This window comes from Thalassiella azotivora, from assembly GCF_054781695.1.
In genome coordinates this window covers 1-54,489 of sequence record NZ_BAAGTX010000026.1, presented here as the reverse complement: position 1 = coordinate 54,489, position 54,489 = coordinate 1, and the positions used below count along the sequence as shown (strand labels likewise).

The window sequence follows — 54,489 nt, the reverse complement described above, 5'->3', positions numbered from 1 at the left end:
GTGGGCGGCGGCGCGCTCCAGCGACTCGGCCCGTCCGGTCAGCGCGCGCAGCCGCTCCTCGCCCGTGCGCAGGGCCAGCCGCGCCTCCATCTCGGTGGAGCGGGCGGCTGCGGCGGCCGCGGCCAGGCGGTCGCGCTCGGCGGTGTCGGGCTCGTCGTCCTGCGGGCCCTCCTCGGCGGCGTGCAACCTCTCCTCGAGCTCGGCGAGCGCACCGGTGTCGGCGGCGAGCGCCTCCGTGGCCTTGGCGAGCTGGGACCCCAGCCGCTCGGCCTCCGCCCGCGCGGAGCGGGCCGCCGAGCCCAGCTGGCCGAGCTGCTCGGCGACGGCGGCGAGGCGGGCGTCCGACTCGTGCAGCCGCTCGACGGCGGCGTCGACGCGCTGCTGCGCCTCCTCGCGGGCGGCCCGGGCGCGCTGCAGGGCGAACCGTGCCTCCTCCGCGCGGTGGGCTGCCTGCTCGGCACCGGCGACGGCCTCCTCGTACGCGGCCTGCACGTGCAGCAGCGACGGCTGGGACGACGACCCGCCGCGGACGAGGGCGGCGCCCAGGACGTCCCCGTCGGTGGTCACGGCGACGAGGTCGGGACGAGCGGAGACGACGGCCCGGGCCTCGGCCAGTCCGGGGACGACGACGGTGGTGGCGAGCAGCGCCCGCACCGCGGGCCCGACCGGCCCGGAGTCCGTGACGAGGTCCGCCGCGGCGACGGCCTGGTCGCCGGCCGCGGTGGGGAGCGTGGTGACGTCCACGGCGGACGGCGCCGCGCCGCCCGCGGACCCGGCGACGACGATGCCGGCGCGGCCCGCGTCGTCCTCCTTGAGCAGCCGGACGGCGTCCACGGCGACGTCGACGGACTCGACGGCCACGGCGTCGGCGGCGGTCCCGAGGGCAGCCGCGACGGCGTCCTCGTAGCCGGGGCGGACCGTCAGCAGCGCCGCCACCGACCCCAGCACCCCCGACAGCCGCTCGCCGGCGGCCAGCAGCGCGCCCGCGGCGTCCTTGCGGGTGAGCCCCAGCTCCAGCGCCTCGGTGCGGGCGGTGGCGCCGGCCCGGTCGCGCTCGGCGGCGCGCTCGGCCTCCTGCCAGCGCTCGACGTCGGCGGTCGCGGCGTCGAGCGCCTCGGTGGCCGCCTCGTACTCGGCGTCCAGCCCCTCCTCGCCCTCCTCGACCCCCGCGACCTGCGACTCGAGCGCGGCGAACTCCTCCTGGGCGGCGGCGCCGCGGCGCTCCGCCTCGGCGACGGCCTCGTGCAGCCGGCCGATCTCCGCCTCGGTGGCCTCGACGCGGCTGCGGCGGGCCCCGACCTGGCCGGCGAGCCGCGCCAGCCCCTCCCGGCGGTCGGCGGCCGCGCGCAGCAGGGTCGCGACGCGCCGCTCCTCCTCCGCGAGCGCCGACTCGGTCCCGCCGCGGGCGCCCACGGCGTCCTCGAGGGCCTGACGGGCCTGGTCGACCTCGCCGGCCAGGGCCCGCTCCTCGTCGCGCACGCGTGCGGCCTGCGCGGCCAGGGCGTCGGGGTCGCGTCCGCCGTCGGGCTCGTCGGCCGGGGCACCGAGCAGGCGGGTGCGCTCGGCGGCCAGCGACGCGGTACCGCGCAGCCGCTCGCGCAGCTGCGACAGCCGGTACCAGGTGTCCGCGGCCTCGGACAGCCGCGGGGCCGCCTCCGCGGCGGCGCGCTCCAGGCCGGCGATCTCCGCGCGGGCGGCGGCGAGCCGCTCCTCGACCTCCGTGCGCCGGGTGCGCAGCGCCGTCTCGTCGGCCACCTCCTGCTCGAGGGTCGCGCTGAGCTGGACCAGCTCGTCGGCGAGGAGGCGCGCGCGGGCGTCGCGGACGTCGGTCTGGACGACCTGGGCGCGGCGGGCCACCTCCGCCTGCCGACCGAGGGGGCCGAGCTGGCGGCGGATCTCGCTGGTCAGGTCGGTCAGGCGGGTGAGGTTCGCCTGCATGGCGTCGATCTTCCGCAGCGCCTTCTCCTTGCGCTTGCGGTGCTTGAGGACGCCGGCGGCCTCCTCGATGAAGCCGCGGCGGTCCTCGGGGGTCGCGCGCAGCACGGTGTCGAGCTGGTTCTGGCCGACGATGACGTGCATCTCGCGGCCGATGCCGGAGTCCGACAGCAGCTCCTGGACGTCGAGCAGCCGCGCGGCCGACCCGTTGATCGAGTACTCCGACCCCCCGCTGCGGAACATCGTCCGGGTGATCGTCACCTCGGTGTAGTCGATCGGCAGGGCGCCGTCTGTGTTGTCGATCGTCAGGGAGACCTCGGCGCGGCCCAGCGGCGGGCGGCCGGAGGTGCCGGCGAAGATGACGTCCTCCATCTTGCCGCCGCGCAGGCTCTTGGCGCCCTGCTCGCCCATCACCCACGCCAGGGCGTCGACGACGTTGGACTTGCCGGAGCCGTTGGGGCCGACGACGCAGGTGATCCCCGGCTCGAGCCGCAGGGTGGTCGCCGAGGCGAAGGACTTGAAGCCCTTCAGCGTGAGGGTCTTGAGGTGCACCTGCGCTCGCTCCTGGTGGCCGGTCGAGGACGGGCCAGCCTAACGCCGCGTGGTCGCCCGGCTGCGCAGGCGAGCCGGTCGGCGCCGGGGCGCCACGACGCGACGGAGGTCACGGGCCACCCGGGCCCTTGGTCCCGGGTGCGGCGGCCGGACCGTTCCTAGCCTTCGTCCTGGCCCCGTGGCGGGGCCGTCGTCGTGCGGGGGTGCCGCACGCGTGGGACGCGGAGGTCGCCGGATGGACGCGCTGGAGCTGGCTCGCCTGCAGTTCGGGGTGACGACCGTCTACCACTTCATGTTCGTCCCGCTGACGATCGGCCTGGCGCCGCTCGTGGCGATCATGCAGACCCTGTGGCTGCGCACCGGTGACCTGCGCTGGTTCCGGCTGACGAGGTTCTTCGGCAAGCTGCTGCTCATCAACTTCGCCATCGGCGTGGTCACCGGCATCGTCCAGGAGTTCCAGTTCGGGATGAACTGGAGCGAGTACTCGCGGTTCGTCGGCGACGTGTTCGGCGCCCCCCTGGCGATCGAGGGCCTGGCGGCGTTCTTCGTCGAGTCGACCTTCCTCGGGCTGTGGATCTTCGGCTGGGACCGGCTGCCGCGCGCGGTGCACCTGGCGTGCATCTGGGCGGTCGCGGTCGCGACGTGGGCCAGCGCCTACTTCATCCTCGCGGCGAACTCGTTCATGCAGCACCCGGTCGGGGTGCGGTTCAACCCGGAGACCGGGCGCGCCGAGCTGGAGAGCATCTGGGCGCTGCTGACGAACAGCACCACCCTGGCGGCCTTCCCCCACACGGTGATGGGCTCGCTGCTGGTCGGCGGCACGTTCGTGGCCGGCGTGGCCACGTGGTGGATGGTCCGCAGCGCGCGACGCGGCGACGAGGAGACCGCCCGCACGTTCCGGTCCGCCACCCTGCTCGGGCTGGTGGCCGTCCTGGTCGCCGGTGCCGGGGTCGCGGTGTCCGGCGACGTCCAGGCCAAGCTGATGTTCGCGCAGCAGCCGATGAAGATGGCGGCGGCCGAGGCGCTGTGCGACACCGAGACCGGGGCCGGCTTCTCGGTCTTCGCGGTCGGCGACGTCGAGAACCGCTGCGACGTGCGCCAGGTGACGATCCCGGGCCTGACGTCGTGGATGGCCACCGGCGACTCCGGCGCCACCCTGGAGGGCGTCCGGGACCTGCAGGAGCGCTACACCGAGCAGTTCGGCGAGGGCGACTACGTGCCGGTCCTGCCGGTGACGTACTGGTCGTTCCGGCTGATGATCGGGTTCGGCGTGCTGTCCGCGCTGCTCGCCGTGGCCGGGCTGTGGCTGACCCGCGGCGGCCGGCTGCCGCAGCACCGCTGGCTGGCCCGGCTCGGGCTGTGGGCGATCCCCGCCCCGTTCCTGGCCAACGCGTTCGGCTGGGTCTTCACGGAGATGGGCCGGCAGCCGTGGGTGGTCGCACCGAACCCCACCGGCGTGGACGGCGTGTGGCTGCTCACCGCAGACGGCGTCTCGGGGCACCCGGCGTGGTTGGTCGCGGTCTCGCTCGTCGCCTTCACGCTCGTGTACGGCGCCCTGGCCGTCGTCTGGTTCGGGCTGATGCGGCGCTACGCCGCCCAGGGCCTGCCGGACGTCGAACCCGAGGAGCCCCTCGGCGACGACGAGGACGCACCGCTCGCCTTCGCGTACTGACCCGCCCGCCCCGGACCGCTGGTCCGCCCGCAAGCGCAGGAGACCCGTCGTGGACCTTCCCGTCATCTGGTTCGTGCTCATCGCCGTGCTGTGGACCGGCTACCTCGTGCTGGAGGGCTTCGACTTCGGCGTCGGGATGCTGCTGCCGGTGCTGGACCGGGACCGGTCCGGACGCCGCGACGACCGCCGCCGCCGTGTGCTGATCAACACCATCGGCCCGGTCTGGGACGGCAACGAGGTGTGGCTGCTCGTCGCGGGCGGCGCCACCTTCGCCGCCTTCCCGGAGTGGTACGCCACGCTGTTCAGCGGCTTCTACCTGCCGCTGCTGCTGATCCTGCTGGCGCTGATCGTGCGCGGGGTCGCGTTCGAGTGGCGGGGGAAGGTCGACGACCCGCGGTGGCGGGCCCGCGCGGACGTCGCGATCGTGGTCGGCTCGTACGTGCCCGCGCTGCTGTGGGGCGTGGCCTTCGCGAACATCGTGGCCGGCGTCCCGATCGATGCGGACAAGCAGTTCACCGGTTCGCTGCTGACGCTGCTGACCCCGTACGCGCTGCTCGGCGGCCTCACCACGCTCGGCCTGTTCGCGCTGCACGGTGCCGTCTTCATCGCCCTGAAGACCGGCGGCGAGGTCCGTGAGGACGCCGGCCGGCTCGCCGAGCGGCTCGCGGTGCCGGTGCTGCTGGTCGCCGGCGCGTTCGCGGTCTGGACCCAGCTCGCGCACGGCAAGCCCTGGACCTGGGCGGCGGTCGCGGTCGCCGCCGGCAGCCTGGTCGCCGTCGTCGGCCTGACCCGCGCCCGGCTGGAGGGCGCGGCGTTTGCGGCGACCTGCCTCACGATCGTCGCGGCGGTGGTGCTGCTGTTCGGCAGCCTCTTCCCCGACGTCATGCCGTCGACCACCGACGCGGCCTACTCGCTGACGATCGACAACGCGTCGTCGACGCCGTACACGCTGACGGTGATGACGTGGGTCGCCGTCGGGCTCACCCCGTTCGTGCTGCTGTACCAGGGCTGGACGTACTGGGTGTTCCGCAAGCGCCTGACCGTCGAGGCGATCGGCCCGTCCACCGGCCTGCCCGCCCGGTCGCGCCGGGCGGGCGGCTCGTCCGCCGACGTGCCCCGCCCGCGGGCGGGGTCCCGGGTCACGGCGACCGGCACGAGCACCGGCGCGGGCACGGGCACGGGCACGGGCACGGACAGCGACGCGGCCGCAGACGCGGACGCCGCCGGACCGTGAGGCCCCTCGACCCCCGGCTGCTGCGCGTCGCCTCGGCGGCGCGCCGCTGGGTCGTGCTCGCCGCGGCGTGCCAGGTCGCCGTGGCGGTCCTCGTCGTCGTCCAGGCCCTGCTGCTGGCCGACGCCCTCGCCGGTGTCGTCGCGGACGGCGAGCCCGCGTCGTCCGTGCGTGGCCCCGCCCTCGGCCTGCTCGTGGTGCTGCTGGCCCGCGCCGTCGTGGCGTGGGTGCAGGACCGGTACGCCCACCGCGCCGCGACCCGCGTCGTCGCCGAGCTGCGGTCCGCCGTGCTCACGCACGTGGCCCGTCGGGGGCCGGCCGCCCTGGACGGCGACCGGGCCGCCGCGGTGACGACGCTGCTGACCCGCGGGCTGGACGCGCTGGACGGGTACCTGGTCCGCTACCTGCCGCAGCTCCTCGCGACCGCGGTGGTGACGCCGGCGCTGCTCGCCGTGGTCCTCTCCCAGGACCCGCTGTCGGCGCTGCTGATGGCGGTCACCCTCCCGCTCGTGCCGCTGCTGATGGCCCTCGTCGGGTGGAGCACGCAGCGGCTGGCGGTCACCCGGCTGGCCCGGATGCAGCAGCTCGGCAGCCAGCTGCTCGACCTCGTCGCGGGGCTGCCGACGCTGCGTGCCCTGGGACGCGCCGGCCGCCAGGCGGAGCGGGTACGGGCCGTGGGTGACGCCTACCGCCGGTCGACGAACGTCGTGCTGCGGCAGGCGTTCCTGTCCGGGCTGGTGCTTGAGGTGTTCACGACCCTGGCGGTGGCGCTCGTGGCGGTGGGCGTCGGGCTGCGCCTGATCGGCGGCGAGCTGGACCTGCGGACCGCACTGACGGTGCTCGTGCTCGCCCCCGAGGTCTACCTGCCGCTGCGGATGGTGGGGCAGCACTTCCACGCGAGCACCGACGGCATCGCCGCCGCGGCCGCGGCGCTCGACGTGCTCGAGCAGCCGGCGTCCCGCCCGCACGGCGCGGCCCGGCCCGCCGGCAGCGTCACCGCCGTCCGGTGGGACGGTGTCGACGTCGTGCACCCGGACCGGGCCGTCGTCGCACCTGCCGGCCTCGCCGCGACCGCGCGCACCGGGCGGGTGACCGCGCTCGTCGGCCCCAACGGCGGCGGGAAGTCCACCGCGGTGGCAGCGCTGCTGGGGCTGCGGCCCTGCGACGCCGGGCGCGTGCTGCTCGGGGACGCCGGCGGTTCCTGGACGGACCTCGCGACGGTGGACCGCGCCTGGTGGCGCCGCCAGGTCGCCTGGGTCCCGCAGCGGCCGGTGCTCGTCCCGGGCACCGTCGCCGACAACGTCCGGCTGGTCGCCCCGGACGCCTCGGACGCCCTGCTCGACGAGGTGGCCGTCCGCGTCGGGCTGGGGGAGGTCCTCGCCGACCTGCCCGCGGGCTGGGCGACGCCGCTCGGGACCGGCGGGACGGGCCTGTCCGCGGGCCAGCGGCAGCGGCTCGCCCTGGCCCGCGCCCTCGTGCGGGTCGCCGACGGTGCGAGGGTCGTGGTGCTGGACGAGCCCACCGCGCACCTGGACGCCGACACCGAGCGGGTCGTCACCGGCACCGTGAGGGCCCTGGCCGAGGAGGGCCTTCTGGTGCTCGTCGTCGCCCACCGGCCGGCGCTGCTCGCCGTCGCGGACGACGTCGTCGAGGTGCACCCGGCGCCGCTCCCCCGTGTCGGGCCGGTGCAGGACGCGGTGCCGGACGCGGTGCCGGACGCGGTGCCGGACCAGGGGCTGCGGCCGGCCGCGGGAGCGGCGCGGTGAGCGCGCCGGCGAGCCGTCGGGGCTCCCGCGGACTCCGGGCCCGGTGGGCGCGGCACCCGCTGGTGCGGGCGCTGCCGCTGCTGGACCTGCGCGCACGGCCGGTGGTCCTCGCCGTCGGCGCCGGGTCGCTGGCGCTGGGCAGCGCAGTCGCGCTGGTCGCGACGTCCGCGTGGCTGATCGCCACGGCGTCGCGCCAGCCGGCGATCGTGGAGGTGACCCTCGCCGTCGTCGCCGTCCGCGCCCTGGGCATCAGCCGCGGCGTGTTCCGCTACCTCGAGCGGCTGATGTCGCACGACGTCGCGCTGCGGGGACTGGTGCGGCTGAGGGAGCAGGTGTACCGGTCGCTGGCCGCAGCGGACCCGCGGGCGGTGGCGCGGTTGCGTCGCGGCGACCTGCTGGCCCGGCTCGGCACGGACGTCGACGCCCTCGGCGACGCGGTGGTCCGGGGTCTGGCGCCGTTCGCGGTGGCGGCCGTCGTCGGCACCGCCTCGGTCGCGGGCGTGGCAGCGATCCTGCCGGTGGCGGCGCTGCCGATGGCCGCAGGACTGCTGGTGGCGGGAGCCGTCGCCCCCTCGCTGGCGGCGAGGGCCGCACGCCGGGCCGTCGTCGGCGCGGCCGACGCCCGCGCCGCCGTGGCGGTGCGCACGCAGGCGCTGCTCGACGGGCTCGCCGAGCTGGAGGTCGCGGGGGCGGTCGACCGGCACCGGGCCGGGTTGGACCGGGCCGAGGACGACCTCACCCGTCACCTCGACACCGCCTCGCGACCGCACGCGGTCGCGGCGGCGGTGCAGGCGCTGGCCGTCGGCGCGACGGTCGTGGCGGCGCTGCTGCTCGGCGCCGGCCCGGTAACCGCCGGCGCGCTCGACGGAGTCTGGCTCACGGTCGTCGTTCTCGTCCCGCTCGCCGCGTTCGAGGCGACCGCGGCCCTGCCAGCCGCCGCCGTCGAGCTGGTCCGCGGGTCCCTGGCCGCCGAGCGTGTGCTCGAGCTCGCCGACCTTCCTCCCGCGAGCCCGTCGGAGCACGACACCACCGGCGCCACGGCTCAGGACGGTCCCGCGGCGGATCCCTGGGGCGTGGTGCGGGGCCACCGCCTCGCGGCGACGGGGCTCTCCTGCGGGTGGGCCCCCGACCGGCCGCTCGTCCGAGGTGCGGACCTGTCGCTCGCACCGGGCGAGTGCGTCGTCGTCACCGGTCCGAGCGGCTCGGGCAAGTCCACGCTGCTGACGACGCTGGCCGGTCTCCTGCCACCGACGGAGGGCACCGTGCGTCTCGACGGCCGGGACCTCGCCGACCTGCCCGCCGAGACCGTCCGCCGGCGGGTGCACCTGACCACCGAGGACGAGCACGTGTTCGCCACGTCGCTGCGGGAGAACCTGCGGGTGGCCGCCGGGCCGGTCGAGGACGAGGTGCTGCTACGGGCCCTGGACGCGGTGGGACTCGGCCCGTGGGTGACGGGGCTCCCCCGGGGCCTGGGCACCGCGGTCGGTTCCGGTGGTCACGACCTGTCCGGTGGCCAGCGGCGCCGGCTGCTGTTGGCCCGCGCGCTGCTGACGGCGGCACCCGTGCTGCTCGTGGACGAGGGCGCCGAGCACCTCGACGCGGCGTCCGGCGCGCGGCTCGTCGCCGACCTGGCCGGGCTCGCCCGCCGGACCGGCCGCATCGTCGTCCTGGTCACCCACGGCAGCGACGGCCTCGACGCCGCCCACACCGTCCTGGAGGTGGTCGACGGGCGGCTCCGCTCCGCGAGTGCCCGGCCCGCGTCCCCCGCGGCGGAACCAGCGCTGTGCCCCGGAGCACCGGCACCGCGGCCCGGCCACCCCGCAGCCCCCGCCCTACCCTGACCGGGTGGACGACGGCCGCGCGCGGGAGGTGCTGCGCGTCGTCGCGGAGGTGACCGCCGCACTGCTCGACGACGACGGACGGGGCGCGGGCGGGACGGCGGCGGGCGGGGGTAGCGACGCAGGGGTCGACGCCGTCGGCGCGGACGGTGACGCCGGCGAGCGCGCGCTGGGCCTGCTGGCCGAACGCGCCCGGGAGGTCCTCTCCGCCGACGGGGCTGCGCTCGTGCTCCCGGCACCCGACGGGCAGTGGCTCGTGGAGGTGACGGCCGGCGCGACGGCCGGACTGGTCGGGACGCGGATGCCCCGCGGCGGCCGGTCGCGGACGGCGGCGGAGCGGCACCGCGGTCTGCTGGTCTGCGACCTGTCCACGGAGCCGCGGCTGCGGGTCCCCGAGCTGCGCCGGTTCGGCCCGGGGATGTGGGTCCCCCTGGACGCCGCCGGGCAGGTCCTCGGGACGCTGCTCGCCGTGCGCCAGGTCGGAGCCGACCCCTTCACGGGGGACGACCTGGCGCTGGCGGCTGCCGTGGCCGGCCAGGCGTCGCTCGCGCTGACGCTCGCCGAGTCCCGGCGGCGCTCGGCGGACGCCGCGCTGCTGGAGCAGCGGGCCGCGATCGCCCGTGACCTGCACGACTTCGTGGTGCAGGAGCTGTTCGCCACCGGGCTGCGCCTGGAGCAGCTCGCGCAGGCCGCCCAGCGCGGGACCCGCCTCACCCCGGCGGCTCTCCGCGCGGTGCAGCACGGGGTCGACGAGGCGGTCGCCGCGGTCCGGACGACGATCAGCAGCCTGCGCGCCCCGGCCGCGGTGTCGCTGCCGGGTCGGCTGCACCGGGAGGTCGCCCGGGCCCGCGGGGTGCTCGGGTTCGGGCCCGACCTGCTGGTGTCGCCCGCGGTGGGCGGGCTGGTGCTGGACGAGGACCTGGTGCTCGACGTCGCCGCCGTCGTCCGGGAGGCGCTGTCGAACGTCGCCCGCCACGCGGCTGCGCGGCACGTGGCGGTCGAGGTCGACGTCGAGGTCGACGACGTCGACGCGAGCACGCCGTACGCGGGGGGCGAGGCGGCGGGGGGCGAGGCGGGCGGGGTCGAGGCGGGCGGGGTCGAGGCGGGCGGGGTCGAGGCGGGCGGGGACGCCGGGGCGGCGAGCACGCGGGTGGCCGGCCACGAGGCGCTCCGCGTGGAGGTCGTCGACGACGGGGTCGGCGTCCCCGCGGAGCCGGCGCACCGGTCGGGTCTGCTCACGATGGCCGAGCGGGCACGGCGGCACGGCGGCTCGCTGGTCGTCGGGCCGGTGGTCCCCTCGCTCGCGTCCGACCGGGCCGGCCCCCGCTGCGCGGGACGTCCCGGCGGGGTGACCGACCGCCCGGGAACGAGGGTGGTCCTGACCGTGCCGCTCCGCTGAGGGGCGCCGGGGCGCGGGTCAGCCGTCGGTCGGGGCGCGCCAGCTCGTGGCCTGCCGGGACGCCACCCAGGCCACGGCCTGGGTGCGCCGGCGGAAGCCGCCCTTGCCGAGCACGGAGGTGACGTGGTTCTTCACCGTCTTCTCGGCGAGGCCGAGACGCTCGCCGATCTCGCGGTTGCTCAGTCCCTCACCGAGCAGGTCCAGCACCCGCAGCTCGGTGGGCGTGAGCCGGTCGACGAGGTCGTCGCCGTGCCGCTGCCGACGCAGGGCGCGCTCGGTGAGCAGGCGGCGCCCCCCGGCGACCTGCGCGAGCACCTCGACGATCTCGTGCGCCCGCACGGACTTGAGCACGAAGGCGCTGGCACCGGCGGCGAGGGCCTCCTGCCGGGCCGCGTCGTCGTCGAAGCTGGTGAGGACGACGCAGCGCAGGTCGGGCTGGTCGTGGAGCAGCCGTCGCACGAGGCCGATGCCGTCGCCGTCCGGGAGCCTCAGGTCGACGAGGGCGAGGTCGGGCCGGACGGCGGCGGCGCGCACGACCGCCTCGGCCGAGTCGGCGGCCTCGGCGACGACGGACAGCCTGGGGTCGGCGTCCACCAGGTCGGCCACCCCGCGGCGGACGACCTCGTGGTCGTCGACGACCAGGACGGTGGCGGGCACGCTCGCGAGGCTACGGGGCGCGCCCGCCGGTCGCCGTCAGGACCCGTGCCGGCAGGCCGTGCGGCCGCTGCGCTCAGGCGTCGACCAGCTCCCCGCGGGAGGGGGCGACGACCACGGGCGCCGCCTGCTCGGTGTGCTTGCGCCCGGTGCGCCACGCGCCGAGCTGCCCGCAGGGGCACTCGAAGACCACGACGATGCCGAGCTCGTCGTTGACCAGTCCCCGCACGCTGGAGACGGACAGCATCCGGCGGGTGGTGCAGTGCTCGCAGTAGACGTCGAACACGGTCGTCCTCCTTCGTTCGCAGGGCCCGGTCGGGCGGTGCCCCCAGTCTACGAGACGTCCCATGTATCGAGGTATCCTGTCCTTCCTCTCGATCCCATAGGTTGGGCCTCATGCTCTCCCTCCACCAGCTCCGGTGCTTCCTGGCGGCCGGCGAACACGGCTCGTTCACCGCGGCGGCCGCCGACCTCGGGGTCGCGCAGCCGTCGCTGTCCGAGCAGATCCGGCTGCTCGAGCGGACCCTCGGCGCGACCCTGTTCGCCCGCGCGGGACGAGGTGTCGTCCCGACCGAGGCGGCGCTCGCCCTGCGACCGCACGCCGAGCGGGCGCTCGCGGAGGCGGACGCCGCGCGGCGCGCGGTCGCGGCCGTCACCGCCCTGGAGACGGGCACCGTGCGCTTCGGCATGTTCGGCACGGCGCGCCTGTACCTGGGCGCCGAGCTCGTCGCGGACGTGCTCGAGCGCCACCCCGGGGTCCGGGTGGAGCTCGTGGGCCAGAACTCCGCGGAGGTCCGCGAGGAGCTGCGCCGCGGCCGGCTGGAGGCGGCGATGATCGCGCTGCCGGTGCCGGAGCCGGGCCTCGCCGTCCGCCCGGTGGCACGCGAGCCGGTCGTCTACGTCAGCGCCGACCGGGAGCGGGTCCAGGCACCGGTGCCGCTGCGCCGGCTCACCGAGAACCCGCTGGTGCTGACCGAGACGACGTGGCGCACGCAGGACTCCCTGCGCGTCTCCCTGTCCGCCGCCCTGCAGGAGGCGGGCCTGACCGTGACCCCGAAGGTCGAGGTGGAGGACGCCGAGACGGCCGTCGAGCTGGTCGGCCGGGGGCTGGTCGACACCGTGCTGCCGCTCGGGACGGTCCGCGCGCTCGCTCCCCGTCTCGCACCCGAGGCCGGGTGGGCGCCGTTGCGTCCGCGGCTCGAGGAGACGATCGCCGTCGTCCACCGCGAGGGTGCGGTGCTCTCACCTCCCGCGCGGCTCATCACCGAGCTGGCGGTCGCGCGGATCCGCAGCGTCGTCGACCCGCTGGGCGAGGGCCGCTGAGGTCGCCGCGGCCGGCGGCGCGCTCGGCAGACACCGGTCCCGGCGGTCAGCGCTCCTCGAAGCCGTCCGGCAGGGCCACCGGCTCGAGCAGGTGGTGGCTGACACCCGCGACCCGCCCCGGGCGGCGCGGGCCACCCTCGTCGCCCGAGGCGGCACCCGCTCCGCCCTGCAGCAGGTCGAGCAGGGCGCGCACGTCCTGCGGCCGCCCCTGGGCCACCACCTCGACCCGTCCGTCGGGCAGGTTCCGCGCCCACCCGCGCAGCCCGAGCGCCAGGGCCCGGCTGCGGACCCACCAGCGGAAGCCCACGCCCTGCACCTGCCCGCGCACGAACGCGCACAGGCGCTCGCTGCCGTCGTCGCGCTCCTGCCCGTCCGGCTCCTCGACGTCCGTCACGTGCTCATCGGGCGCGTCCACGCCACCACCGTGACGCACCCACGCGGCAGCGGTCCACCCGGCCCCCTCGGGAGCGCTCACCACCGGGCGTTGCGCGGTCGCGGCTGGCACCGCGGGCAGGTGAACGAGGACCTGTTCATGAACGGGTCGCGCCGCACGAGGGCACCGCACCGCGGGCACGGGCGGCCGACCTGGCCGTACACCGCGAGCGAGCGGTCGAAGTAGCCGCTGCTGCCGTTCACGTCGACGTACAGGTCGTCGAAGCTCGTGCCGCCCGCCGCGAGCGCGTCGGTCATCACGTCCTGCACGTGCGCGAGCAGGGCCCGGACCGTGGGCCGGGTGAGCGTGTCGGTGGGTCGGGCCCAGTGCAGCCGCGTGCGCCACAGCGCCTCGTCGGCGTAGATGTTGCCGACGCCCGACAGCAGCGTCTGGTCGAGCAGGGCGCGCTTGACGCCGGTCCGGCGACGGCGGGTGCGCTCCACGAGCAGGTCGACGTCCAGGTGCGGGTCGAGCGGGTCGCGGGCGATGTGCGCCACCTCGTGCGGCAGGCGGGGCCTGGAGGGGACGCCGTCCCCACCCGTCCCGCCGGGCAGGCCGTCGGCGGTGGGCTCGAGCGGGACGACGGCCAGCCCACCGAACATGCGCTGGTCGACGAACCGCAGGTCGGGCCCGCCGTCGTCGAACGTCAGCCCCACCCGCAGGTGCCGCTGGCCGTCGGCACCCGGCGGGCCGACGAGGAGCTGGCCGCTCATCCCCAGGTGCGCGAGGAGGGCCTCGCCGGTGTCGAGCTCGAGCCAGAGGTACTTGCCGCGCCGGACGACGTCCTCGACGCGGGCGCCACCGAGGCGGGCGGCGAAGTCGGCGGGACCGGCCAGGTGGCGGCGGACCGGCCGGGGGTGGTGCACGACGACGCCGTCCAGCCGCCGCCCGGCGACCCAGCGCTGCAGGCCTCGGCGGACGACCTCGACCTCGGGGAGCTCGGGCACCGACCGGTCAGGCCCCGGACGACCCGTCGAGCGGGTCGGCGTCGAGCGGGTCGGTGCCGGGCGGGTCGGCCTCGAGCGCGACGCCGTCCACCGGGACGCCGTCGGGAGCCGGGCCCACCTCGGCGGCGTGCAGGGACCGCAGGGTCTTCCAGGCCAGGGCGGCCGCCTGCTGCTCGGCCTCCTTCTTGCTGCGCCCGGTGCCCCGACCGCGGACGTCGGCGGCCACGACCGCGCTGGCGTGGAAGACCTTCGCGTGGTCGGGACCCTCCTCCTCCACGACGTACTCGGGGACGCCGAGGCCGACCTGCGCGGTCAGCTCCTGCAGGCTGGTCTTCCAGTCCAGGCCGGCGCCGAGGGCGGCGGAGGACTCCAGCAGGGGGTCGACGAGCTGGTGGACGAGGTCACGGGCCGCGTCCAGCCCCCGGGAGAGGTAGGCGGCGCCGATGACCGCCTCCAGCGTGTCGGCGAGGATCGAGGACTTGTCCCGCCCCCCGGTGGTCTCCTCACCGCGTCCGAGCAGGACGTGCGCCCCGAGGTCGAGGCCGCGGGCGACCTGCGCGAGCGCCTTCATGTTGACCACGGCGGCCCGCAGCTTGGCGAGCCGCCCCTCGGGCAGGTCCGGGTGGCGCCGGTAGAGCGCGTCCGTGACGACGAGCCCCAGCACCGCGTCGCCGAGGAACTCGAGCCGCTCGTTCGTCGGCAGCCCCCCGTTCTCGTACGCGTACGAGCGGTGGGTCAGGGCGCGCCGGAGCAGCGCCTCGTCCACGTCGACGACGAGGCGCTGCAGCAACGGCTCGAGGCCGGACCCGGTGCCGTCCGGGGCTGCGGCGGGCGCGGGTCGCGTCACGGGTCGTCCGTCACCCGCGAGCGGACTCAGAGGTCCTTGACCTTGCGGCCCTTGTACTCCAGGTACAGGGGGGTGCCCTGCGAGTCGGTCACCACGCGGGCGTGGTGGGGCCGCGCGTGGACGACCTGGCCGCCCTCGACCGCGCTGGTCAGGGTGGTGGGGGTGGTCTTCCACTGCGAGCGGCGGTGGCGGGTGTTGCTACGGGACATCTTCCGCTTCGGGACGGCCACGGGTCAGCTCTCCTCCTGGTCGCGCTCCTGCGCGGCCAACGTCTGCAGCGCCGCCCACCTCGGGTCGACGCTCTCGTGCTGGTGCCCCGGGTCGTCCGCCAGCCTGGCCCCGCACTCGGGGCACAGGCCGGGGCACTCCTCGGAGCACACCGGCTTGAACGGCAGCGCGAGCACCACCGCGTCACGCAGCACGGGCTCGAGGTCGAGCAGGTCGCCCTCCAGCTCGTGCACGTCCTCGTCGTCCTCGGACACCTGCGCCTGGGACCGCGAGCCCGGGTAGGCGAACAGCTCCTGGAACGTCACGTCGACCGGTTGCTCGACGTCCTCCAGGCACCGCACGCACTCCCCGACGGCCCGGGCCCGTGCCGTTCCCGACACGAGCACACCCTCCATCACCGCCTCGAGCCGGAGGTCCAGCTCGAGATCGGATCCGGACGGGACGCCGATCACCTCGGTGCCGAGGTCCTCCGGCGCGGCGACGGTGCGCTGCAGCGTCCGCATCGAGCCCGGACGGCGCCCGAGCTCGTGCGTGTCGAGCACGAGCGGCGAGCGCGGGTCGAGCGCGGTCACGGCTCCTCCACTGCTGCGTTCCTCCGGCGCGCCGGGCGTGCCCGGTGAGGGCACGCACGACCTCGGCCCCGACGCGACGCGACGAGGCCGACAGGACAGGGTAGCCCAGCGCCTCTCGGCGGCCCAAACGGCGCGGCCCGCCCCGGCCGCTCAGGCGGGCGGCTCCGCGCGGGCCAGCAGGGCGCGGCGGACCGGTTCCGGCACCAGGCCGGTGACGTCCGCCCCGTGCCCGGCGACCTCCTTCACCAGCGAGGACGACACGTGGCCCAGCGCGGGGTCGCCGGGCACGAAGACCGTCTCCAGCCCCGTCAGGTGCTTGTTCATCAGCGCCATCGGCAGCTCGTAGGCGAAGTCCGTGCCCCCGCGCAGGCCCTTGACGACGGCCCCCGCACCGATCCGGCGGCAGTAGTCCACGAGCAGCCCGCCGTCCACCGTGTCGACGCGCACCCGGGGCAGGCCGCCGAGCGACTCCTCGATGAGGCGCCGACGGGCGGGCGGGTCGAACGCACCCCGCTTGGCGGGGTTGACCATCACCGCGACGACGACCTCGTCGAACAGGGCGGCCGCGCGCCGGATGACGTCGAGGTGCCCCTCGGTGACCGGGTCGTAGGAGCCGGGGCACACGACCGTGCGCACGGGGACCGACGGTGCCGGGGGGTGGCTGACAGGGGTCGCGGGCGTGCTGTCCACGCGGGTCAACGTACCGGCGCGGGCTCCGGCGCCGCCGCGGCGCCCGGACGGCGGCCCGACGGCTGGGTCGGCCGAGGCCGGACGGCGGCCCTGACGGCAGGCGGACCTGGTGGCGGGGCGGTCAGGCGACCCCGGGGTCGGACAGCGGCTCGGCGAACCAGAGGACCGTCTCGCCGTAGCGCCGCTCGTCGAAGCGCACGAGCCCCGCCGGCCAGCCGGGCTCGGGGCCGCGGGCGCTGCGCTCCACCACCACGACGGCGCCCTCGGCGAGCCACTCGTGCTCGACGAGCGCGCCCAGCACCGTGGCGAGGGCGTCCTCGGCGAGCGGGTAGGGAGGGTCGGCCAGGACCAGGTCGTAGGGCTCCAGGGGGGTCGCCGCCAGGTGCCGCTCGACCGGCGACCCGACGACCTGCACGCCGTCCAGGCCCAGGGCGTCGACGTTGCGCCGCAGGGCCGTCAGCGCGGGTCTCGCCTGCTCCACGAGCAGCACGTGGGCGGCTCCGCGGCTGGCGGCCTCCAGGCCCAGCGCGCCCGACCCCGCGAACAGGTCGAGCACCCGGGCGCCGGCGACGACGCCCTCGTGCTCGAGCCGGGAGAACAGCGCCTCGCGCACGCGGTCGGACGTCGGGCGGGTGGCGTCCCCGCGCGGGACGACGAGGGTCCTGCCCCGGGCGGCCCCGGCCACGATGCGCGTCACGTGACGATCATCGCCGATGCCGGTGTCCGCAGGTGGCGGGTCACCGCCGGTCAGCCGCGCTCGAGGTACTCCTCGCGCTCGGGGTCCAGGAGCAGCTCCATCGCCGCGGCGAGCGCCGGGTGGCCGGCCAGGTCGGGGTCCCCGGCGACGACGGCGGAGGCCGCGGCCCGGGCGTCCGCGATGACGTCGGCGTCGCGCAGCACCCGCAGCAGCCGCAGCGAGGAGCGCGCGCCGCTCTGCCGCGCACCGAGGACGTCGCCCTCCCGGCGGGCCTCGAGGTCGACCTGCGACAGCTCGAACCCGTCGAGCGTGGCCGCGACGGCCGCCAGGCGCCGACCCGCCGGGCCGTCGGGCTCGGCGTGGGTGACGAGCAGGCACACCCCGGCGTGCTGCCCGCGCCCGACCCGGCCGCGCAGCTGGTGCAGCTGGGAGACCCCGAACCGGTCGGCGTCCAGCACGACCATCCCGGTGGCGTTCGGGACGTCGACCCCGACCTCGACGACGGTGGTGGCCACGAGGACGTCGACCTCGCCCGCGGCGAAGGCGCGCATGACCGCGTCCTTCTCGTCGGCGGGCAGCCGCCCGTGCAGCAGCCCGACGCGCACGCCGCGCAGGGCGTGCTCCTCCTGCAGCGCGGCCCACGTCCCGACCGCCGACGCCGGTGGCGGGCGGTCGCCGTCCGCCGGCCCGGCACCGGCACCGGCGTCCTCGGCCGCGTCGGCGTCCTCGTCGTCGTCACCGATCCGGGGGCAGACGACGAACGCCTGCCGACCGGCGTCCACCTCCTCGCGCAGCCGCTCCCACGTCCGCGTCACCCACCGCGGGTTGCCGGCCGGGACGACGTGGGTGGTGATCGGCTGGCGGCCCCGGGGCAGCTCGTCCAGCACCGACGTCTCGAGGTCACCGAACACCGTCATGGCCACGGTGCGGGGGATCGGGGTCGCGGTCATCACCAGCAGGTGCGGTGTCCGCGACGCCTTGGCGCGCAGGGCGTCCCGCTGCTCGACCCCGAACCGGTGCTGCTCGTCGACGACGACGAGGCCGAGGTCGGCGAACTCCACCCTCTCCTGCAGCAGCGCGTGCGTGCCGACCACGATGCCCGCCTGGCCGCTGGCGACGTCCAGCAGGGCGGCCCTGCGGGCGGCCGCGGGCTGGGACCCCGTCAGCAGCGCGACCCGGGTCGCCTCCGGCGCCCCGCCCAGCATGCCTCCGGCGGCGAGGTCGCCGAGCATCCCGGTGATCGAGCGGTGGTGCTGGACGGCGAGCACCTCCGTCGGCGCCAGCAGCGCGGCCTGCCCGCCGGCGTCCACGACGGTCAGCATCGCCCGCAGCGCGACGAGGGTCTTGCCCGAGCCGACCTCCCCCTGCAGCAGGCGGTGCATCGGGTGCTCGGCCGCCAGCTCGTCGGCGATCTGCTCGCCCACCGCGCGCTGCCCGGCGGTGAGCTCGAACGGCAGCCGCGCGTCGAACGCGGCCAGCAGTCCTCCCTCGCGCGCCGACCGCGCCGTCGCCGGCAGCGCCGCGGCGGCGGCCCGACGACGTGCCAGGGCCGCCTGCAGGACGAACGCCTCCTCGAAGGTGAACCGCCGGCGCGCGCGCCGCCACTCCTCCTCGTCCTGCGGCTCGTGCGCGAGCCGCAGGGCCTCGGCCGCCGGCGGCAGCCCGCGCTCGGCCAGGACCGGCCCGGGGACGGGGTCGGGGACCTCCTCCTCGCGCAGCGTCGCCATCACCGTGGCGACGCACTGGCGGACCTTCCAGGTGGGCACGGCGGCCGACGCCGGGTAGATCGGGACGATCGCCGTCGCCCGCTCCCGGGCCTCGTCCTCCCCCACCTCGTCCGGCAGCGGGTCGAACTCCGGGTTCACCAGCTGCAACCGCCCGCGGTACGCGTCGACCTTCCCGGCGAACAGCGCACGCTGGCCCCCGGGGAGCTGGCGGCGCCAGTAGTCGTCCAGCCCGCGGCGGCGGGCGAAGAACGCCAGCCTCAGCTCGTCCCGGCCGTCGGTGACGACGACGTCGCACAGCACACCCGGCCGGTTGCGCATCGGCCGGGAGTCGAACGAGACGACCTCCGCCAGCACGGTCGCGTACTCGCCGACCGTCAGCGAGCGCAGGTCGGTGAGCTCCGCGCCGGTGGCGTAGCGCCGCGGCAGGTGCCGCAGCAGGTCGCCGACGGTGTGCAGGTCGAGGTGCTTGGCCAGGGCCTTGGCGGTCCGGTCGCCGAGCTCCGCGCGCAACGGCCGGGCCAGGCGTCCACCGGCCTGCTCCACCGCGGCGCTCACTCCACGCCCACCAGCAGCGGGTACCGGGGCTGCCCGCCGTCGACGACGACCACCTCCACCGCCGGGTTGTCGCGGCGGACCGCGGCCCGCACGGCCGCCACCGCCGGGTCCGCGCCGCCTGCCCCGGTCACGAGGGTGACGATCTCACCGCCACCGGACAGCAGGCGCCGGGTGACCTCGACGGCGACCGACGGCAGGTCACCGCCGACGATGGCGAAGTCGCCGTCCACGACGCCGAGGACGTCGCCGACGCGGCAGGGGCCGGCCATGGTGATCGCGTCCCGGACGGCGACGGTGACGGCGCCGTGGCGCGTCGCCCCCGCGGCCGCCGACATCGCCGCGACGTCCTGCTCGTGGTCGGCCCCGGCGTCGTGCACGGCGGCCGCGGCCAGGCCCTGGACCTGGGCGCGGGTCGGGACGACGGTGACGCGCAGCCCCTCCTGGCGGGCGGTGGCCGCCGCGGCCCGCGCGACCGCCAGCGTGTCGGGGTCGTTCGGCAGGACCACCACCGACCGGCAGCCGGTGGCGCGCACCGCCTCCAGCACCTCCCCGGTCGACGCGCGCCGCCCGGCCGGTGCCTGCACGGGGACGACCCCCGCGGCGTGGAAGACGGCCGCCAGGCCCGGACCGGCCGCCCACGCCACGACACCCAGCCGCTCGTGCGCGTCGTCGACCCGCGACGGCCCGCCGGCGGGCTCGGCCGCCGGCCCGGGTCGGGCGGGTCCGCCGGCGGTCCGGGGGGCGGCTCGGCCGTCGTCGTCCACCGGCTCGGCGGGGCGGCCGGCGCGCGCCAGGGCCTGGCTCTCGAAGTGGGTGATCCGGATCGTCGACGGCCGGCCGGCCCGCACCCCGGCCTCGACGGCCGCACCCGGGTCGTCGCAGTGCACGTGGACGTGCCACAGGTCGCCGCCGCCGACGACGACGAGGCTGTCGCCGAGCGCCGCCAGCCGGCCGCGCAGCCGGGCCACCGCCGACTCGTCGGCGTGCAGCAGGTACATGACCTCGTAGCCCGGCCCCCCGTGACCGGGTCGGTGGGGCGCGTGCTGCGGCACCGCCCGGCCGCCGGCCGCCCCGCCGGCGGGCGCACCGGTCGCCGGGCACGCCGGCAGCGCCTCCTCCCCCGCCGTCGGCGCGGCGGTCTCCCGAGGGCCGGGGGCGGCGGGATGCGGCCCACCGCCGCCGTCGGCCCCGTCGCCCTCGGCGGTGCCGTCGTCACCGCCGTCGTCACCGCCGTCCTCACCGCCGGCGCCACCGATCTGCGGCACGGACGCGGGGACGTCCACGAGGTCCGACACCCGCGGCACGGGCTCGTCGTCGACCGAGGACAGCAGGGCCGAGAGCACCAGCAGGACCCCGGCGCCGCCGGCATCGACCACACCCGCCCGGGCCAGCACCGGCAGCTGCTCGGGGGTCCGCAGCAGGGCGTCGTGGGCCGCGGCGACCACCTCCTGCAGGATCCGCGCCACGGCGCCGTCACCGCCAGGATCCGCGTCCCCGGCGCGCGCCGCCGCCTCGGCCGCGGCGCGGGTGACGGAGAGCATCGTCCCCTCGACCGGGACCTCCACGGCGGACCACGCCATCCGGTCCGCCCGCCGCAGGGCGGCGACCACGTCGTCGGCGGTGGCGACCGACTTGCCGGCCATCTCGTCGGCCCAGCCGCGCAGGAGCTGGCTGGTGATGATCCCCGAGTTGCCGCGCGCCCCGAGCAGGGCCGAGCGCGCCAGCACGTCGCACACGCGCCCCAGCGGCTCGTCGGCGGGCAGCGCCTCGACGTCGGCGCCGGCCTGGGCGAGGGTCAGGTGCAGGTTCGTCCCGGTGTCGCCGTCCGGCACCGGGTAGACGTTGAGCGCGTCGAGGGCCTGGCGGTCGGCGCGCAGCGCCGCCTCCGCGAGCGCGAGCCAGCGCCGCGCCGTGCCCCCGTCCAGCCCGGCGGGTGCGCCGTCACCGGCCCCGGGCCCGGCGGTCGGCCCGACGGTCCCCGCGCCCACCCGCGCCTCCGTCCCGACCAGTGCGGTCACCTCGTGAGAGGGTCGGATCCGACCCGTGGTCGGGCAGGCTAACAAGCCCGTTTTGGGGACGACGCGACGTCTCGGCTACCCTGGTGCGGTTGCCCGACGAGGGCCTTCTTGCGTCATCCACCAGATCAGGAGAGTTACCCGTGGCTGCCAACTGCGACGTCTGCGGCAAGGGGCCGGGCTTCGGTCACAACATCTCGCACTCGCACCGTCGCACCAAGCGGCGCTGGAACCCGAACATCCAGCGCGTCCGCGCGAAGGTCGGGGCGACGCCGAAGCGGCTGAACGTGTGCACCTCCTGCCTCAAGGCGGGCAAGGTCACGCGCTGAGCACCCGCTCCACCGACACCTGCGAGGGCCGATCCCACGGGATCGGCCCTCGCCGCGTCTGAGGCCCGTCGACGGCACCCGGTGCCGGTCGCGCCCGCCGCGCTCACCCGCGGGCGAAGTGGTCCCAGCCGACGCCCCGGGCCCACGGGCCACCGTCCACCAGCACCCCTGGTGCGTCCCGGCCGCCCGCGCGCACCGTGCCCACCACCCGGAAGCCCGGCGGGACGACGTCCCCGGCAGCCGGGGGGAACGTGGCGAGCAGGCCGTGGTCCTCGCCCCCGGCCAGCACCCAGTCCCAGGGGTCCGCGCCGAGCCGCTCGGCCACCGCGCGCAGCGCCTCGGCGTCGCCGGTGAGGAGCGACCGGTCGAGGTCGACCACCACGCCGGAGGCCTCGGCGACCCGGCCCGCGTCCCGCAGCAGGCCGTCGCTGACGTCGAGCATCGCGGTCGCCCCGGCGTCCGCGGCACGCGGTCCGCACCGGTAGGGCGGCGAGGGACGGCGGTGGGCGGCGACCAGCGCCGCCTCGGCGTCGGCGTCCGCCGCGGACCGGCCAGCGGCCCCGGACCGCCCCGGCCGCTCCGCGTCCACCCAGCCGTCGCGCAGCAGCGCGAGCCCGGCCGCCGAGCGCCCCGGCTCACCCACGAGCGCCACCACGTCACCCGCGCGGGCCCCGTCGCGGCGCACGGGCTCGCGCCCCTGCAGGTCGCCGAGGGCGGTGACGGCGACGACGACCTCGCCCCCCGAGGAGAGGTCGCCGCCGACCACGCCCGCCCCGGTGCCGCGGCAGGCGGCCGCCAGCCCGTCGGCCAGGCCCGTCAGCCAGGCGGGGTCGAGGTCGTCGGGCACGACGAGGGCGACGACGAGGGCCGTGGGCACCGCGCCCATCGCGGCGACGTCCGCGAGGTTCTGGGCCGCGACCTTGGCCCCGACGTCCTGCGCGCTCGACCACTCGCGGCGGAAGTCGCGGCCCTCGACGACGACGTCCGTGGTGACGACGACCCTGCCGTCGCGCGCCGCGACCACCGCCGCGTCGTCCCCGGGGCCCAGGAGCGTCGCGTCGCCCCGGGGCAGCCGGGGCAGCACCTGGCGGAGCACACCGGCCTCGCCCAGCTCCTCCAGGCCACCGGTCGGCTCGACGGTCACGGCGCTCCTCGGCTGTCGCGTCGTCGGGCCCCGACCAGGCCGTCGCAGCCCGACGCGGCGACACGGTAGCGTGCCCTGCGCTGCACCGGTGATCGTGTCGCCGGCCGTAGCGGTCCTGACGGCGAACGCGACTCCCAGGAGGTGCCACGTGGTGGTGCAGGCCTACGTGCTGGTCCAGACCGAGGTCGGCAAGGCGGCGGCGGTCGCCGAGGAGATCTCGAAGATCAACGGCGTCGTGCTGGCCGAGGACGTCACCGGCCCCTACGACGTCATCGTCCGGGTGGAGGCGAGCACCGTCGACGAGCTCGGCCCGCTGGTGATGTCGCGGATCCAGGGCGTGCAGGGCATCGACCGCACGGTCACCTGCACGGTCGTCCACGCCTGAGGCCCGCCCTGCGCGGCGTCCGCGCGCCGGCCACCGTGCTGCTGGCCGGCGCGCTGCTGGCCACCGCGGCGCTCGCCGGGTGCGGGACCACGGTCGTGGTGGAGGCGGCCCCGTCGGCCACGGACCCCGCCTGCGCCCAGGTGCTCGCGGCCCTGACCGGTGCCGACGAGCTCGCGGGCCGCGAGCGCCACGAGGTGTCCGCGCAGGCCGCGGCCGCCTGGGGTGACCCGCCGGTGGTGATGCGCTGCGGGGTGGAGCCGCCGGGCCCGAGCACCGACGGCTGCGTCGAGGCCGGCGGGGTCGACTGGGTGAGCCGGGTGGACGAGGCCACGGGCGGGGCCGTGTACACGACGTACGGGCGGGTGCCGGCCGTCGAGGTGCGCGTCCCGGAGGCCACGGCCCGCGGGCTGGACGCCGTCCTGGGCGAGCTCGCCGGCGCGGTCGCGGACCTCGAGCAGACGCGCCGCTGCTACTGACCGCCTGACCGACCCGACCGACCCGGCGAGCCTCGCGGTCAGCGGAGCCCGGTCCGCCGGCGCAGCGCGAGCTCGAGCAGGCGGTCGACCAGCTCGGGGTACGCCATCCCGCTGGCCTGCCACATCCGCGGGTACATCGACAGCGGCGTGAACCCGGGCATCGTGTTGATCTCGTTGACGAGCAGCGACCCGTCCTCGGTCAGGAAGAGGTCCACGCGAGCGAGCCCCTCGGCCGACACCACGCCGAACGTGCGGGCGGCGAGCTCGCGCACCCTGGCGGTGGTGTCGTCGTCCAGGTCGGCGGGGCAGCTCAGCTCGACCTCGCCGTCCGCGAGGTACTTGGCGTCGAAGTCGTAGAACTCGTGCCCCGACAGGACCCGGATCTCACCGGGCAGCGAGGTCTGCGGCTCCCCGCCGTCGAGGGACTCCAGCACGGCGCACTCGATCTCACGGCCCACGACCGCGGCCTCGACGACCACCTTCGGGTCGTGCTCGCGGGCGGCCTCGACCGCGGCGTCCAGCCCCTCCGGACCGGTCACCTTCGAGATCCCGATCGAGGACCCGGCCCGGGCCGGCTTGACGAAGACGGGCCACCCCAGCGAGGCGACGGTCTCGCGGACGGCGGCCGGGTCGGTCCTCCAGTCGCGGTCGGTGACGACCACGTACGGTCCGACCGGCAGCCCGTGCCCGGCCAGCACCACCTTCATGTAGTGCTTGTCCATGCTCATCGCCGACGCCAGGACGCCGGAGCCGACGTAGCGGGTGTCGGTGAGCTCGAGCAGCCCCTGGACCGTGCCGTCCTCACCGTACGGTCCGTGCAGCAGGGGCAGGACGACGTCGACCTGGCCCAGCACCTGGGGCACCTCGCCCGGTGCGAGCACGGTCATCTCCCGGGAGGCGGTCGACAGCGGCGGCAGGACCGCCGGCAGCGAGTCGTCCGCGACCTCGGGCAGCCGCCCGTCGGTGATCTCGAGCGCCGCGGGGTCGTCGGGCGCCAGCACCCACTGGCCGCTGCGGGTGACGCCGACGGGGACGACGTCCCAGCGGTCCCGGTCGAGGGCGCGCAGCACGCCCGCGGCGGTGGCGCAGCTGATCGCGTGCTCGCTGGAGCGACCGCCGAAGACGACGGCGACGCGGGGGCGCTGGGAGGTGCGGGTCTCGTCCATCGGGGGCGACCCTAGCGCCGGGGCGGCGCGCACTACGCTCCCCGGGTGGCCACAGCCGACGACGAGGCGCGGGACGCCGACGCCGGGCGAGCACGCGCGCGAGACCCCCGGCGGCCGGACGCGTCGGCGCCGCCGCGGGGGTGGGCCCCCGCGACGGTGGCCGTGTCCGGCGGACGCCCCCCCGTCGCGACCGACGCACCGCTCAGCCCGCCGGTGGTGCTGACGTCGACCTACGTCGGCGACGGCCCGGTGGGCGCCGGCGAGCGGGTCTACGGCCGGATGGCGAACCCGACGTGGGAGGACTGCGAGGCGGTCCTGGGGGCGCTCGAGGGCGCCGACGGCGGCGCCAGCCTCTTCGCCTCCGGGATGGCCGCCGTGGCGGCGGTGGTGGCGCTGGTCCCGGTCGGCGGGGTCGTCGTGGCGCCGTCGAGCGCGTACAACACGACCCTCACCCTGCTCGACGAGGCGCAGCAGCAGGGGCGGTTGGCCGTCCGCAGGGTCGACGTGACGGACACCGAGGCGGTCGCCGCCGCGGCGCGGGGCGCCCACCTGGTCTGGCTGGAGTCGCCCACGAACCCCCTGCTGGAGGTCGCCGACCTCGCCGGCTGCGCCCGGGTCGCCCGGGCCGCCGGTGCGATGGTGGCGGTCGACAACACGTTCGCCACCCCGCTCGTCCAGCGGCCCCTCGACCTCGGCGCCGACGTCGTCGTCCACTCCGTCACCAAGTACCTGGCGGGGCACTCCGACGTCGTGCTGGGGGCCACGGTCACCCGCTCCCCCGACCTGCGGGCGGCGCTGGTCCGCCACCGCACCGTCCACGGCGCCGTCCCGGGGCCCTTCGAGGCGTGGCTGGCGCTGCGGGGCATGCGCACGCTGCACCTGCGCGTGGAGCGCTCGCAGGCCAACGCCGCCGAGCTCGCCCGCCGGCTCGTCGACCACCCGGCCGTCGCCCGGGTGCGCCACCCGTCCCTGCCGGACGACCCGGGCCACGCGCGCGCCGCGGCGCAGATGCGGGGCTTCGGCAGCGTCGTGGGGGTCGAGTGCGCCGGCGGCGCACGCGCTGCGGACGCCGTGTGCTCGGCCGTCAGGCTGTGGGTCCCCGCCACCAGCCTGGGCGGCGTGGAGTCCACGCTCGAGCGCCGCCGCCGCCACCCCAACGAGCCGGACGTCGTCCCGGAGTCGCTCGTGCGGCTGTCCGTCGGCGTCGAGGACGTCGAGGACCTGTGGGCCGACCTCGACGCGGCGCTGCGGTCGGCCGGCCCGCGCACCGGCTCCTAGTCGGCGGACCCGGCGGCCGCACCGACCACGCGGGCGCGGCCGGCTACTGCTGCTCCTGCTTGCGCGGACGGCCGAGGATGGACCCCGCCATCTCGGTCACGGGCATCCCCTCGTGCACGACCTGGACGACGTGGGCCGTGATGGGCATGTCGACGCCGACCGAGTCGGCGAGCTCGAGCACCGGCCGGCAGGACTTGACCCCCTCGGCCGTCTGGCGGGTGACGGCCACGACCTCGTCCACGCTCATGCCGCGTCCGAGGTTCACCCCGAAGGTGCGGTTGCGGGACAGCGGCGAGGCGCAGGTCGCGACGAGGTCACCGAGCCCCGCGAGCCCGGCGAGCGTCAGGGGGTCGGCGCCCATCGCCACGGCCAGCCGGCTGGTCTCGGCCAGCCCCCGGGTGATGATCGACGCCTGCGTGTTGTCGCCGTAGCCCAGCCCCTCGGCCATCCCGACGGCGAGCGCGATGACGTTCTTGACGGCCCCGCCGAGCTCCACCCCCACGACGTCGGTGTTGGTGTACGGGCGGAAGTAGGACGTCGAGCAGGCCTGCGCGATGCGCTCGGCCGTGTCGAGGTCCTCGCTCGCCACGACGGTGGCGGTGGGCTGGCGCTGCGCGATCTCACGGGCGAGGTTGGGGCCCGACACCACGGCCACCCGCCGGGGACCGGCGCCGGTCACCTCGTCGACGACCTGCGACATGCGTCGGCCGGTGCCGAGCTCGACGCCCTTCATCAGGCTGACCAGGACGGCGTCCGGCGGCACGAGCTCGCGCCACCGGGTGAGGTTCTCGCGCAGCGTCTGGGACGGCACCGCCAGGACGACGACCCCTGCGCCCCGCAGGACCTCGGCGACGTCCGTCGACGCCGTCAGCCCGTCGGGCAGGACCACGTCCGGCAGGTACTGCGGGTTCTCGTGCCGGTCGCGGACCGCCTCGACCACCTCCGGCCGTCGCCCCCACAGCCGGACGGAGCACCCGGCGTCGGCGAGGACCATGCCGAAGGTGGTCCCCCAGCTGCCCGAGCCGAGGACCGCGACCGTGTCGCTCATCAGGACCGTCCCTTCCTGCGCCTGGTCCGCGCGGGGTTGCCGGTGGTGGGCTGACCGTGCAGCCGCGGGTCCCACCGGACCTGCGGTGGCTCCTCGCGCCGCAGGCGCGACACGAGGGCGGTCAGGTCGTCGAGGATCGCGTCCGTGGCCTGCTGCAGCACGGTCCCGTCGACCCGCCGGGCGCTGAAGCGGCTCAGGTCGACGGGCGGCCCGGCGTGCACGCGCACCGGCGTGGCCGGCCAGAGCCGTGGCCGCCGTCCGTACGGGGGCAGGAGCTCCTGCGGGCCCCACTGGGCGACGGGGACGACGGGGCAGCCGGTCTGCAGCGCCACCCTGGCCGCCCCGGTCTTGCCGCGCATCGGCCACAGCCCCGGGTCGCGGGTCAGGGTGCCCTCGGGGTAGATGACGACGCACTCGCCGGCCTCGACGGCCTCGACCGCCGCCGCGAACGCCCGCTGGGCGTCGCCGCTCTCCCGGAACACGGGGATCTGCCCGGCGCCGCGCAGGATGGCCCCGACACCCGGGACGCGGAACACCTGCTCCTTGCCGAGGAACCGCGGCAGGAAGCCGTTGTCGTAGAGGAAGTGCGCCACGGTCAGGGGGTCGCTGTAGGAGATGTGGTTGGTCACGACGACGAAGCCGCGGTCGCGCGGCAGGTGCTCGACGCCGGCCCAGTCCCGCTCGGTGACGACGCGCAGCACCGGGCGGAGCACCGACACCGCGAATCGGTAGCTCGGGCTCGCCTCGGGCCGACCCACCGCACCTCCTCCGACGTCCGGGGCGCCGGTGGCGTCCCGGGCCGCGACCTCGGTGGCTGCGGCGACGGCACATCCTGGCCCGCGCGCGCGACCGGTGTCGAGGCGGCGGGCCGGTGCTGGGACGATCGGGCGGTGAACGCTGCGCCGACCGGGTCCGGCACCACCGGTCCGCGGTGGTCGGTGGTGCTGCCCGTCAAGGGTGGTCCGGCGGCGAAGTCGCGGCTCGGGTGGCCGCACCTGGCGCCCGGTCTCGCGCTGGCGATGGCCGGTGACTGCCTCGACGCCGTCCTGGCCACCCCTGGGGTGCGACGCGCTGTCGTGGTCACGGGCGACGCGGCCGCCGCTGACCTCGCCCGCGGGCTGGGCGCGGACGTCGTCGACGAGCCCGTCGACGAGCCCGTCGACCTCGCTGACGGCGGCACCGCGTCGCGCCCCGCGGACACGGTGGAGACGGTCAGGACGGCGGGGACGGCGGGGACGGCGGGGACGGCGGCCGGTGGGGACACGTCGCTGCGACGGGCCGTGGCGGCCGGCGTGGACCGGTGCACGGGTCCGACGGCCGTGCTGCTGGCCGACCTGCCGTGCCTGCGGCCCCAGGACCTCGGCGCCGCCCTGCACGCCGTGGACGTCGCCTTCGCCGGCGGGGCCGCGAGCGTCGTCGTCCCCGACGCCGACGGCGTGGGCACGGTGCTGCTGGCCGGACGCTCGCCCGCGGACGTGGTCCCGCGCTTCGGTGGTGCGTCGGCCGCCGCGCACCGCGCCGACGGTGCGGTGGTGCTCGCACCGGACCTGCCGGGGCTGCGACGCGACGTCGACACCCTGGCCGCCCTCGCGCAGGCGGTGGCCCTGGGGCTGGGACCGCGGACCGCGGCTACGCTGCCGAGCGTGCAGACCACCGTCCTGGGCTTCGACCCCGAGACCGGCACCGGCACCGTCGTCACCGACGACGGCGTCGAGCTCGAGCTCGCCCCCGGCGCGCTGGAGGGCAGCGGGCTGCGCCACCTGCGCCCGGGCCAGCGCGTGACCTGCGTCCAGGTGCCCGGCACGCCGCCCAGGGTCAGCGGCCTGCGGATCCTCGGGGTCAGCGCCTAGTCCCTGCCCGTCCGGTCGACCCGTCCCGGTCGACCCGTCCAGGGCCGCGCAGGGCCGCGCAGGGCCACCCGGGACCGGCGGCCCCTCTCAGCCCCCGACCGGCGCGAGCTCGTCCCACCGCACGTCCGCGCCCAGCGCCTCGAGCTTGTCGGCGAAGTGCTCGTACCCGCGGTCGATGAGGTCGACGCCGCGGACCGTCGAGCGCCCGTCGGCGGCGAGCGCCGCGATGAGGTGGCTGAACCCTCCGCGCAGGTCGGGCACGACGATGTCGGCACCACGCAGCGGGGTCGGGCCGGAGATGGCGGCGGAGTGGTGGAAGTTGCGCTGCCCGAAGCGGCAGGGCGTCGACCCCAGGCACTCGCGGTACGTCTGGATCCGCGCGCCCATCCGGTTGAGGGCCTCGATGAAGCCGAAGCGGTTCTCGTACACGGTCTCGTGGACGATCGAGAGCCCGCTGGCCTGGGTGAGGGCGACCACGAGCGGCTGCTGCCAGTCGGTCATGAAGCCGGGGTGGACGTCGGTCTCGAGCGCGATGGCGTGTAGGTCGCCGCCCGGGTGGTAGAAGCGGATGCCGTCGTCGTCGATGTCGAAGGCACCACCGACCTTCCGGAAGGTGTTGAGGAAGGTCATCATCTCCGGCTGGGAGGCGCCCTTGACGTAGATGTCACCGCGGGTCGCGAGCGCGGCGCAGGCCCAGGAGGCCGCCTCGATCCGGTCGGACAGGGCACGGTGGGTGAACCCGGAGAGGGTGTCGACGCCCTCGATCCGGATGACCCGGTCGGTGTCCACGCTGATGATGGCGCCCATCTTCTGGAGCACGGCGATGAGGTCCATGATCTCCGGCTCCACGGCCGCGTTGCGCAGCTCGGTGACGCCGTCCGCCCGCACCGCGGTGAGCAGCACCTGCTCGGTGGTGCCGACGCTGGGGTACGGCAGCTCGAGGCGGGTCCCCCGCAGGCGCTGGGGGGCGCTGATCCGGATGCCCTGCTCGCGCTTCTCGACGAGGGCACCGAACTGGCGCAGGACGTCGAGGTGGAAGTTGATCGGGCGGTCACCGATCCGGCAGCCACCGAGGTCGGGGATGAACGCCTCCCCCAGCCGGTGCACGAGCGGGCCGCAGAAGAGGATGGGGATGCGGCTGGACCCCGCGTGCGCGTCGATGTCGGCGACGTGGGCGCGCTCGACGTTGCTGGGGTCGAGCAGCAGGGACCCGTCGGACCGGCCGAGCTGGACGTCGACGCCGTGCAGCTGCAGCAGCCCCGTCACCACGGACACGTCCCGGATCGCCGGGACGTTCGTGAGCTTGCTGGGGGTCTCGCCGAGCAGCGTCGCGACCATGGCCTTGGACACGAAGTTCTTCGCGCCGCGGACCTGGATCGACCCGCCGAGGGCCACGCCGCCGTTCACGGTCAGCACCGTGCTCATCTCACTCCATCGCGGCCCGGGGGTCGTGGATCGCGCCAGCTCGTCGAGCGGCGCACCGGGGCCGGGACCAGCGTAGACGCAGTGACGGCGGTGGGCCGCCACCCGCACCGTGCGGGATGGCGGCCCACCGCCGTCTGCGGCGCCCGGGGGCGTGCGGACCGTGCGGGTCAGGCCTTCTTGGCGGTGCGCTTGGCGGTGCTGCGGGTCGCGGTCTTCTTGGCCGGCGAGGACTTGGTGGTCTTCTTGGCCGTCGTCGACTTCGCCGCGGACCTCGTCGCCGTCTTCTTCGCGGGCGCGCTCTTGGTGGTCTTCTTCGCGGCGGCCGTGGTGGTCTTCTTCGCCGGCGCGGACCGGCTGGTCTTCTTCGCCGTCGACGTGCTGGTGGAGGCGGTCGTCTTCTTGGCCGCCGAGCCGCGGGTGGTGGTGGCCTTCGTCGCCGTGGTGCGGCCGGCCGTGCTCTTGGCGGTGGTGCTCTTGGTCGCGGCGCTCTTCGTGGCCGTCTTCTTCGCGGCCGACCCGCGGGTGGCCGAGGCGGTGGCCTTCTTGGCGGCGCCGGTGGCGACCCGGGACGTCGCGGAGGCGGCTCCGGCGGCGGCCTTCGGCAGGCTCTTGGGGTTGGCGACGAAGCCCTTGAAGGCCGTACCCGCCTTGAACCGCGGGACCGAGGTCTTCTTGATCTTCACGGTCTCGCCGGTGCGCGGGTTGCGCCCGGTACGTGCCGCGCGGGCGGCCTTCTCGAAGGTGCCGAAGCCGCTGATCGCGACGCGCTCACCCTTGGAGACGGTGCGGACGATGGTGTCGATGACGGCGTCGACGGCCTCGGTCGCGGCCTTCTTGCTGCCGAGCCGGGACTCCAGGGCCTCGACGAGCTGTCCCTTGTTCACGGATTCCCCTCCAGTGCATGGTGCCGAGCCGTTGCCCGACGTCGGCACGACGGTAGGCCCGTTGGGCACGCTCGTCCACCACATCGGGCCTGCGGAGCCGTTGTGTCGCAACGCCAACGCCGCAGGTCAGAGGCCCTTCCGGGGGCAGTCGGCCCGGTCCGCGACCTCGACCGCGAGCGCCCGCAGCATCTCCCGGGCCCCGTGCGGGTCGTGTCGTGCGCGTGCCGCCGCGACGTGGAACCGCTTGCGGCACAGCGACTCTCGCTCCCCGTGGAGACGGCCGTCCGCTACGGCGCCGGCGATCGCCGCGTCGACCGCGGCGAGCAGGTCGGCGACGTCGCCGTGCGCCCCGGCGAAACCGTGCGGCGCCCCCGGCGGGTCCTGGGAACCGCCGGGGGCGCCGCCGTGTCGCGTCACCCGACCGGCGTGGTGCGGGGCTTCCAGCTGGGGCGCGCCGCCTCGAACCGGTCGATCTCCTCGGCGTGCCGCAGCGTCAGGCCGATGTCGTCCAGGCCCTCGAGGAGCCGCCAGCGCGTGTACCCGTCGATCGTCAGCGGTGCGACGACCTCGGCGCACCGGACCTGCTGGGCCTGCAGGTCGACGGTCACCTCGGTGCCGGGGTGGTTCTCCAGGACCTTCCAGATCAGCTCGATGTCGTCCTGCGACAGCTGCGCGGCCACGAGCCCCTGCTTGCCGGCGTTGCCGCGGAAGATGTCGGCGAAGCGGGAGGACAGCACGGCCCGGAAGCCGTAGTCCTTGAGCGCCCAGACGGCGTGCTCGCGGGAGGAGCCCGTGCCGAAGTCGGGGCCGGCGACGAGGACGGAGCCGCGGGAGAACGGCTCGGTGTTCAGGACGAAGTCGGGGTCGCGGCGCCAGGCGGCGAACAGCCCGTCCTCGAAGCCGGTCCGGGTGACGCGCTTGAGGTAGACGGCCGGGATGATCTGGTCGGTGTCGACGTTGCTGCGGCGCAGCGGGACGCCGATGCCGGTGTGGGTGGTGAACGGCTCCACGGCGGGTCTCCTCAGCTGCCGGCGCCGACGGCGGCCGGCGCGGTGGTCTGGACGGGGGGCAGGTCGGCGGGTGAGGACAGCGTCCCGCGCACGGCGGTGGCGGCGGCCACGAGCGGGCTCACCAGGTGGGTGCGCCCACCCTTGCCCTGACGGCCCTCGAAGTTGCGGTTCGACGTGGACGCCGAGCGCTCCCCCGGGGCGAGCTGGTCGGGGTTCATGCCGAGGCACATCGAGCAGCCGGCCTGGCGCCACTCGGCACCGAACTCGGTGAAGACGCGGTCCAGCCCCTCGGCCTGCGCCTGCTCGCGCACGCGGCCGGAGCCGGGGACGACGAGGACGCGCACGGACTCGGCCTTGCGACGGCCCCGGACGACGTCCGCGGCCGCGCGCAGGTCCTCGATGCGGCCGTTCGTGCACGAGCCGATGAACACGGTGTCGACGGCGATCTCGCGCAGCGGCGTCCCCGGGCGCAGGTCCATGTACTCCAGCGCCCGCTCGGCGGCGTGCCGGGCGCTGTCGTCGCCGAAGTCCTCGGGCGCCGGCACGGACGCGGACAGCGGCAGCCCCTGCCCGGGGTTGGTCCCCCAGGTGACGAACGGCTCGATCTCGTCGCCGTGCAGGACGACCTCGGCGTCGAAGGTGGCGTCGTCGTCGGTGCGCAGCTCACGCCAGGCCTCGACGGCGGCGTCCCAGTCGGCGCCCTGGGGGGCGTGCGGGCGGCCGCGCAGGTACTCGAACGTGGTCTCGTCCGGGGCGATCATCCCGGCTCGCGCGCCGGCCTCGATCGACATGTTGCAGACGGTCATCCGCGCCTCCACCGACAGGGCCCGGATCGCCTCGCCGCGGTACTCCAGGACGTAGCCTTGGCCGCCGCCGGTGCCGATCCGGGCGATGACCGCGAGGATGACGTCCTTGGCGGTGACACCCGGCCGCAGCCGGCCGTCCACGGTGATCGCCATGGTGCGGAACGGGGCCAGCGGGAGCGTCTGGGTGGCCAGGACGTGCTCGACCTCGGAGGTGCCGATCCCGAAGGCCAGGGCACCGAACGCGCCGTGGGTGGAGGTGTGCGAGTCGCCGCAGACGACGGTGGTGCCCGGCTGGGTGAGGCCGAGCTGCGGGCCGACGACGTGGACGATGCCCTGCTCGATGTCGCCGAGGGGGTGCAGCCGGACGCCGAACTCGGCGCAGTTGCGGCGCAGCGTCTCCACCTGGGTGCGGCTGACCGGGTCGGCGATGGGCAGGTCGATGCCGACGGTGGGGACGTTGTGGTCCTCGGTGGCGATCGTCAGGTCCGGTCGCCGCACCGGCCGGCCGGCCTCGCGCAGGCCGTCGAAGGCCTGCGGGCTGGTCACCTCGTGGACGAGGTGCAGGTCGATGTAGAGCAGGTCCGGCTCGCCGTCCTGCCCGCGGCGCACGACGTGCGCGTCCCAGACCTTCTCCGCCAGCGTGCGGCCCATGAGAGATGCTCCGTCCTCGACCTGTCCGGGGCCCCCGTCGTGGAGCCCCGTCCCCCATGGTGCGCCGTGATCGCCCCCGGGGTACTTGCGTCTCACTGACTAAGACGGCAGTATCGACACATGGACAAGTCTAGCGGCGTCGGCGTCCTCGACAAGGCCGCCGTGGTGCTGTCGGCCCTGGAGGCCGGCCCGGCGACCCTGGCCCAGCTGGTGAACGCGACGGGCCTGGCCCGTCCCACCGCGCACCGCCTCGCGGTGGCGCTGGAGCACCACCGCCTGGTGAGCCGGGACATGCAGGGCCGGTTCGTCCTGGGTCCGAGACTGGCAGAGCTCGCCGCCGCCGCGGGCGAGGACAGGCTGCTCGCCGCCGCCGGGCCGGCGCTGGCAGCCCTGCGCGACCACACCGGAGAGAGCGCCCAGCTCTACCGCCGGCAGGGCGACCAGCGCATCTGCGTCGCCGCCGCCGAGCGCCCCGTCGGGCTGCGCGACTCGATCCCCGTGGGCTCCACGCTGACCATGCTCGCCGGGTCGGCGGCCCAGGTGCTGCTCGCCTGGGAGGAGCCGGACCGCCTGCACCGGGGCCTGCAGGGCGCCCGGTTCACGGCGACGATGCTGTCCGGCGTCCGGCGCCGGGGCTGGGCGCAGAGCGTCGGCGAGCGCGAGGCCGGCGTGGCGTCGGTGTCGGCGCCCGTCCGAGGCCCCTCCGGCCGCGTGGTCGCGGCGGTGTCGATCTCCGGGCCGATCCAGCGCCTGACGCGCCAGCCCGGGCGCCTGCACGCGGCGGCGGTGGTCTCGACGGCCAACCGGCTCACCGACGTCCTGCGCCGCCAGCAGGGCTGACCCGGGCCGACCGGCTCCGGCCGCGCGCCCGCGGTCAGGCCGCTCGGCGCGCCAACCGCTCCCGGGCGGAGTCCCCGCGGCGCGCCGTGGGCACCGAGCCGACGGCGGCCGCCAGACCCGCCGCCGGCACGTCGACGTACACCGACTCGTGGGCGCCCGCCGGGACGGCGTACGTCTCGTGCCAGATGCCCACGGCGCCGCGGGAGCTGCGGGCACGCTCGTTGAACGCCTTCCACGCCGGCCGGTGCTCGCGACCGGCGTCGAGCGCGTAGTCGAGCAGGTCGTCGGCGCTGCGCCAGTACTGGACGACCAGCGGCCCGCCGGGCCCGACCGCCAACCGGTAGGCCAGCAGTCCCGAGCTGGGGTCGCTCGCCAGCTCGCGCAGCATCCGGGGCATCGCCGAGGCCACCGGCCACCAGCTGCGCAGCGCCCACCAGCGGTTCACGCGCATCCCGATGAGGAAGACGACGACCGCGCCGTCGTCGGCGCTCCTGCGCCCGGGGACGACCTTCGCCATGGCGTGACCTGCTCTCCGTCAGATTGGATAGTACGACTCCCCAATATTGGATAGTGGTACTCTCCGTTGTCAAGCGTCCTGGGCGGTGAGGGTTGTCAAGCGTCCCGGGCGGTGAGGAACGAGCGAGGAGGCGGGGTGCGGATCTCCGAGCTGTCGGCACGGACCGGCGTGCCCGTCGCCACGATCAAGTACTACCTGCGCGAGGGCCTGCTGCCCCCCGGCGAGCAGACGTCCGCGACCCAGGCGCGGTACGACGACGGCCACGTCGCGCGCCTGCGGCTCGTCCGGGCGCTGCTGGAGGTCGGGGGCCTCGGCGTCGCCGGCGCCCGTCGCCTGCTGGCGTGCCTGGACGCCGACGACCTGCACGAGACCCTCGGTCGCGCCCAGGCCGAGCTGCCCCCCGCCACGTCGGCGGACGTCGCCACGCAGCGCGCCCGCGACCTGCTGGCCGAGGTGGGCTGGGAAGTCGGCTGCGACACCGCCCCGCTGCGCCAGCTCGCGGTGGCGCTGGACGCGGTGGAGGCCGCGGGCCTGCCCCTCGGCCGCGAGCGCCTGGCCCGGTACGCCGACGCCGCCGACCAGCTGGCCCACGACGACCTGGCCGGCGCGCCGGACGGCCCGCTCGAGGACGTCGTCGCGTACGCGGTGCTCGGGACCGTGCTGTACGAGCCGGTCCTGCTCGCGCTGCGGCGGCTCGCGCACCAGCGTGCGAGCGCCGCGCGGTTCGCCGGCAGCGAGGACGGCGGGACCACCGGGCGGTAGGAACGGGCGGTAGGAACGAGCGGTAGGAACGGGCCCGGACACGGCGAGAGCCCCGGTCGACGTGGTCGACCGGGGCTCTCGCTCGGCGTAGCCCCGACGGGATTCGAACCCGCGCTACCGCCTTGAGAGGGCGGCGTGCTAGGCCGCTACACAACGGGGCCGTGTCTCCAGCGGCGAACCGCTCGGAGTGCGCTGGTGAACTCTAGCGGATGACCGCCGACCCACCAATTCGCGCTGGGGTACCAGGACTCGAACCTAGACTAACTGAACCAGAATCAGTCGTGCTGCCAATTACACCATACCCCAAGGGGGTACCAGCGCCGGGACGTGCCGGTGCGGGACCACCGGGTGAGGATGCTACCGGAGCGTGGGAGCCGGACCAAAACCGGCGGGTCCGGCGGCGCCCGGCGGGCCGGCCGCTGTCGGCGGGGCGGGCGGCTGCCAGGCGAGGGGCGGGGGCGGCGCCGGTGGGGGGACGTGCCACCGCTGCACGGAGCGGCGTCGGGCCCACCAGGTGATCAGCACCCCCATGACCACCATCGCGGCGACGTCGACGGCGACCACCTCGAGGGGGACGTCGCTGACGAGCAGGGAGTCCTCCAGGGTGCCGGTGAGGATCACCGGCACCCACGCCACGAGGTTGTTCACCGCGTGCACCGCCGTGGCCGCCTCAAGCCCGCCGGTGCGCCACACCAGGTAGGAGGTGAGCACCCCGAACGCGAAGCGGTGCAGCCACAGCCACACGTTCTGGGCGCCGTGGGCGAAAGCGAACAGGGTCGCACTGACCGCTCCCGCGACGACCACGCCGACCACCGGGCGGGCCAGGACGGACCCGATGGTCTGCGTCATCCAGCCGCGGAAGAACCACTCCTCTCCCGCCGCCTGCAACGGGGTCGTCAGCAGCACGATCGCCAGGAGCAGCAGGACGTCCTGGCCGCGCCCGCGCGGCCAGCCGTCGAGGGCGACGAAGATCAGGAACGACATCAGCAGGACGACGGCAGCCAGGACGGCGCACTCGAGCATCCACCGCCAGCGGAGCCCACCGACGACGGAGGAGACCCAGCGCGGCCGCCACCCGTGGCCCGCCCACACGGCCAGCACGGACACCGGGACCAGCGCGGCGAGGACGAGGTTGTTCACCAGCATGACCGGCGGCGACGCCAGGACGGTCTCGTCGAGGAGCGCGTCACCGACGAGGACCTCGTCCCACGTCACGCCGCTGGCGACGGTGGCCAGCAGCAGGGCGACGGTGGAAGCGACGAGCAGGACGACGAACAGCCCCAGCACGACGGCCAGCGACAGCAGGGGCCGCCACCAGCGGTGCCGGGGACCGCGCAGCAGCTGGTGGTACGGCCGCTCGCGCCAGGCCTGCGCGGGTCCGGGCGGCCAGGAGGCCGCCGTCACGCGGTCGGCCCCTGCGCCCCCAGCCGCGACCGCAGGGCCAGCACCCGCGCCAGGGTCGACCCCCGACCGAGGATCTCCATCGACTCGAACAGTGGCGGCGAGACCCGGCGGCCGGTGACCGCGACCCGCACCGGGCCGAACGCCAGCCGCGGCTTGATGCCGAGCCCGTCGACGACCGCCGTCCGCAGCGCCGCCTCGATGGTGTCGGTGCGCCACTCCGGGAGGTCGTGCAGCGCCGCGTGGGCGGCGTCGAGCACGGCACCGGCGTCGTCCTTGAGCGAGGCGAGCGCGTCGTCCTCGACGACGAGCTCGTGGTCGTCGGTGAGCAGGAACGACAGCATCGGCACGGTCTCGGCGAGGGTCTCCATCCGCGTCTGCACGAGCGGGACCGCGGCGCGGACGCGGCGCAGCTGGTCGTCGGTCGGCTCGTCCGGCAGGACGGCCTCGCGCTGCAGGTGGGCGACGACCCGCTCCCCCAGGTCCGCCTCGGGCAGCTCGCGCAGGTACTCGCCGTTGAGCCAGTTGAGCTTCTCGACGTCGAACACGCCACCGGTCGCGCTGACCCGGGACCAGTCGAAGGACTCCACCATCTCGTCGAAGGTGAACTTCTCCCGCAGGTCGGGCATCGAGTAGCCGGTGAGCGCCAGGAAGTTGCGCAGCGCCTCGGGCAGGTAGCCCTGCTCCACGAACCAGGTGAGCCGCGCCGCCGGGTTCTTCCGCTTGCTGATCTTCGAGCGCTGCTTGTCGGCGTTGCGCAGCAACGGCATGTGCGCGAACTCGGGGACCGGCAGGTCGAGCCAGCGGTACAGCAGGAGGTGCTTGGGGGTGGAGCTGATCCACTCCTCCCCGCGGACGACGAGGGTGATGCCCATCTCGTGGTCGTCGACGACGACGGCGAGGTGGTACGTGGGGAAGCCGTCGGCCTTGAGGATGACCTGGTCGTCCGGCCGGGGCGCCTTGACCTCGCCGCGCACGCGGTCGGTGAACGTCAGCAGGACGTCGTCCGGCACCAGCATGCGCACGACCGGCGTCTCACTGAAGCCGGGCAGCGCACGCCGCTCCTCCTCGCTCTTCCCGTGGCAGAGGCGGTCGTACCCGGTGGGCAGCTTCCTCGCCTGCTGCTCGGCCCGCATCTCGGCCAGCCGCTCGGTCGAGCACCAGCACCGGTAGGCGTTGCCCTGCTCGAGGAGGCGCTCGACGTACGGGGTGTACCGGTCCAGCCGCTCGGACTGCCGGTAGGGCGCGTAGGGGCCGCCCTTGTCCGGGCCCTCGTCCCAGTCCAGGCCCAGCCAGCGCAGGGTGTCGTACACCTGCTGCTCGCTGTCCTCACGGAAGCGCGCGCGGTCGGTGTCCTCGATCCGCAGCACGAACTGCCCACCCTGCTGGCGGGCGTAGGCGAGGTTGAACAGGGACATGTAGGCGGTGCCGACGTGCGGGTCGCCGGTGGGCGAGGGGGCGACGCGGACACGCACCGGGCGCGAGGTGTTCTCCATGGTCCGGCCAGCCTACCGACGGGGGTGGCGGCGGCCGGGCGGCGCTCAGCGGCGCACGACGGGGTTGGACAGCGTCCCGATCCCCTCGATCTCCACCTCGACGCGCTGGCCGGGCTGCAGGGGGCCGACGCCGGCCGGCGTCCCGGTGAGGACGACGTCGCCGGGCAGCAGGGTGAACGCCTGCGAGACGTAGGAGACGAGCTCGGCGACGTCGAACACCATGTCGGCGGTGGTGCCGTCCTGGACCGTCTCACCGTCGAGCCGGGCGCTGACCCGCAGCGCCGACGGGTCGAGGTCGGTCACCAGGTAGGGGCCCAGCGGGCAGGAGGAGTCGAAGCCCTTGGCGCGGGCCCACTGGCCGTCGGAACGCTGGGCGTCGCGGGCCGTCACGTCGTTCGCGCAGGTGTATCCCAGCACCACCTCGTCGACCCGCTCGCGCGGCACGTCCTTGCAGATCCGGCCGATGACCACCGCCAGCTCCGCCTCGTAGTGCACCTCGTCGCTGAACGGCGGGAGCACGATCGGGTCGTCCGGGCCGACGACGGCGGTGTTCGGGACGAGGAACATCATCGGCGTGGTCGGCAGCTCGTGCCCCATCTCCTTCGCGTGGTCGGCGTAGTTGCGGCCGATCCCGATGACCTTGCTGCGCGGGATCACCGGGGCCAGCAGCCGCGCGTCCGCCAGCGCGACCCGCTCCCCCGTCGGGACCAGCTCGGAGTACAGCGGGTCGCCGCCGACGACGACGAGGGTCTCGGCGCCGGGCTCGCCCTCTACGACGGCGTAGCGGGGGCTGTCGTCACCTGTCGTGAACCTCGCGATGCGCATGGTGAGGAGCGTAACCAGCCGGGTGGGTGGGCGACCTACCCTGGGCGGGTGCCCGCCCCCGTCCCGACCTCGCCGGCGACCGTGCTGCCGTCCGCGACCTGGACGGCGGCCGCCGCGGCGCACGCCGCTCGCGCCGACGCCCTGGCGGCGGGGCGCACCGAGCGGCGGCGCCGGGGTGAGGCCCACGCGGTGGAGGACTTCCTCTGGACGTACTACCCGACCCGGCCGTCGGCGCTGCGGCGGTGGCACCCCGGCGCCGGGGTAGGGCTGGGTCCCGCGGACGACGGCCCGCCACCCCACGCCACCTGGCGCTGGTACGCCACGGACCCGCACGGGGTCACCGCCCTCGACGCCGCGGCGTACCTGTCCGACCGCGGGGACGCCGTCCGCTTCGTCCGCCGGCTGCTGGTCGCGACCGCCTCGCGCGCGCCCTTCCTGGGCTGCTTCGGCCTGCACGAGTGGGCGATGGTCTACCGGCAGCGCGAGCATCGGCACCCCCTGCCGCTGCGCCTGGGTCAGGACGGGACGGACGCGGTGGTCGAGGCGCACCCCGTGCGCTGCTCGCACTTCGACGCCTTCCGGTTCTTTGCCCCGGACGCGGAGCCGCTGAACAGGCTGCGGCCGACGCGCGCGACCCAGACCGACCTGGAGCAGCCGGGCTGCCTGCACGCCGGCATGGACGTGCACAAGTGGGCGATGAAGCTCGGCCCGGCCGTGCCCGGGGAGCTGGCCCTGGACTGCTTCGAGCTCGCCCGGGACGTCCGGGTGCTCGACATGCAGGCCTCGCCGTACGACGTGTCGTCCTACGGCCTGCCCGCCGTCGCGGTCGAGACGCCCGAGGGCAAGGCGGAGTACGTCGCCCGGCAGCGGGCGTTCGCCGAGCGCTCCGCCGTCCTGCGCGAGCGCCTGGTGGCGGTGTGCGAGGCGATCCTGCGGGACGGGTCGGCGCCGGCGGCGTAGCGTGGACGGGCCGGCCGGACGCGCGTGTCGGTCGGGTGCGGGGTGCACCATGTCGACGCGCCGGGCGCTCGTGGGTCTGCTGGTGGTCGTCGCGCTGACCGCGGCGAACCTCGCGCTGGGGTCGGGTCCTGCGCCCCCCGAGCGGACGTCGCTGGCGGCAGCCGGCACCGTCCACCTCACCGCCGCCGGCGACTACGGCAGCGGGACCCGGGCCCGTGGTGTGCTGGACCTCGTCGGCGACCTCGCACCCGACGTCCACGTCGCCCTGGGGGACCTGTCGTACGGCCAGACCGGGCGCGAGCAGGACTGGTGCGACCTGGTGACCGCGGCCGTCGGCCCGGGGTTCCCGTTCGAGCTCGTGGCCGGCAACCACGAGAGCAACGGGATGAACGGCAACATCAACGACTTCTCCGCCTGCCTGCCGAACCAGCTCCCCGGGCTGGTCGGCACGTACGGCCGCCAGTGGTACGTCGACGTCCCCGCGGGCGCGCCGCTGGTGCGACTGGTCGCCGTCTCGCCGGGGCTGCCCTTCCCCGACGGCACGTGGTCCTACGCCGCGGGGTCCGCCCGCTACGAGTGGACCGCCCGCGCCGTCGACGGGGCCCGGGCCGCGGGGGTGCCGTGGGTCGTCGTGACGATGCACCGACCGTGCCCGTCGGTCGGGCAGTACGAGTGCGGACCCCTGGCCGACCTGACCAACCTGCTGCTAGACCGGCGCGTCGACCTCGTCCTGTCCGGTCACGAGCACCTGTACCAGCGCAGCCACCAGCTCGCCACGGGACCGGGCTGCCCCGCCCTCGTGCCCGGCACGGCGTCCCCGTCGTGCGTGGTCGACACCGACTCCGACCTGGTGCAGGGGCGCGGCACGGTGCTCGCCACCGTCGGCACGGGCGGCATCGACCTGCGGGACGTCGATCCGGCCGACCCGGAGGCGCCGTACTTCGCCCGCTGGTCCGGCCGCAACCACGACCCGTCGCACGGGGTGCTGGAGGTCACGGTCGACGCCGCGCAGCTGGTGGCCCGCTTCGTGGCCGTGCCGCCGGGGACGGCGACCGACGTGGTGCGGGTGCGACGCGATACGGCGCCCCCTCCCCCGGTACCGCAGCCGCTCGCCCTCGACCGGTTCAGCCGGACGAGCGGCGCCGGTTGGGGCGTGGCCGACGTGGGCGGACCCTGGTCGCAGTCCGGCGGGCCGGCCACCTGGACGGTGGACGGCGGGCAGGGGCGCTCGCACTCGGGCCCCGGTGGTGGCGGCCGCGCGACGATGGACCAGGTGACCTCCGTCGCCACCGACCTCACGCTGGTGGCCCGCGCCGTCGAGCGGCCGACGGGGGGCGGGGTGTACGTCTCCGCGGTGGGTCGGCGGATCGCGGGTGCCGGGGACTACCGGGCGAAGGTGCGGTTCCTGCCGGACGGTACGGCGACGCTGTCGCTCGTGCAGGCGGACGCGTCGGGCCGTGAGGTGGTCCTGGCGCCTCCGGTCGCCATTCCGGGGCCGCCGCTGCCTCACGGCGGCGGCGTGCACGTCCGCATGCAGGTCACAGGCAGCGGCCCGACGACCCTGCGGGCGCGGGCGTGGCCGGTCGGGGCACCGGAGCCCTCGGCGTGGGCGCGGGAGGCGACCGACACGACGGCGGGGCTGCAGGGCCCGGGGGCGGTGGGCCTGGTGACGTACGTGTCGTCCTCGGCGACGGGCGCGACGACCGTCGCCGTGGACGACCTCGTCGCAGTGGTCCCCTGACCGTCCTCCCCAGTCAGCGGCGGGTGACGCCCTGGCGGAGCAGCCCGTACACGACGCCGTCGGTGAGGGCCTGCCAGGAGGCCTCGACGATGTTCCCGGCCACCCCGACCGTCTGCCAGGACGTCGCGCCGTCGCTGGTCTCGATCAGCACGCGGGTCACCGCGTCGGTGCCGTGCGCGGCGTCGAGGATCCGGACCCGGAAGTCGATGAGCTCCATGGTCCGCAGCTCGGGGTAGGCGCCCGACAGCGCCTCGCGCAGCGCGTGGTCGAGGGCGTTGACGGGGCCGTTGCCCTCCCCGGTGGCCACGACGCGCCGACCGCCGGCGACGAGCTTGACGGTGGCCTCCGAGACGGCCGGGGTGTCGGGGCCGGCCCGGTGCTCGGTGATGACGCGCCAGCTCTCGACGTCGAAGTAGGCGGCCCGGGCGCCCTCGACCTCCTCGCGCAGCAGCAGCTCGAAGGAGGCGTCGGCCGCCTCGAACGTGTACCCCTGCGCCTCCATGGCCTTGACCTTCTCGGTGACGCGGGACAGCACCTCGGGCTGGCCGGACAGGTCGAACCCGAGCTCCTTGCCCTTCAGCTCGATGCTGGCCCGCCCGGCCATGTCGGACACGAGCATCCGCATGTCGTTGCCGACGGCCTGCGGGTCAGTGTGCTGGTACAGGTCGGGGTCGACGCGGATCGCCGAGGCGTGCAGGCCGGCCTTGTGGGCGAAGGCGCTGGCCCCGACGTACGGCTGGCGCGAGTACGGGACGACGTTGGTCAGCTCGCTGACGGCGTGGGCGATGCGGGTGGCCTCGGCGAGCCGCTCGGCGGCGAGCACGGGCACCTTCTTCTTCAGGACGAGGTTGGCGACGACCGTGACGAGGTCGGCGTTGCCGGTCCGCTCGCCGTACCCGTTCAGCGTGCCCTGGACGTGCGTCGCCCCGGCGTCGACCGCCGCGAGGGTGTTGGCCACGGCGCAGCCGGTGTCGTTGTGGCAGTGGATCCCGAGCCGCGCACCGGTCTCGGCGAGGACCTCCTGCACCGACTCGGTGACCCGGCTCGGCAGCATCCCGCCGTTGGTGTCGCACAGGGCGACGACCTCCGCGCCCGCCTCGGCGGCCGTCCGGACGACCTCGAGGGCGTAGTCGCGGTCGTGGTCGAAGCCGTCGAAGAAGTGCTCGGCGTCCAGGACGACGCGGCGGCCCTCCCGGGCGAGCAGCGCGACGGTGTCGCGGACCATGGCGAGGTTCTCCGCCGGGGTGGTGCGCAGCGCGCGCTCCACGTGGGCGCTGGAGGACTTGGCCACCAGGGTCACGACCGGAGCCCGGGAGTCCAGCAGGGCGCGGACCTGGGGGTCCTTCTCCGCGACGGCGCCGGGCCGCCGGGTGGCCCCGAACGCCGCGAGGACGGCGTGCCGCAGGTCGAGCTCCGAGGCGGCCCGGGCGAAGAACTCGGTGTCCTTCGGGATCGCCCCCGGCCACCCTCCCTCGATGAAGCCGACCCCGAGCTCGTCGAGGAGGCGGGCGATGGCGAGCTTGTCGACCACCGACAGGGACAGGCCCTCCTGCTGGGCGCCGTCCCTCAGCGTGGTGTCGTAGACGTGCAGGTCCGTCGCGGTCTCGGTCATCGCCTCGCCGTTCCTCGTGGATGGTGCCGTCCGCTGCGGAGGTCGTCCGCGTGCGGTCTCCCTGGTCCCCGTCGGGGGGTCGCCCCAACGAAAAAGACCCCCCGCGGGTGCGGGAGGTCTGCGCGGCGCCGGGCGTCGTCCGCCCGCCGTCGCGCTCAGGTAATGATGAGCTGGGTCGTGTTCATCACCGTCAGTGTGGCAGCGAGCGCCGGTGCGTGACCGACCGTCTCGTGTTCTGAGACCGCCGTCCACGCACCGGACGCCGTGGTCCTCGCCGGCGGCGCTCAGGCCAGCCGGTGCAGCCACCCGTGGCGGTCCTCGGTCCGCCCGTACTGCACGTCGAGCAGCGCCTGCCGGATCCGGGTGGTCACCTCACCGGGCTCGCCGTCCCCGGCGACCGACCGGGTGCCGGGCTCGACCAGCTCCCCCACGGGCGTGACCACGGCGGCCGTCCCGCAGGCGAACACCTCGCGGATGCGCCCCGAGGCCGTCCCCTCGCGCCACTCGGCCACGTCCACCTTGCGCTCGGTGACCCGGTGCCCGAGGTCGGCGGCGATCTGCAGCACCGACGAGCGGGTGATGCCCTCGAGGATCGTGCCGCTGAGCGCAGGGGTGACGACCTCGCCGTCGTCCATGACGAAGTACAGGTTCATCCCGCCGAGCTCCTCGACCCACCGGTGCTCCACCGCGTCGAGGAAGCACACCTGGTCGCAGCCGTGGGCGATGGCCTCCTGCTGGGTCAGCAGGCTGGCGGCGTAGTTGCCGCCGCACTTGGCCGCGCCGGTCCCGCCGGGCGCGGCGCGCGTGTACTCCTGGCTGAGCCAGATCGACACGGGCTTGACCCCGCCGGGGAAGTAGGCGCCGGCGGGCGAGGCGATGACCAGGTAGTCCACCTGCGCCGCCGGTCGGACCCCCAGGAAGACCTCGGAGGCGAACATGAACGGGCGCAGGTACAGGCTGGTCTCACCGCCGGAGGGCACCCAGTCGGCGTCCGCCTGCACGAGGGCCTCGAGGGAGGCGAGGAACACCTGCTCGGGGAGCTCGGGCAGGGCGAGGCGGCGGGCGGAGCGGGCGAACCGCGCGGCGTTGGCCTCGGGCCGGAAGGTCCAGATCGACCCGTCGGCGTGCCGGTAGGCCTTCATCCCCTCGAAGATCTCCTGCGCGTAGTGCAGGACGGCGGTGGCCGGGTCGACCTGCAGCGGCCCGTACGGCTCCACCCGGGCGTCGGACCAGCCACCGTCGGCCGTCCACCGGGCGCGCGCCATGTGGTCGGTGAAGTGCTTGCCGAAGCCGGGGTCCGCCAGGACCTGCGCGCGCTCGGCGTCCGGTACCGGCGACGGGTTGCGGTGCAGCTCGAAGCGGAGGTCGGTGCTCGACCCGGTCGTCGGCAGGGAGGGCGCGGTCATGCTCCGCACGGTAGCCGATCCGCCTGCCCGGCCACCGGCGTCCGGCGGTGCTGCCGGGGGCGTCCGCGGGGTCAGGACACCGCGGCGGCCAGCGCGTCCCCGACCTCGGCGGTGCGCCGCGGTCCGCGACCGGCGCGGGCGGCCAGGTCGGCCGAGACCGCGTCGGTGACGGCGCGGGCCTGGTCGGTCAGGCCGAGGTGCTCGAGCAGCAGCGCGACGGACAGCACGGTCGCCGTCGGGTCGGCGACGCCCTGGCCGGCGATGTCCGGCGCGGAGCCGTGCACGGGCTCGAACATGCTCGGCGTCGCGCGCTCGGGGTTGACGCACCCGGACGCCGCCAGGCCGATCCCGCCGGTCACGGCGGCGGCGAGGTCGGTGATGATGTCGCCGAAGAGGTTGTCGGTGACCACGACGTCGAACCGGGACGGGTTCGTGACGAGGAAGATCGTCGCGGCGTCGACGTGCAGGTAGTCGGTGGTGACGCCCGGGAACTCCGCCCCGACCGCCTCGACCGTCCGGCGCCACAGGTGCCCGGCGTGCGTCAGCACGTTGTGCTTGTGCACGAGGGTCAGGTGCCGCCGCGGTCGCCGGGCGGCCCGGGCGAAGGCGTCGCGGACGACGCGCTCGACGCCGAAGGCGGTGTTGACGCTGACCTCGGTGGCGATCTCGTGGGGGGTGCCGGTGCGCAGCGAGCCGCCGTTGCCCACGTACGGCCCCTCGGTGCCCTCGCGGACGACGACGAAGTCGACGTCACCCGGGTCCGCCAGCGGACCCGCGACGCCGGGGAAGAGCCGGGACGGGCGCAGGTTGACGTACTGGTCGAGCTCGAAGCGCATCCGCAGCAGCAGGCCGCGCTCGAGCACCCCGCTCGGGACCGTGGGGTCCCCGATGGCCCCGAGCAGGACCGCGTCGTGCTGGGCGATCTCGGCGAGCACGCCGTCGGGCAGCGTCTCGCCGGTCGCGTGCCAGCGCGCGGCGCCGAGGTCGTACCGGGTGGTCTCGACCTTGAGGCCGGTCGAGGAGGTCACGGCCTCCAGCACCTTGAGGCCCTCCGCGACGACCTCCGGGCCGATCCCGTCGCCGGGGACGACGGCGAGGCGGACGGCGCCCGGCGCCTCGGCTGCGGACGGGGTGGCTGCGGCGCTCTCGGACATGCACCGAGCGTACGTCGCGGTCCCGGATCGCGGACGGTTCGTCCCAGCATCCGGACGTCGCGCCGTCAGGTGACCGCCGTCCCCCCGCCGCGGCGGGGGTCGGCGGCCACGGACAGCCTGCCGCCGTCCGCACCGGGCCGCAGCAGCGCGGCCGTCACCCCGCCGAAGAACATCGAGTGCCGCGGCCAGCTGCGGGTGGGCAGGCCGAGGTCGGGCAGGGACAGGTCCTCCTCGTGCTCCACGAGCACCTCCGGCGACCCGCCGGCCCCGCCGGCTCCGGCGCGTTCCGGCACCAGGCTCACGTGCAGGCGCGGGGCGGCGACCGCGTCGACGAGGTCCGTCCCGCGCGCGAGGTGCTCGAGGACCTGGGCGACGGCGGTGGTGATCCGGTCGGCCCCCGGCGAGCCGACCGCCAGCACCGCCCCGTCGTCCCGCCGGCCCACCGTCGGCGCCATGTTGGAGGGCAGCCGCTCCCCCGGGTCCCAGGCGTGCAGGCCCCGCCGGTTCAGCTCCGGCTCCCCCAGGCAGTTGTTCAGCCACAGCCCGGTGCCGGGCACCATCGCGCCGGAGCCGTAGCCGGACGACGCCGTCACGGCGCAGGCCAGGCCCGCGTCGTCGACGACGGAGACGTGGACGGTGGACGGCGCGCCGCGCAGCCACGCCCCGCCGCGCGCGGCGACGTCGTCGAGCAGCGCCCGGGCGGCCGCGACGCGGTCCCTCGCGACGTCGAGGTGGTCGAGCCGGTGCCGCAGCACGGCCGCCTGGACGTGGACGAGGTGACGCACGGCGGCGTCGCCGGAGCGGGGACCGTCCTGCAGGAGGGCGAGGAGCGTCGCGAGCACGGGACCACCGACGGCGGGTGGCGGGTTGGTGCCGAGCGTCCAGCGGCCGGCACGGACGGCCAGCGCCGGCAGGACGCGGGCGCGGTAGGCACGCAGGTCCTCGGCGCCGACCAGGCCGCCGCCCTCCTGGTTCGCGGCGACCAGCAGCGCCGCCAGCTCGCCGGTGTACAGGTCCTGCGGGCCGGTGCGGGCCAGGTGCTCGAGCGTGTCGGCCAGACCCTCGACGCGCATCGTCTCGCCCGCCGCGAGCGGCGTGACGCCGTCCGGGCGGTGGACGGCGCGACGGCTCTCGGGGTCCCAGCCGTAGACGTCGTCGTGGACGAGGGACAGGTAGTGGGCGGCGGCGGGCCCGAGCACGAAACCCCGGCGGGACACCTCGACGGCGGGGGCGCAGACCTGCGGCCACGGGACCCGGCCCCAGCGGCGGTGCGCCTCCCCGAGCGCGGCGAGCGCACCGGGCGTGGCCACCGTGCCGTGCCCGACGGCCAGTGTCACCCCTCCGCCGTAGGCGGTGGTGACCTGGTGCACACCACCCCCGAACCGGTGCGGCGGGGCACCGCGACCCGGCATCTCGACGTTGCCGTCGACCGTGACGGGGTCGTGGCCGGGGACGGCGACGGTCAGGAAGGCCCCGCCGAGGGGGCTGACGACGCCGGGCTCGGTGACCATCGCGACGAGGCAGGCGGCGACGGCGGCGTCGACCGCCCCGCCGCCTGCCCCGGCGACCTGGACCGCCGCGTCGGCCGCGGCCTGGTTGGGGGCGGCGACGGCGGTCCGTCTCGTCATGCCCGTCCGCCCGGTGGGGCGACGGGAGTCAGCGGCGCGTCAGCGGCTCTGGCCCTGGTCGCGTCGGTCCAGCGCCTCCTGCAGCGCCTGGCGGAGCGTGATCTCCTGCGATGCGTCCACGTCGATCCCCTCCGGTCGGTGGTCCCGGACGACCTCGGTGCGGGTCGTCCCACCACTGACGGTACGCCTGGCGTATCACGTGCCGGAACTAGCGTCTTGGCATCCGAGACGCTGGTTGCTCCGGTCGAGGGAGGCGGCGGAACGCGTGGGACGGTCCTGCCGCACGGGGAGGGCATCGGTTCGAGCACGCGCACCATCCAAGTGCACGCGCGCCCGCGCGGCGCGGTGTGCGGGTGGGGCGCTCCTGCCCCGTCGGCGACGAACGCTCGGTCGGCCTCTCAGCCGCTCGCGCCGTCCCGCAGCCCGGCCTGCCACCAGTCGAGGGGCGTGACGCCGTCCTCGGCCCAGACGTTGCCGAACTCCCACTCGGCGTCGGGGTGGCGTCGGCCCAGCCACTCCAGGACCGCCTGGATGGCCGGGAAGCCCACGGCCGCGGGCACGGTGTAGACGCTGAGGGTGTCGGGGATGCGCCCGTCGAGCCGCCCGCCGAGGGCCACGAGCGCGGGGGTCAGCTCGTCGGAGGCGACGTCCGCGGCGTACAGCTGGACGGCGACGTTGCCGCCGCGCTCCAGGACGTTCGGGGTCCCGTCGGGGGCGACCTCGACGACGTCCCCCGCAGCGGTCCCCATCACCAGCCCGGGCGTCGCCAGCACCCGGTAGCGACCCGAGCCGAGCGGCTCGACGGACACCTGCTCGCGCACGGGCTGGGCGGGGTCGGATCCCGCGACCAGCAAGGTGATGGTCGTCGCGTCGGCCGCCATGCGGGCAGCGTAACGACCGGCCGGCCCGGTGGCGGGGGCCTCCCGCGACCCGGACGCGCCGCAGCGCACCCGGTCGCCGACCGGGTGCGCTGCGTGACGACGGCGCCGGGCGCGTCGCCGGAGGGGTGCCGCGTGCGCGTCCGTCAGCGGGCGGCGGTGCCCTCGGTGTAGTCCGAGTCGTCGGTCTTGACCCAGCTCATCAGCTTGCGCAGCTCGCGGCCCGTGGCCTCGATCGGGTGCTGCTCCTCCTCGGCGCGGCGGGCCGTGAACTCCGGCGCGCCGGCGTCCTGGTCGTCGATGAAGCGCTTGGCGAACGCGCCGTTGCGGATGTCCTCCAGGACGGCCTTCATGTTCTCCTTGACGCGCTCGTCGATGACGCGCGGCCCGGAGACGTAGTCCCCGTACTCGGCGGTGTCGGAGACGCTCCAGCGCTGCTTGGCGATGCCGCCCTCGTACATGAGGTCGACGATGAGCTTCAGCTCGTGCAGGCACTCGAAGTAGGCGACCTCGGGCTGGTAGCCGGCCTCGGTCAGCGTCTCGAAGCCGTACTGGACGAGCTTGGACATCCCGCCGCACAGGACGGCCTGCTCGCCGAACAGGTCGGTCTCGGTCTCCTCGGTGAAGGTCGTCCTGATCCCACCGGCGCGCAGGCCGCCGATGGCCTTGGCGTACGACAGCGCGAGGTCCCACGCCTTGCCGGTGGCGTCGTTCTCGACGGCGACGAGCACGGGCACGCCGCGGCCGTCGACGAACTCGCGGCGGACGAGGTGACCGGGGCCCTTCGGGGCGACCATGGCGACGTCCACGCCCGCCGGCGGCGTGATGTAGCCGAAGCGGATGTTGAAGCCGTGGCCGAAGAAGAGCGCGTCGCCGTCCACGAGGTTCGGCTCGACCGCCTCGGTGTACAGGTGCCGCTGCACGTGGTCCGGCGCGAGGATGACGACGAGGTCGGCCTCCTCGCACGCCTCGTAGGGCGTGAGCACGCGCAGGCCCTCGGCCTCGGCCTTGGCGCGGCTGCGGCTGCCCTCGGGCAGGCCGACGCGGACGTCGACCCCGGAGTCGCGCAGCGACAGCGCGTGCGCGTGGCCCTGGCTGCCGTACCCCAGGACGGCGACGTGGCGGTCGGCGATCACGGACAGGTCGGCGTCGTCGTCGTAGAACATCTCGGCCACGGTGGGCATCTCCTCGGTTGGTGTCGTACTCGGTTCGGGGGCGGATCAGGCCGTGCGGGCGGACCGGTCGGTGATGGAGCGCGGGCCACGTCCCACGGCGACCAGGCCCGACTGGACGAGCTCGCGCACGCCGTAGGGCTCGAGCACCTTGAGCAGCGCGCCGACCTTCTGGCTGTCGCCGGTCGCCTCGACCGTCACGGACTCGGGTGTGACGTCGACGACCTTGGCGCGGAACAGGTTCACGAGCTCGAGCACCTGCGAGCGGGCGGCGCCCTCGGCCCGGACCTTGACCAGCAGCAGCTCGCGCTGGACGGAGGCCGCCGGGTCGAGCTCGACGATCTTGATGACGTTGACGAGCTTGTTGAGCTGCTTGGTGACCTGCTCCAGCGGCAGCTCGTCGACGTCGACCACGACGGTGATCCGGGAGGTGTCCTCGTGCTCCGTCGGGCCGACGGCCAGGGAGTGGATGTTGAAGCCGCGGCGGGCGAACAGCGCCGCGACGCGGGTCAGCACGCCGGGCTTGTTCTCCACCAGCACGGACAGGGTGTGCCTGCTCATCGACTCCCTCAGCCCTCTTCCCGGTCCCAGGTGGGGGCGGTGCCCCGGGCGACCTGGATCGCGTCGTTGCTCACGCCCGCCGGCACCATCGGCCAGACCATCGCGTCGCGGTGGACGACGAAGTCGACGACGACGGGCCGGTCGTCGACCTCCATCGCCTTCTCGATCGTGGCGTCGACGTCCTCGGGGCGCTCGCAGCGCAGCCCCACGCAGCCGTAGGCGTCGGCGAGCTTGACGAAGTCGGGGATGCGCCGGCCCACCTCGGCACCGGTACCGGTGTGCAGGTCGGTGTTGGAGTACCGGCCCTCGTAGAACAGGGTCTGCCACTGCCGGACCATGCCGAGCGAGGAGTTGTTGACCACCGCGACCTTGATCGGGATGTCGTTGAGCGCGCACGTGGCGAGCTCCTGGTTGGTCATCTGGAAGCACCCGTCGCCGTCGACCGCCCAGACGGTGCGGTCGGGGGCGCCGACCTTGGCGCCCATCGCTGCCGGGACGGCGAAGCCCATGGTGCCCAGCCCCCCGGAGTTGATCCAGCTGCCGGGGCGCTCGTACCGGATGAACTGCGCGGCCCACATCTGGTGCTGCCCGACGCCGGCGACGTAGATCGACTCCGGCCCGGAGATCGCCCCGAGGCGCTCGATGACGTGCTGGGGGGCGAGGCTGCCGTCGCCGGAGTCGGCGTAGCCGAGCGGGTAGGTCTCGCGCCAGGAGTCCAGCTGCTTCCACCAGCCCTCGAGGTCCGGGCGGTGCCCGCTGTCGGCCTCGGCGCGCAACGCCGCGACGAGGTCGGTGACGACCTCCCGGGCGTCGCCGACGATCGGCACGTCCGCGACCCGGTTCTTGGAGATCTCCGCGGGGTCGATGTCGGCGTGCACGATGACTGCGCCCGGCGCGAACGTCGAGAGCTGGCCGGTGACCCGGTCGTCGAAGCGGGCGCCGAGGCTGACGATGAGGTCGGCCTTCTGCAGGGCGGTGACCGCGGCGACGGTGCCGTGCATGCCGGGCATCCCGAGGTGCTGGGGGTGGCTGTCGGGCAGCGCCCCCCTGGCCATCAGCGTCGTCACGACGGGCGCACCGGACAGGTCGACGAGCTCGCGCAGGACGTCGGACGCGCGGGCCTTGAGCACGCCGCCGCCGACGTACAGGACGGGACGGCGGGAGGTGGCCAGCAGGCGGGCGGCCTCCCGCACCTGCTTGCCGTGCGGCCGGGTCACCGGGCGGTAGCCCGGCAGCTCGAGCTCGGTCGGCCAGCTGAACCGGGTGGCGGCCTGCAGCGCGTCCTTGGAGATGTCGACCAGGACGGGGCCGGGCCGCCCGGTCCCCGCGATGTGGAAGGCCTCGGCGATCGTGCGCGGGATCTCGGCGGGGTCCGTGACGAGGTAGTTGTGCTTGGTGATCGGCATCGTGATGCCGGCGATGTCCGCCTCCTGGAAGGCGTCGGTGCCGATCGAGGAGCTGGCCACCTGCCCGGTGATGGCCACGAGGGGGACGGAGTCCATGTGCGCGTCGGCGATCGGGGTCACCAGGTTCGTCGCGCCGGGCCCGGACGTCGCCATGCAGACGCCGACGCGCCCGGTCGCCTGGGCGTAGCCCTGCGCGGCGTGCCCGGCGCCCTGCTCGTGGCGGACCAGGACGTGCCGGACGGCGGTGCTGTCCAGCAGCGGGTCGTACGCCGGCAGGATCGCCCCGCCGGGGATGCCGAAGACGACCTCCGCGCCGACCCGCTCGAGGCTGCGCACGAGGCTCTGCGCACCGGTGACGGGGGCGGCCTCAGCGGCGGGCTGACCCGGGCGCGGCCCGGGGCGGCTGGGTGGGCGGGGCACCGCGTGGGCGGTGGCCATGGCGTTCTCCTTCGGTCGACCGGGACATCCGGTGGCGCTGCTGGTGCTGCTCGGGGGGTGCTGCGTGGACGGTGCTCGGTGCTGGCACGAAAAAACCCCCCGGCCAAGGATGGCTCACGGAGGGGTCGGCGCGCGGAGGGGCTCGTTCGCTGCGAGCGGCGTCACGCGCGCCGATCGACTACGACAAGGAGCCTGCTCATGACGTCATGCTCGCCCGCGGCGGGCGCGGGGGTCAACCGGGAGCCACTCGCGTCTCACTCCTCGGACCGCCCGGCTCAGGAAGCGGACAGGTCACCGTCGACCGACCGGCGCTCGACGGCGTCGGCCCGCGGGGCGGCTCGCCGGTCGCGCAGACCACGGCGGCGACGCTCGACCCGTGGCACCGGGACGGGCTCGCCCGCGGGGTGCGGGGGCAGCGGGGCGTCGAGGTCGAACGCACCGCGCTCCAGGAAGGCCTCGACGGCCGAGGCGACCAGGGGCTTGGAGAAGGCGTACCCCTGACCGAGGTGGCAGCCCGCGTCGCGCAGCAGGCGCGCCTGGCCGACGTCCTCCACGCCCTCGGCGACGACGTCCAGGCCCAGGTCGCGCCCGAGCCGGACGATCGCCGCGAGCAGCGCCGTCTCCCGGGCCCTGGACCCGGCGTGCTGCATGAACCGCTTGTCGATCTTCAGCTCGTCGACGGTGAGCCGGCGCAGGTGGTCCAGACCGCTCCAGCCGGTGCCGAAGTCGTCCACGGCGAGCCGGACCCCGGTGGAGCGGATGAGCTCCAGGGCCTCGATCGCCCCCGGTGAGTCGGGCAGCAGCAGGCTCTCGGTGACCTCCAGCGTGAGGGCGGTCGCGGGCAGCCCGGAGCGCGCCAGCGCGCTGTCCACGGCGTCGACCGTGCCGGGCCAGCCGAGCTGGCGGACCGACAGGTTCACCGACACCCGCAGGTCGTGGCCGTCCGCCCGCCACCGCGCGGCGTGACGGGCCGCGGCCCCCAGCACCCGGGCGCCCAGGTCGACGATGGCGCCGCTGCCCTCGGCGAGCTCGATGACGGCGTCGGTCGCCAGCCGCTTGCCGTCCGGTGAGCGCCAGCCGACGAGGGCCTCGACCCCGACCACCTCGCCGTCCGCGAGCCGCACCTGCGGCTGGAACCGCACCTCCGGGGTCGCCTCCCCCACGGCGCTGCGCAGCCGCGAGCGGGCGCGCACGCGGCTGACGACCCGGTCGCGCAGCTGCGGGACGTACACCTGCACCGACCCCCAGCCGGCCGCCTCGGCCCCGTGCCGGGCCACGTCGGCGTGCCGCAGCACGTCCTCGGCGCCCCCGCCGGGCTCGTGGTGGGCCAGCCCGACGCAGGCGACGAGGTGGTGCACCCCTCCCCCGCCCGCGTAGGACCGGTCGAGGCTGCCGAGCAGCGCCCGCGCCAGCGCGTCCAGCCGGTCGGCGCCGGTGTCGCCCTGGACCAGGAGCGCGAACTCCACGTCACCGGAGCGCACCAGCAGCCCGTGCTGCCCCACCGCGTCGAGCATGCCCCGGGCCGCCTGCCGCAGCACGTCCTCACCGACACCCCGGCCCGCCGTGTCGTGCACGTCGGCGAGGCCGCCGATGACGCAGGACAGGAGGGCGACCGGAGGGCCGCCGGCCTGTCGGCGCTCGACGGCGTCCTCGAGCTCGGCCTCCAGGGCGGCACGGGCGGGCAGGCCGGTCACGGGGTCGCGCACCGGCGCGACGCCGACCGCCGCGACCCGGCGCGACAGCCGGCGGTTCTCCGCCATCAGGACGGCCAGGACGCCGGTCACGGCGAGCAGCGCGACCGCGCACACCGCGACGAGCCATCCGTCGGCCGACCAGGGGCCCAGCACCCCCACGACGACCGCGGCGGCGGCGCAGGCGGCGACCGTGGCCCGGGAGATCGTCGAGGCGGTGGCGCGGCGGGAGCCGACGAGCAGCGGCCCCCACCAGGGGCCTGCGGCCAGGGCCGCGGCGCCGGCGAGCCACAGCGCGGAAGCCGCGGGGCCGGCGCCGTCGACGCCGGTCAGCCCGCCGCCCAGCAGGACGGTCGTGGCCAGCACGCTCGAGCCCGAGCCGGTGGCCACGAGCAGCGGGACGCCGGGCGGCGGTCCCGCGACGTCCTCGTCGGCGCGGGCCCCGGGGACGCGGCCGGCCCACAGCGC

At 75.8% G+C, this 54,489-nt stretch carries 49 protein-coding genes and 2 tRNA genes; 15 read left to right on the top strand and 36 right to left on the bottom strand.

What is annotated here, in order from left to right; all coding sequences use genetic code 11:
- A partial coding sequence (gene smc / locus ACYVQV_RS16415) for a chromosome segregation protein SMC (protein WP_461024387.1) occupies positions 1-2,487 on the bottom strand: 2,487 nt, incomplete at its 3' end.
- Positions 2,488-2,722: 235 nt separating this feature from the next.
- Between smc and ACYVQV_RS16410 the strand changes: the two genes are divergently transcribed.
- Genes ACYVQV_RS16410 through ACYVQV_RS16390 form a run of 5 tightly spaced genes read left to right on the top strand, consistent with a single transcriptional unit; the run spans position 2,723 to position 10,393 of the window.
- Complete coding sequence (locus ACYVQV_RS16410; protein ID WP_461024386.1) at positions 2,723-4,159, top strand: cytochrome ubiquinol oxidase subunit I; 1,437 nt, start codon at positions 2,723-2,725, stop codon at positions 4,157-4,159.
- Positions 4,160-4,208: 49 nt separating this feature from the next.
- A complete protein-coding gene (cydB, locus tag ACYVQV_RS16405) occupies positions 4,209-5,393 on the top strand; it encodes a cytochrome d ubiquinol oxidase subunit II (protein WP_461024385.1) in 1,185 nt (394 codons plus the stop codon).
- Positions 5,390-7,156 carry a thiol reductant ABC exporter subunit CydD gene (gene cydD, locus ACYVQV_RS16400; RefSeq protein WP_461024384.1) on the top strand — a complete coding sequence of 589 codons (1,767 nt, stop codon included), beginning with the start codon at positions 5,390-5,392 and terminating at the stop codon, positions 7,154-7,156. The genes cydB and cydD overlap by 4 nt, the downstream gene beginning before the upstream one ends.
- On the top strand, positions 7,153-8,997 hold the full coding sequence (gene cydC / locus ACYVQV_RS16395) for a thiol reductant ABC exporter subunit CydC (RefSeq protein WP_461024383.1): 1,845 nt from the start codon (positions 7,153-7,155) through the stop codon (positions 8,995-8,997). Before cydD ends, cydC begins: the two co-directional genes overlap by 4 nt.
- A 4-nt stretch (positions 8,998-9,001) precedes the next feature.
- The gene (locus ACYVQV_RS16390) at positions 9,002-10,393 is read left to right on the top strand and encodes a GAF domain-containing sensor histidine kinase (RefSeq protein WP_461024382.1); all 1,392 of its coding nucleotides are present in this window, start codon (positions 9,002-9,004) and stop codon (positions 10,391-10,393) included.
- 18 nt (positions 10,394-10,411) lie between these two features.
- Here the strand turns inward: ACYVQV_RS16390 and ACYVQV_RS16385 are convergent, their stop codons facing one another.
- Positions 10,412-11,035 carry a response regulator gene (locus tag ACYVQV_RS16385; protein WP_461024391.1) on the bottom strand — a complete coding sequence of 208 codons (624 nt, stop codon included), beginning with the start codon at positions 11,033-11,035 and terminating at the stop codon, positions 10,412-10,414.
- An 88-nt stretch (positions 11,036-11,123) separates the two neighbouring features.
- Complete coding sequence (locus ACYVQV_RS16380; RefSeq protein ID WP_461024381.1) at positions 11,124-11,333, bottom strand: hypothetical protein; 210 nt, start codon at positions 11,331-11,333, stop codon at positions 11,124-11,126.
- A gap of 110 nt (positions 11,334-11,443) precedes the next feature.
- On the opposite strand from ACYVQV_RS16380, the gene ACYVQV_RS16375 reads away from it, so the two are divergent.
- Positions 11,444-12,370 (top strand): LysR family transcriptional regulator, encoded by a 927-nt coding sequence (locus tag ACYVQV_RS16375; protein WP_461024380.1) that lies wholly within the window; start codon positions 11,444-11,446, stop codon positions 12,368-12,370.
- A 46-nt stretch (positions 12,371-12,416) separates the two neighbouring features.
- On the opposite strand, the gene ACYVQV_RS16370 is transcribed toward ACYVQV_RS16375, so the two are convergent.
- From ACYVQV_RS16370 to ACYVQV_RS16330, 9 genes are all read right to left on the bottom strand, one after another.
- Complete coding sequence (locus ACYVQV_RS16370) at positions 12,417-12,785, bottom strand: acylphosphatase (RefSeq protein WP_461024379.1); 369 nt, start codon at positions 12,783-12,785, stop codon at positions 12,417-12,419.
- A 56-nt stretch (positions 12,786-12,841) separates the two neighbouring features.
- Positions 12,842-13,750: a bifunctional DNA-formamidopyrimidine glycosylase/DNA-(apurinic or apyrimidinic site) lyase gene (gene mutM / locus ACYVQV_RS16365; RefSeq protein WP_461024378.1), complete on the bottom strand. Its 909-nt coding sequence runs from the start codon at positions 13,748-13,750 to the stop codon at positions 12,842-12,844.
- Positions 13,751-13,757: 7 nt separating this feature from the next.
- Entirely contained in the window at positions 13,758-14,540 is a 783-nt protein-coding gene (rnc, locus tag ACYVQV_RS16360) for a ribonuclease III (protein ID WP_461024390.1), read from the bottom strand.
- Positions 14,541-14,623: 83 nt separating this feature from the next.
- Positions 14,624-14,827 carry a 50S ribosomal protein L32 gene (gene rpmF / locus ACYVQV_RS16355; RefSeq protein WP_461024377.1) on the bottom strand — a complete coding sequence of 68 codons (204 nt, stop codon included), beginning with the start codon at positions 14,825-14,827 and terminating at the stop codon, positions 14,624-14,626.
- A gap of 3 nt (positions 14,828-14,830) precedes the next feature.
- Positions 14,831-15,397 carry a YceD family protein gene (locus tag ACYVQV_RS16350; RefSeq protein ID WP_461024376.1) on the bottom strand — a complete coding sequence of 189 codons (567 nt, stop codon included), beginning with the start codon at positions 15,395-15,397 and terminating at the stop codon, positions 14,831-14,833.
- Positions 15,398-15,547: 150 nt separating this feature from the next.
- Positions 15,548-16,033, bottom strand: a complete 486-nt coding sequence (gene coaD, locus ACYVQV_RS16345; RefSeq protein WP_461024375.1) for a pantetheine-phosphate adenylyltransferase — start codon at positions 16,031-16,033, stop codon at positions 15,548-15,550.
- A gap of 175 nt (positions 16,034-16,208) precedes the next feature.
- Entirely contained in the window at positions 16,209-16,784 is a 576-nt protein-coding gene (gene rsmD / locus ACYVQV_RS16340) for a 16S rRNA (guanine(966)-N(2))-methyltransferase RsmD (RefSeq protein WP_461024374.1), read from the bottom strand.
- A 50-nt stretch (positions 16,785-16,834) separates the two neighbouring features.
- Entirely contained in the window at positions 16,835-19,066 is a 2,232-nt protein-coding gene (recG, locus tag ACYVQV_RS16335; protein WP_461024373.1) for an ATP-dependent DNA helicase RecG, read from the bottom strand.
- A complete protein-coding gene (locus ACYVQV_RS16330) occupies positions 19,063-21,084 on the bottom strand; it encodes a DAK2 domain-containing protein (protein WP_461024372.1) in 2,022 nt (673 codons plus the stop codon). The genes recG and ACYVQV_RS16330 overlap by 4 nt, the downstream gene beginning before the upstream one ends.
- Before the next feature lie 140 nt (positions 21,085-21,224).
- On the opposite strand from ACYVQV_RS16330, the gene rpmB reads away from it, so the two are divergent.
- A complete protein-coding gene (rpmB, locus tag ACYVQV_RS16325) occupies positions 21,225-21,410 on the top strand; it encodes a 50S ribosomal protein L28 (protein WP_461024371.1) in 186 nt (61 codons plus the stop codon).
- A gap of 103 nt (positions 21,411-21,513) precedes the next feature.
- On the opposite strand, the gene ACYVQV_RS16320 is transcribed toward rpmB, so the two are convergent.
- Positions 21,514-22,554, bottom strand: a complete 1,041-nt coding sequence (locus ACYVQV_RS16320) for a thiamine-phosphate kinase (protein ID WP_461024370.1) — start codon at positions 22,552-22,554, stop codon at positions 21,514-21,516.
- Positions 22,555-22,705: 151 nt separating this feature from the next.
- Between ACYVQV_RS16320 and ACYVQV_RS16315 the strand changes: the two genes are divergently transcribed.
- Together ACYVQV_RS16315 and ACYVQV_RS16310 are read left to right on the top strand one after the other, a co-directional pair.
- Positions 22,706-22,939: an Lrp/AsnC family transcriptional regulator gene (locus ACYVQV_RS16315; RefSeq protein WP_461024389.1), complete on the top strand. Its 234-nt coding sequence runs from the start codon at positions 22,706-22,708 to the stop codon at positions 22,937-22,939.
- A gap of 35 nt (positions 22,940-22,974) precedes the next feature.
- On the top strand, positions 22,975-23,415 hold the full coding sequence (locus ACYVQV_RS16310) for a DUF3515 family protein (RefSeq protein ID WP_461024369.1): 441 nt from the start codon (positions 22,975-22,977) through the stop codon (positions 23,413-23,415).
- 38 nt (positions 23,416-23,453) lie between these two features.
- Here ACYVQV_RS16310 and ACYVQV_RS16305 read toward each other — a convergent pair whose 3' ends face one another.
- Complete coding sequence (locus ACYVQV_RS16305) at positions 23,454-24,581, bottom strand: D-alanine--D-alanine ligase family protein (protein WP_461024368.1); 1,128 nt, start codon at positions 24,579-24,581, stop codon at positions 23,454-23,456.
- Positions 24,582-24,737: 156 nt separating this feature from the next.
- On the opposite strand from ACYVQV_RS16305, the gene ACYVQV_RS16300 reads away from it, so the two are divergent.
- A complete protein-coding gene (locus ACYVQV_RS16300) occupies positions 24,738-25,859 on the top strand; it encodes a trans-sulfuration enzyme family protein (protein ID WP_461024388.1) in 1,122 nt (373 codons plus the stop codon).
- Between the two features lie 43 nt (positions 25,860-25,902).
- Here ACYVQV_RS16300 and ACYVQV_RS16295 read toward each other — a convergent pair whose 3' ends face one another.
- Together ACYVQV_RS16295 and ACYVQV_RS16290 are read right to left on the bottom strand one after the other, a co-directional pair.
- Positions 25,903-26,907, bottom strand: coding sequence for an NAD(P)H-dependent glycerol-3-phosphate dehydrogenase (locus tag ACYVQV_RS16295; RefSeq protein WP_461024367.1), 1,005 nt, complete (start codon positions 26,905-26,907; stop codon positions 25,903-25,905).
- Positions 26,907-27,665, bottom strand: coding sequence for a lysophospholipid acyltransferase family protein (locus ACYVQV_RS16290; RefSeq protein WP_461024366.1), 759 nt, complete (start codon positions 27,663-27,665; stop codon positions 26,907-26,909). Before ACYVQV_RS16290 ends, ACYVQV_RS16295 begins: the two co-directional genes overlap by 1 nt.
- Before the next feature lie 132 nt (positions 27,666-27,797).
- Between ACYVQV_RS16290 and ACYVQV_RS16285 the strand changes: the two genes are divergently transcribed.
- Positions 27,798-28,757: a 2-phospho-L-lactate guanylyltransferase gene (locus tag ACYVQV_RS16285; RefSeq protein ID WP_461024365.1), complete on the top strand. Its 960-nt coding sequence runs from the start codon at positions 27,798-27,800 to the stop codon at positions 28,755-28,757.
- An 87-nt stretch (positions 28,758-28,844) separates the two neighbouring features.
- On the opposite strand, the gene murA is transcribed toward ACYVQV_RS16285, so the two are convergent.
- The 5 genes from murA to leuC form a co-directional block, all read right to left on the bottom strand.
- Positions 28,845-30,182 carry a UDP-N-acetylglucosamine 1-carboxyvinyltransferase gene (gene murA / locus ACYVQV_RS16280; RefSeq protein WP_461024364.1) on the bottom strand — a complete coding sequence of 446 codons (1,338 nt, stop codon included), beginning with the start codon at positions 30,180-30,182 and terminating at the stop codon, positions 28,845-28,847.
- Between the two features lie 167 nt (positions 30,183-30,349).
- A complete protein-coding gene (locus ACYVQV_RS16275) occupies positions 30,350-31,066 on the bottom strand; it encodes an HU family DNA-binding protein (protein ID WP_461024363.1) in 717 nt (238 codons plus the stop codon).
- Positions 31,067-31,192: 126 nt separating this feature from the next.
- Entirely contained in the window at positions 31,193-31,483 is a 291-nt protein-coding gene (locus ACYVQV_RS16270) for a hypothetical protein (protein WP_461024362.1), read from the bottom strand.
- Complete coding sequence (gene leuD / locus ACYVQV_RS16265) at positions 31,480-32,076, bottom strand: 3-isopropylmalate dehydratase small subunit (protein WP_461024361.1); 597 nt, start codon at positions 32,074-32,076, stop codon at positions 31,480-31,482. The genes ACYVQV_RS16270 and leuD overlap by 4 nt, the downstream gene beginning before the upstream one ends.
- A gap of 11 nt (positions 32,077-32,087) precedes the next feature.
- Positions 32,088-33,533, bottom strand: a complete 1,446-nt coding sequence (gene leuC / locus ACYVQV_RS16260) for a 3-isopropylmalate dehydratase large subunit (RefSeq protein WP_461024360.1) — start codon at positions 33,531-33,533, stop codon at positions 32,088-32,090.
- 120 nt (positions 33,534-33,653) lie between these two features.
- On the opposite strand from leuC, the gene ACYVQV_RS16255 reads away from it, so the two are divergent.
- The gene (locus ACYVQV_RS16255) at positions 33,654-34,373 is read left to right on the top strand and encodes an IclR family transcriptional regulator (protein WP_461024359.1); all 720 of its coding nucleotides are present in this window, start codon (positions 33,654-33,656) and stop codon (positions 34,371-34,373) included.
- Between the two features lie 34 nt (positions 34,374-34,407).
- Here ACYVQV_RS16255 and ACYVQV_RS16250 read toward each other — a convergent pair whose 3' ends face one another.
- Positions 34,408-34,890 carry a DUF4188 domain-containing protein gene (locus ACYVQV_RS16250; protein ID WP_461024358.1) on the bottom strand — a complete coding sequence of 161 codons (483 nt, stop codon included), beginning with the start codon at positions 34,888-34,890 and terminating at the stop codon, positions 34,408-34,410.
- Positions 34,891-35,025: 135 nt separating this feature from the next.
- Here ACYVQV_RS16250 and ACYVQV_RS16245 point away from each other — a divergent pair, with 135 nt between their 5' ends.
- Positions 35,026-35,652 (top strand): MerR family transcriptional regulator, encoded by a 627-nt coding sequence (locus tag ACYVQV_RS16245; RefSeq protein WP_461024357.1) that lies wholly within the window; start codon positions 35,026-35,028, stop codon positions 35,650-35,652.
- A gap of 88 nt (positions 35,653-35,740) precedes the next feature.
- Here the strand turns inward: ACYVQV_RS16245 and ACYVQV_RS16240 are convergent.
- The 5 genes from ACYVQV_RS16240 to ACYVQV_RS16220 form a co-directional block, all read right to left on the bottom strand.
- Positions 35,741-35,813: transfer RNA gene (locus ACYVQV_RS16240), tRNA-Glu, on the bottom strand.
- 73 nt (positions 35,814-35,886) lie between these two features.
- A tRNA-Gln gene (locus ACYVQV_RS16235) sits at positions 35,887-35,958 on the bottom strand.
- Positions 35,959-36,009: 51 nt separating this feature from the next.
- Complete coding sequence (locus ACYVQV_RS16230; RefSeq protein WP_461024356.1) at positions 36,010-37,056, bottom strand: lysostaphin resistance A-like protein; 1,047 nt, start codon at positions 37,054-37,056, stop codon at positions 36,010-36,012.
- On the bottom strand, positions 37,053-38,549 hold the full coding sequence (gene gltX / locus ACYVQV_RS16225) for a glutamate--tRNA ligase (protein ID WP_461024355.1): 1,497 nt from the start codon (positions 38,547-38,549) through the stop codon (positions 37,053-37,055). The genes ACYVQV_RS16230 and gltX overlap by 4 nt, the downstream gene beginning before the upstream one ends.
- 45 nt (positions 38,550-38,594) lie before the next feature.
- Positions 38,595-39,374 carry a fumarylacetoacetate hydrolase family protein gene (locus tag ACYVQV_RS16220; RefSeq protein WP_461024354.1) on the bottom strand — a complete coding sequence of 260 codons (780 nt, stop codon included), beginning with the start codon at positions 39,372-39,374 and terminating at the stop codon, positions 38,595-38,597.
- Between the two features lie 48 nt (positions 39,375-39,422).
- Between ACYVQV_RS16220 and ACYVQV_RS16215 the strand changes: the two genes are divergently transcribed.
- A complete protein-coding gene (locus ACYVQV_RS16215; RefSeq protein ID WP_461024353.1) occupies positions 39,423-40,334 on the top strand; it encodes a 3-methyladenine DNA glycosylase in 912 nt (303 codons plus the stop codon).
- Positions 40,335-40,383: 49 nt separating this feature from the next.
- Positions 40,384-42,075, top strand: a complete 1,692-nt coding sequence (locus tag ACYVQV_RS16210) for a metallophosphoesterase (protein ID WP_461024352.1) — start codon at positions 40,384-40,386, stop codon at positions 42,073-42,075.
- 13 nt (positions 42,076-42,088) lie between these two features.
- Here ACYVQV_RS16210 and cimA read toward each other — a convergent pair whose 3' ends face one another.
- The 9 genes from cimA to ACYVQV_RS16165 all read right to left on the bottom strand — a co-directional run.
- The gene (gene cimA, locus ACYVQV_RS16205; RefSeq protein WP_461024351.1) at positions 42,089-43,687 is read right to left on the bottom strand and encodes a citramalate synthase; all 1,599 of its coding nucleotides are present in this window, start codon (positions 43,685-43,687) and stop codon (positions 42,089-42,091) included.
- Positions 43,688-43,971: 284 nt separating this feature from the next.
- On the bottom strand, positions 43,972-45,093 hold the full coding sequence (locus ACYVQV_RS16200; protein WP_461024350.1) for a branched-chain amino acid aminotransferase: 1,122 nt from the start codon (positions 45,091-45,093) through the stop codon (positions 43,972-43,974).
- Between the two features lie 71 nt (positions 45,094-45,164).
- Complete coding sequence (locus ACYVQV_RS16195; RefSeq protein WP_461024349.1) at positions 45,165-46,247, bottom strand: 3-isopropylmalate dehydrogenase; 1,083 nt, start codon at positions 46,245-46,247, stop codon at positions 45,165-45,167.
- Between the two features lie 65 nt (positions 46,248-46,312).
- Complete coding sequence (locus ACYVQV_RS16190) at positions 46,313-47,875, bottom strand: gamma-glutamyltransferase (protein WP_461024348.1); 1,563 nt, start codon at positions 47,873-47,875, stop codon at positions 46,313-46,315.
- Positions 47,876-48,273: 398 nt separating this feature from the next.
- Positions 48,274-48,756 carry a DUF4265 domain-containing protein gene (locus ACYVQV_RS16185; protein ID WP_461024347.1) on the bottom strand — a complete coding sequence of 161 codons (483 nt, stop codon included), beginning with the start codon at positions 48,754-48,756 and terminating at the stop codon, positions 48,274-48,276.
- A gap of 143 nt (positions 48,757-48,899) precedes the next feature.
- Complete coding sequence (ilvC, locus tag ACYVQV_RS16180; RefSeq protein ID WP_461024346.1) at positions 48,900-49,928, bottom strand: ketol-acid reductoisomerase; 1,029 nt, start codon at positions 49,926-49,928, stop codon at positions 48,900-48,902.
- 45 nt (positions 49,929-49,973) lie between these two features.
- A complete protein-coding gene (gene ilvN, locus ACYVQV_RS16175) occupies positions 49,974-50,486 on the bottom strand; it encodes an acetolactate synthase small subunit (RefSeq protein WP_461024345.1) in 513 nt (170 codons plus the stop codon).
- Positions 50,487-50,494: 8 nt separating this feature from the next.
- Positions 50,495-52,330: an acetolactate synthase large subunit gene (locus ACYVQV_RS16170; RefSeq protein ID WP_461024344.1), complete on the bottom strand. Its 1,836-nt coding sequence runs from the start codon at positions 52,328-52,330 to the stop codon at positions 50,495-50,497.
- A gap of 275 nt (positions 52,331-52,605) precedes the next feature.
- Positions 52,606-54,489: putative bifunctional diguanylate cyclase/phosphodiesterase (locus ACYVQV_RS16165; protein WP_461024343.1), on the bottom strand; the 1,884-nt coding region annotated here is incomplete at its 5' end.

What these genes read in the sequence shown, in the direction of transcription:
- ACYVQV_RS16410 (WP_461024386.1), top strand. Translation starts at nt 2,723, where the DNA reads ATGGACGCGCTGGAGCTGGCTCGCCTGCAGTTCGGGGTGACGACCGTC.
- ACYVQV_RS16375 (WP_461024380.1), top strand. Translation starts at nt 11,444, where the DNA reads ATGCTCTCCCTCCACCAGCTCCGGTGCTTCCTGGCGGCCGGCGAACAC.
- ACYVQV_RS16305 (WP_461024368.1), bottom strand. Translation starts at nt 24,581, where the DNA reads ATGGACGAGACCCGCACCTCCCAGCGCCCCCGCGTCGCCGTCGTCTTC.
- ACYVQV_RS16295 (WP_461024367.1), bottom strand. Translation starts at nt 26,907, where the DNA reads ATGAGCGACACGGTCGCGGTCCTCGGCTCGGGCAGCTGGGGGACCACC.
- murA (WP_461024364.1), bottom strand. Translation starts at nt 30,182, where the DNA reads ATGAGCACGGTGCTGACCGTGAACGGCGGCGTGGCCCTCGGCGGGTCG.
- leuC (WP_461024360.1), bottom strand. Translation starts at nt 33,533, where the DNA reads ATGGGCCGCACGCTGGCGGAGAAGGTCTGGGACGCGCACGTCGTGCGC.
- ACYVQV_RS16255 (WP_461024359.1), top strand. Translation starts at nt 33,654, where the DNA reads ATGGACAAGTCTAGCGGCGTCGGCGTCCTCGACAAGGCCGCCGTGGTG.
- ACYVQV_RS16250 (WP_461024358.1), bottom strand. Translation starts at nt 34,890, where the DNA reads ATGGCGAAGGTCGTCCCCGGGCGCAGGAGCGCCGACGACGGCGCGGTC.
- gltX (WP_461024355.1), bottom strand. Translation starts at nt 38,549, where the DNA reads ATGGAGAACACCTCGCGCCCGGTGCGTGTCCGCGTCGCCCCCTCGCCC.
- ACYVQV_RS16220 (WP_461024354.1), bottom strand. Translation starts at nt 39,374, where the DNA reads ATGCGCATCGCGAGGTTCACGACAGGTGACGACAGCCCCCGCTACGCC.
- ACYVQV_RS16210 (WP_461024352.1), top strand. Translation starts at nt 40,384, where the DNA reads ATGTCGACGCGCCGGGCGCTCGTGGGTCTGCTGGTGGTCGTCGCGCTG.
- cimA (WP_461024351.1), bottom strand. Translation starts at nt 43,687, where the DNA reads ATGACCGAGACCGCGACGGACCTGCACGTCTACGACACCACGCTGAGG.
- ACYVQV_RS16200 (WP_461024350.1), bottom strand. Translation starts at nt 45,093, where the DNA reads ATGACCGCGCCCTCCCTGCCGACGACCGGGTCGAGCACCGACCTCCGC.
- ACYVQV_RS16195 (WP_461024349.1), bottom strand. Translation starts at nt 46,247, where the DNA reads ATGTCCGAGAGCGCCGCAGCCACCCCGTCCGCAGCCGAGGCGCCGGGC.
- ACYVQV_RS16190 (WP_461024348.1), bottom strand. Translation starts at nt 47,875, where the DNA reads ATGACGAGACGGACCGCCGTCGCCGCCCCCAACCAGGCCGCGGCCGAC.
- ACYVQV_RS16185 (WP_461024347.1), bottom strand. Translation starts at nt 48,756, where the DNA reads ATGGCGGCCGACGCGACGACCATCACCTTGCTGGTCGCGGGATCCGAC.
- ilvN (WP_461024345.1), bottom strand. Translation starts at nt 50,486, where the DNA reads ATGAGCAGGCACACCCTGTCCGTGCTGGTGGAGAACAAGCCCGGCGTG.
- ACYVQV_RS16170 (WP_461024344.1), bottom strand. Translation starts at nt 52,330, where the DNA reads ATGGCCACCGCCCACGCGGTGCCCCGCCCACCCAGCCGCCCCGGGCCG.